This is a genomic window from Streptomyces sp. NPDC102462, assembly GCF_044765425.1.
Classification (GTDB): Bacteria; Actinomycetota; Actinomycetes; order Streptomycetales; family Streptomycetaceae; genus Streptomyces.
This window is the reverse complement of the sequence record NZ_JBIWKB010000022.1, coordinates 89,810-134,981: the sequence shown is the minus strand read 5'-3', so window position 1 is coordinate 134,981 and position 45,172 is coordinate 89,810. Positions and strand designations below refer to the sequence as shown.

Here is a 45,172-nt window from a genome sequence, read left to right as displayed (position 1 = left end):
AACGGCTACAACGAGACCGACCCACCCGACTGGGCACACCGCTGGCCGGCGGAACTGCTCTGGGTGACCCACAAACCGTAAGGTCCGCCGCGCCGGGACGTGCAGGCATCACCGTGATGACGAGTGCGGTGCCCTGCGTCCCGTACCGACGCTCTCCCTTTCCGGCGGGCGACGACGCTCGCGCTCCTGGCGCAGTCGCCGATGTGCGCGAACCGGCCGGCGGCGATTGCATGCAGTGCGTCTCCCGCGGTACGACTCCGCACGCCCCGTGACCCGCTCCGTCCGCCGCGCCTCCCTCGATCCCAACCCGGCTCCGTCCCGCGCACCTCCCTCGATCCCAACCCGGCTCCGTCGCCCGCGCATCCCTCGATCCCAACTCCGCTGTGTTTCGGGGAAGTTGCCAGGCCGATGCCAATGCGTCCGGGGTCTTCACGAGATCCACATCGCAGGCATAGATTCCCGTCGGCCCGAACATCCATTCAAGTCGAGGGAATCCTTTGACACGCCATCCGTCCGGAAGAAGGCGCCGCCTGCTCGTGCTCGCGGCCACCCTCCTGGTCACCGCGGCGACCCCGCACCTGACCGCCTCCGCAGACACCTCTCGGACCAGTGCCACGACCGGCACGACCCGCGCCTCTGACAACGTTGCCACATCCACCGTCACCCTCATCACCGGCGACAAGGTCACCGTCACCCCCGACGCGGTCGGCGGCCCCGGCACCCTCACCGTGCAAGGACCCGACGGCGAGCCCGTGGGCGCCCGGGTGCTCACCGTCGGCGGCGACACCTATGTCTATCCCGACTCCGCCCGCCCCTATCTGGCGTCCGGCGCCCTGGACGACCGGCTCTTCGACATCACCCGGCTCGTGGCCGACGGCTACGACGACGCCTCGCGGCAGCGCCTGCCCCTCATCGTGACGTACGGCGGCACGGACGCCCCGGCGTCCACGCTGCGCAAGCGGGCCGTCGCCATGCCCGGCGACATCACCGGCGTCCGCCCCCTGACCAGCGTCAACGGGGTCGCCCTCGCCGCGGCCCGTGACGACGCCGGCGCCCTGTGGACGACGCTCACCGCGAACCGGTCCTCCGCTGCCGAGAAGCCGGCCCGCGAGGCGGCCTTCGCGGGCGGCGTCGCCAAGGTCTGGCTCGACGGCCGGGCCGAGGCCACCCTCGCCGACTCGGTCGCCCAGATCGGCGCGCCCGAGGTCTGGCAGGGCGGCAACACCGGCCGGGGCGTCGACGTGGCCGTCCTCGACACCGGCTACGACCAGGACCACCCGGACCTGAAGGACGCCGTCGAGGACAGCGCAAGTTTCGTGCCCGGCGAGGACGTCACCGACCGCAACGGCCACGGCACGCACGTCGCCTCCACCGTCGCCGGCAGCGGCGCCGCCTCCGGCGGCACGGAGCGGGGCGTGGCCCCCGGCGTGGACCTGCCCGTCGGCAAGGTCCTCTCCGACGAGGGGTACGGCTACGACTCCTGGATCCTCGCGGGCATGGAGTGGGCCGCCCGCGACGCCCACGCCCGGGTCATCAGCATGAGCCTGGGCAGCAGCCAGTACGCCGACGGCCAGACCGTCCTCGCCCGGGCCGTGGACGAACTCAGCGCGGAGACCGGCGCCCTGTTCACCATCGCGGCCGGCAACGACGGCCCGGACGCGCAGACCGTCCGGTCGCCCGGCACCGCCGACGCCGCACTGACCGTCGGCGCGGTCGACTCCTCCGATACCATCGCCGACTTCTCCAGCCGCGGCCCCCGCTACGGCGACGACGCCCTCAAGCCGGAGATCACCGCGCCCGGCGTCGGCATCCTGGCCGCCCGCTCGCAGTGCATGAGCGAGGGCTCCGGCTCCTACATCAGCCTGAGCGGCACCTCCATGGCCACCCCGCACGTGGCCGGCGTCGCCGCCCTGGTGGCCGCCGCCCACCCGGACTGGACCGGCAGCCGCATCAAGGACGCCCTGGTCAGCACCGTGAAGGCCACCGAGGACATCGCGGCTGACGACGGCGGCAACGGCCGGGTCGACGCCGCGACGGCCGCCACCGCGGCCCTCACCGCCACCGGCACCCTCGACGCCGGCATCCACTCGCCCGGCAAGGACACGGGGACCGTGGCGAAGACCGCGACCTGGACCAACACCGGCGACCGGGCCATAACCGTGGAGCTCGCGGTGGACGCGCCCGGCGTCCCCGCCGGCGTCTTCGCCGTCTCCGACGACCGCCTGGAGGTCCCCGCGCACGGCACGGCGAGCGCCACCGTCACCACCGACCTGGACAAGGCCGGCGACCTGCGGCGCTGGACCGGCCGGCTGACGGCGTCCGCCGACGGCCGGGTGCTCACCCGTACCCTGCTCGGCGTCAGCACCCGCCGGCAGCTCGTCCACGTCCGCAGCACGATCACCGGCCGCTCCGGCGAACCCGCCTACGGCGCCCTCACCTTCTTCCGCGAGGGCGACGAGTACGCGGGCTACCACCTCTTCGACGGCGGGCAGTCGGACGAACTGCTGCCGCCCGGCCGCTACACCGTCTACGCGGACTTCCGGGTGGAGGGCACCCACGGCGCGGCCTCGGCCGGCTACGCCCGCATGGTCCTGCCGCAGGTGGACATCACCGGCGCCACCGACCTGGTCTTCGACGGCAGGAAGCTGCGGCAGATCTCCGCCGTCACTCCGAAGAAGACCGAGAACTTCTCCCGGCGCCTCGACTACTACCGCGCGTTCGACGACGGCAGCTCCGTCCTCGACAGCACCCTGATCGGCGACGGCTGGGACAGCATGTGGACGGCGCCGACCCAGCGCGTCCGCGACGGCGAGCAGTACCTGACCGCCCGCTGGCGCGACCAGGAGCCGCTGCTGACGGTGACCTCCGGCGGGCAGGGCTTCGACGACCTGTGGATCATGCCCGGTTCGGCGAAGCTCCCCGAGGGCGACTACGACCTCGACCTCATCCACCCCGGTGACGGTCTCGACGAGGACTACGAGGGCGTGGACGCGGCCGGCAAGGCGGCCGTCGTGCCCTGGGACTCCGACGACGAGGACACCGCGGACGACCAGATCAGGGCCGCGCAGAGGGCCGGCGTGAAGCTGCTGCTGTTCGTCAACGACGCCGACGGACGACTGCGCCAGCCGATCATCAGGTCGACCATCGAGGTGGTGGGTCTGTCCCGCACCGAGGGCGACACACTCATGGCACGCGTCGACGCCGCCGCCACCGGGAGCGTGCCGCTGCGGGCACTCTCGCGACCCGACACGGACTACCTCTACGACTTGGTCCGCACCTGGAAGGACCGCATACCCGCGGACCTCGTCTACGCCCCCAGGGCCGCGCAACTGGCCCGCGTCGAGACCTCGTTCCGCAACCCCGCCGGCCGCGAGGTGTACGAGAACCGGTACGACGTGCACCCCTGGACCGCCTACCGGGTCGGCACCAACCGGCTCAGCACCGCGGGCGCCCACCGCACCGACTACGTCACCACCGACCGCTCCTTCTCATGGGTCGAGGAGGGCGAACTCCAGCTGCTCTCCTACAGCGCCTCCGGGCCCGTCCGGTACCCGGCGGGGCGGACCACGGACGTCGAGTGGTTCGGACCCGTCGTACGGCCCCGCCTCCACAGCGGCGTGGCGGCCCCGGTCCGCACCGGCGACGAGATCGAGGTGACCCTGCCGTCCTGGGGCGACTCCGGCGGCGACCACGTCAACTGGATCCCCTTCGGCAGCGCCGACACCACCCAGCGGACCCGGCTCTACCGTGACGGCACCCTGGTCGGCGAGGGTGGCGCCGGGCTGAGCGCAGCGGTGCCCGCGCGGAAGGCCGGCTACCGCCTCGTCCACGAGGCGACCCGCACCGCCACGGCCGCCTTCCCCTACTCGACCGCCACCCGCACCGAGTGGACCTTCACCTCAGCCCGCCCCGGCACCAAGGAGGACAGCGCGCACCTTCCGCTCATCCAGGTCGACTACACCCTGCCCACCTCCGACGACGGCAAGGCGGCGGCCGACGCCACCCTGCTCGTCACGCCGGTCCACCTCGACGGCGGACCGCACGCGGTGCCGCGCACCACCAAGGTCCAGCTGTCCTACGACGACGGCGCCACCTGGACCACGGCACGGCTCCGCGGCAAGGGGGCCGGCTCGGTGAGCGTCGCCCTGCACGCACCCGCCTCGGCCCAGTACCTCACGCTGCGCGTGCAGGCCGCCGACAGCCGTGGCAACACCGTCACCCAGACCGTCGTACGCGCCGCGGGAATCACCCGCTGACCCGTCCCTGACCGAACCGCCCGGCGACCGTGACCCGGCCGCCGGGCGGCCTTACGAAACCTCCAGGAACCCATCCGTGCTGAGAACGGCCACTGGATTCCGCCACCTCCTTGGCCTGCGGCCACAGCTCCCCGCGTGGTCGCGCTGCGGGTTCGGGGGGTTGTCGGTTGTCTGCGGGTGTGTGGTGGCTGGTCGCGCAGTTCCCCGCGCCCCTTTGGGGCGCGGGTTCGGCGGGCGCCCGCTGCGTAGGCCGCCGGTGGGACGGGCGCCGTCGTCGGCGTGTCTGCGGGACAATGGCGGGTATGGACTCCGCGCCCAGCGTCTTGGAGGTTCGCCGTGACAGGTTTGCCCGGCGGCTTCCCGGTGCGCTCGCGGAGCTGGCCGGCCCCGCGCACGGCACGGTCAGTCTGCCGTTGCACCTCGCCTGGTCGGGGCTGACCCGGTTCGACCTCGATCAGCCCCGCCTGCGGATGAGCTGCTACCGCACCGTCCTCGCCGAAGGACGGCACGACGACCTCGCCCGCTACCTGAACCGCGACCTGCTCATCGGGATGTGGCCCGTCCTGCGGGGCCTCGTCAGCCGTGACATCCGCGAGGTCTGGGAAGGCGCGTTCACCGAACTGGCCCCCGCGGTCCGGGCCGCCGTGTGAACCTCACCGAGCTGCATCGACGGCTCCTCGCCGACGTACTCGCCGTGGGCGGCGCCTACCCGCTCGTCCTCGCCGGCGGCTACGCCGTCCGGGCCCACGGCCTGGTCGACCGGCTCAGTCAGGACATCGACGTCGCCACCGAGAACCCCGAACCGATGGAGCGCATCGCCGGCATCGTGCGCGCCGGACTGGAGGACCGCGGCTGGCGGGTTCGGGCGCTGGACACCGACCCGCTGTCCGCACGGCTGATCGTCACCGACCCCGCAGACGGCCAGGAGTGCGAGGTCGGTATCCTGAAGGAAACGCTCTGGCGTCCGCCCGTGCGCACCGCGTACGGGCTCGTGCTCTCCCTCGACGACCTCGTCGGCACCAAGGTCCGCGCGCTGGCCGACCGTGGGCTGGCCCGTGACCTGATCGACGTCCGGGCCGCGAGCGGCCACTGGAGCCACGCCGAGCTTGAGGAACTCGGCCGCCGCCACGCTCGCGACACCTTCGACCTGACCGAACTCCAGTCACGCCTCGACGGGGTCGACTGGATCGACGACACCGAGTTCGCCGCGTACGGACTTGACGACGCCGCGATCGGCGACCTGCGCCGCTGGGCCCAGCAGTGGTCCGACGACATCGCCGAACGCCTTCTGGAAGAAGCGGACCCGGCGGACGACTGACCGGCGAAGGCGCTGCGGAAGGCGTTCACGCGTCCCGTTGCGAAGGGTTCGGGGTCAGTTCCCCGAGGCCGTCGTGGACGGGATGCGTCCGGCGGTGGCGTGCGCGGGCGCGTAGAAGCGTCCCTTCGTCATCTTGGTGAGGGCGACGTGGACGACGGGTCCGAGGAACATCGCGATGAACGACGCGTACGCCACCGGGTAGACGCCGAGGATGCCGAGGGCGCCGACGAACACCGCGAGGCCGAGGGAGATCAGGCCGCAGGGGTTCCACTCGCGCACTTCGTCCTCGCGGAACTCGATGTTCTCGGACCGGCCGAGCCCCAGCCAGCGCCGGCAGACGAAGTAGTCGGCGAGGATGATGAGCACCCAGGTGTTGGTGAGGACGCCGGTGACGGCGAGGAACGTGCCGAGGTGGTTGATGACGTTCGTGGCGTAGAAGATGACACCGAACAGCCACACGCCGAACATCCACCAGGGACGTCCGGGACGGAAACCGGCGACGACGTCGAAGCCGCTCGACAGGGTGATGGAACCGCCGTACAGGTTCATGACGTTGATGCGGATCTGGGTGATGACGACGAAGACGACCCCGAGCAGTCCCATGAGGTGGACGAAGACGAATCCGGGGTCCTGTGCCTTCTCCTCGCCGAAGGAGCCGACGAGGGACGCGCCCAGCATCGCGCCGAGGAAGATGATGACGAACATCGGGATGAGTTCGAGCAGCATGATGGTCGCCGTGCCGCGGTAGCGGATCCGGGTGCTGGCGAAGCGTCCGTAGTCGGTGGCCATCAGACCCTGGAAGATCATCTGTCCGTTGGCGAAGCTCATCGCGGTCCACAGGGCCGCACCGCCGCCGGTCGCGGTGGAGTTCCACTGGCCGACGCCGGCGATGTCGTGCTGGGAGCCGAGACAGATCAGGGCCCACACCAGCAGCCCGACGAAGATCGGGAAGCCCCATTTCTGGAGGGTCGACATGGCGTACATGCCGCGCCAGACGAAGCCGATCGTGACGAGGCCGATCACGGCGAAGATCCCGATGCCGGCGAAGGAGTCGATGGGGATGTCGAAGTAGTAGGCGATCGCGTGGGAGACGATCGTCCCTTCGAACAGGAAGTAGTAGACGAAGTTGACCGCGTAGATGAACGAGGTCAGCGCCGCGCCCCGGCTGCCGAAGCCGAGTCCGCGGGATATCAGGCTCTGGGAGAGTCCTTCGCGGCTGGCCATCCGCATGGTCAGGGAGCCGATGAGGACGGCGCCGATGAAGAAGTAGCCGATCGGCAGCAGCATCGTCGGCCAGCCCACGAGGAAGGTCTGCTGGGCGCCGAAGGAGAAGAAGAACATGGCGGTGGCGTTGCCGAGCAGCACGAGGCTGATGGCGGGGATGGGCCAGCGCTTGTTGTCGGGCACGCGCTCGACGGCGAAGCTCTCGATCTGGTCGTCGATGGAGGCTTCGGGACCGCGGAAGGACTCTCTGATGGACATCGGTGGTTCTCCAAGTGGTGCGGGGAGGTGGTGCGGCGGAGCGTGATCAGGGGGCGGGTACGGCCCAGCGGCTGTCGAGGGCGCGGGCGGGATCGGTGCCGAACTCAAGGGCGAGCCCGGTGGCGGTGGCGCGGGCCTCGTCCAGGCAGGCACGGGCGAACGCGGTCCGTGCCGTCGGGTCGTCGGCCGGGGCGGAGAGCGCCTGTTCCCACCGTGCTTCGAGGTCGTCGAAGGCGGTGCGCACACGCGCGGCACGGGCGGTGAAGTTCCGTGCCTCGGGGTCCTTGGCCGCGTCGAGCAGGTGCTGCCACTGCCACCACACCGAGAGCGGGTCGTGCCCGGGGCTGCGATGGTCGCGGGGGTCCCAGGAGGCCGCGGGGGCGGGCCGGGTGAGCCCTTCGGGCAGCTCCTCGATCTCCAGCGGGACGGGAAGGTAGACACCCGTGCAGGGGGTGACGGGGCACCACCACAGGGTGAGTGGACCGGGTCCGTCGTGCAGGTCGACGATGAGTGAGGCCGCGGTGTTGCCCCAGGTGAAGCCCGACGGGTGCTCGTGCATGCAGAGCGTGTGGAAGTCGGGGCGTGCGGCGTCGAAGGAGGGACCGCCGAGGAAGGTGTCCTCCAGGTGGTCGCGCAGCACGCGCTTCATGGTGCGCAGGTCGATGCCCGCGGCTGCCCCGTCGGTGAGGAGCTGGTGGGAGCGGCGGCGGCGGATGTGCGACACCTGCAGCGGTGTGCCCGGGTCGGTGAAGGCGTCCGCCACGTCCAGCGGCCGGTCGGACGGCCATCCTGCCCGTGTCGCCGCCGCGCGCAGTCCGGAACTGGTGAGGTCCGCGTCCGTGCGGATGGACAGCTCGTTGCTGACCGACGCGACACCGCTGGTGATGCGGCGGGCCGCCCAGTCGCGTCCGATCGTCTCCAGGACCCAGGCTTCCCGTGGATCGGCGATGACGAAGGCGTTGTCGTAGGAGCCTTCGGCATGGGGTGTGCCGACCATGGCCGAGCCCCACTGGCCGTGGCGTTCCAGCAGTTCCGTGATGACCTGGAGGGCTTCTCGCGCGGTGCTGCCGCGTTCCAGTCCGAGGCGGACGAGTTCCATGCCGAGGATGCCGGGTTCCTGTGTGTCGCCCGCCTTCTCCCTGGCGACGGCGTCCGCCCAGACGTTGCTGAAGACGGCCTCGTTGCCGATGGCGACACGGTGCTCGTTCACACCCATCTCATGGCCCCAGCACCAGAACGGGCTCGACCCGATGTGCGCGTGGGCGGGCGCGTCCTCGATGGTGAGGTAGGCGAGGCGCAGGGGGTCGCCCGCGGGCCGGGCCGGGTGCCGGCGCAGCGGCTGGGCCTCGCCGGCGGGGCGGTCGCTGTTCTTGCCGAAGAGGACCGTTCGGCGGCGGGTGGAGTCGGGGAGCGCGACGACGGTGTCGCAGCTCCAGGGGCGGGTCGTCACGGTCGGGCTCCGTTCCGGTGAGTGGTCGTGAGGCCCTGGTCCAGGTGGGCCTGGACGAGGGTGCGGGCGGCCTGCCCCACGAGGCGGCAGGTCAGCTCGGGGTCGTCGGCGCAGGCGGGGTCGATGCGGTCGAGCGTGATGGTGTCCGCGAACAGCGCCTCGTCGTCCGCCGCGGCGGGCAGACGGTTGCTCCCCACGATCGCCACGGTCTTCACCCCGTGGGTCCGGGCGAGCCGGGCGATGCTCACGGGGGCCTTGCCCCGCAGGCTCTGCGCGTCGAGGCGGCCCTCCCCGGTGATGACGAGGTCCGCCCCGCGGATCTGCTCCTCCGCGCCCAGCAGGTCGAGGAACACCTCCGCGCCGGACCGCAGGTGTCCGCCGAGCAGGAGCCCGACCCATGCGAGCCCGCCCGCCGCCCCGGAGCCCGGCCGCCGGGCCGCCCCCGGACTGCCGAAGGCGTCCTCCAGAAGGTCCGCCGCGTGCGCCAGCCCGGCGGAGAGCCGGCGGACCATGTCGTCGTCCGCGCCCTTCTGGCGCGCGAACATCTCGGCCGAGCCGTCGCGGGCGCCCACCATGGGTGTGTCGACGTCACACGCGAGGACCAGGCGTACGGTGCGCAGGCCGGGATGGAGTTCTCCGGTACGGACGGTCGCGAGATCGGTCAGTGCCGTACCGCCCGGCGCGAGCCGGCGGCCCTGCGCGTCCCGCAGGTCGGCGCCGAGCGCGCTCAGCAGGCCGGTGCCGCCGTCGGTGGCGGCGCTGCCGCCGAGCGCGAGGGTGATCTCCTCGACCCCGTCGTCCAGGAGGGCGGCGACGGCCTGGCCGACGCCGTACGTCGTGGCCGTGGCCGCCTCGGACGGGCCGGGGCGGCGCGCGCCGAGGCCGCACACGGACGCCACCTCGACGATCGCCCGGCCGCCGAGCCGGGCGACGGACGCCTTCACGTCCGTGCCCCAGGCGTCGGACGCCGGCACGGAGTCGGCCCTCCAGCCCGCGGACAGCGCGGCGGCCACGCTGCCGTCGCCGCCGTCGGCGACGGGCAGCCGCGACACGGCCGCGGCGGGGGCCTGCTCCGCGATCGCCGCCGCCATGACGTCGACGAGACGCTGGGCGGAGACGGTTCCTTTGAACTTATCCGGGGCGAGGACGACGCGCCGGACGGCGTCTACCTGCATAGAGACGCTCCTCCCGAAAATTGTTCGTCAAGTTATCTCACCCGTTTGTCGGATTGTCTAGCGTCCAGCGGATATTCTGAGAGCCCTCGCACCTCACCCACGACGCGAAGGACGCGCGCATGGCGATCCAGCTTGTAACCCAGTCCGTCGGCGACGCCCTCGTGACATCGCTGCGTGAGCGGATACTCGCGGACGAGATCACCGCCGGCACGGCGGTCACGGAGGCGTCGGTCGCCACGGAGTACAAAGTCGCGCGGCAGACCGCGAAGGCCGCGATCGAACGGCTGGTCGGCGAGGGCCTGCTGGAACGCACCGCGCACCGCAGCGCCCGCGTCCCGACGCTGGACGAGACACGGGTGCGGGACCTGTACTTCGCCCGCGGTGTGATCGAGGTGCGGGCCTACGAACTACTGGCCGCCAAGCGGCTGTTGACCCCGCAGGCCCTGACCGCCCACGAGGCGTTCCGCACCTGCTCGACCGGCTCGGACGTGGCGGCCATCGTCCAGGCGGATGTCGCCTTCCACCGTGCGCTCATCGACGGCCTGGACAGCGACCGCCTCTCCCGCGCGCACAGCGTGATCATCAATGAGATACGGCTCTGCCTCGCCCAGGTGCAGAACGCGCATCTCCTCGCCCCCGCGGAGATCGCCGAAGAGCACCAGACGATCATCACGGCCATCCGCGACGGCGATGTCACCGGAGCCGGCGAAGTGGGCCTGGAACACCTGAGGCACGCCGAGCGGAACCTGCTGCGACACCTGCGCGGCTGACCTCCGGCCGGCGGGCTGCCGCTCGCCCGGGTCAGGTGTCGCGGGTGAGGAACCTCTTCGCGGATTCACGGAAGCGGGCGACGAGCGGGTTGGTGTCCGCGGAGCGTGCGGCGACCACCACCTGGCAGGGTTCGACCCCCTCGACGGGAACGGTGGCGAGGTCGTCGCGGAGCGTGCAGCGCCGGTCGTCGGCCGGCACGAGGGCGACGGCCCGCCCGTCGGCGACGACTTCGAGTTTGTCCTCGAAGGTGTCGACGAGCAGGGGACCGAGCGGGGCCGGGCTGCCGTCCGGACGGGGATCGAGCCGCCAGAAACCCGTCCACAGCGCGGCCATACCGGCACAGGCCACGAGGGGTTCGTCGGCGAAGTCCTCAGGGGTGACCGACTCCTTGCCGGCGAGGCGGTGGAACGCGGGCACCAGCAGCGCCCGGGGCTCGTCGTAGAGGACGGTCACCTCCAGGCCGTCGCTCGGGACGGGGAGCGGTGTGCGGACCACGAGCGCGTCGACCCGGCGGTCGGGCAGGGCGCGGACCTCGTCCCAGTCCAGATGACGGGTGCGGACGTGGGCGTCGGGGTGCGACCGGCGCAGGTCCCGAACCGCGGGGGTGATGACCAGGTCCTCGACGTATCCGATGGTGATCGTGCGCGGCGGTGCGGCGGCCTGCGCGGTGAGCACCGCCTGCCGTGCCGTGTGCAGGAGGGTCTGCGCCTGCGGGAGGAAGGCCGCGCCGGCCGCGGTGAGGCGGCTGCCCTGGGTGGTGCGCTCCAGCAGGCGTACGCCGAGTGCGTCCTCCAGCCGCTGGATCTGGCGGCTCAGCGAGGGCTGGGCGACATGCAGGTGCGCGGCGGCACGGGCGAAGTTCAGATGCTCGGCGACGACCGTGAAGTACCGGACCAGTCTCAGATCCAGGTCGGGTCCGGGCCGGGGCACGGCGGAGGGCGGGACTGCGTCGGGCATACCGGCAGCCTACCCGTCATGCAGTTCCTGCATGACGGGGTGCAGAACGGGTCTTGGACGCCCGGTTCGGACGGCTGTTGACTCGATGCCGTCCGGCCGGGATCCACCGCCCGGACGACATCCCTCAGCCGTTTCCAGAGATGGAGTGTGTCCGCCATGGGCAAGTACGAGGACAAGCGTGTGGTGATCACCGGAGGCAGCAGCGGTTTCGGCCTGGCCACCGCGCAACTGCTCGTGGACGAAGGGGCACGTGTGCTGCTCACCGGGCGCAACCAGGCCGCCCTGGATGCCGCCCGCGGCCGGCTCGGCGCGAGGGCGATCGCGGTCCGCAGCGACGCCGCCTCGCTGCCCGACATCGACGCGCTGGCCGACCGGGTGAAGGACGAGTTCGGCACGGTCGACGCCCTGTTCGCGAACGCGGGCGTCAACGGTTTCGCGCCGTTCGAGGCGACCAGCGAAGAGCTCTTCGACCAACTGCTGACCATCAACGCCAAGGGCCCCTACTTCACGGTGCAAAAGCTCGCCCCGCTGCTGGCGGACGGCGGCGCCGTGGTGCTCACCACGTCCGTCGCGAACGTGCTGGGCCTTCCGACGCTCAGCGCGTACGCGGCGGGCAAGGCCGCGGTGCGCTCGATGACCCGCAGCCTGGCCCGGGAACTGCTGCCGCGCGGTATCCGTGTCAACGCGGTCAGCCCCGGCCCGATCGACTCCGGGATCCTGGAGAAGTCGATGCCCGAGGAGGCGGCCGAACAGGCCAAGGCGCAGATGGCCGCCGACAACCCCATGCTGCGCATGGGAAGCCCCGCCGAGGTCGCCAGGGCGGTGGTGTTCCTCGCCTTCGACGCCACCTACACCACCGGCGCCGAACTCGCCGTGGACGGCGGCGGCTCCCAGCTCTGACACGCGGCACCGGGAAGCAGCGCCGGGAAGGCGCCGGCCGTCGCGCCGTCCCGGCGCCGTGGGTCCGGCTCGCGGGTGATCCGCAGGGCGGAGGGGCGGGTCAGACCAGCGGGGGAGCGGGGTGCTTCTGGGGGGTGACGCCGAGGGAGGTGAGGGCGCCGGAGCATGGGGATTCCGGCGGAGGGAGTCGTGGTGGAGCGTGCGGACCGGATCGGGCGTGCGGCGGCGTACGGGGCGGCGGCGGCCCTCGTGCCGTATCTGGTGATCAAGGTGTCGTGGGTGGTGGGTTCGTTACTGGGACTGCTGCCGGTCGGGCGGGGCTTCGGCCTGGGCGGGTGGCTGGTGCTCAACACCGTCACCATCGCCATGGCCGCCGCCGGGATCACGCTGGGGCTGGCGCTGGTACGGCCGTTGACGGGAGCGGGCATCATCCGGACGCTGGCACGCGACGCCCGCGACCGGTGAGCGCGCCCGACGGATGCGCGCCCGCCCTGCCGGCGAAAACTCCCCTGCCGGGGCCACATTCATCCCGCCCCGTCGAGCAGCCGGCTGTAGCGCAGCCGCAACGCCCGTTCGGTGCCGGCCGCCGCCGTGGCGAGGCCGAGCACGGTGTTGCCCCACTTCGGCAGGCCGATGGGCGAGGTGAAGGTCCCGGTGTGCCGGGCGATGCCCTCGGCCCTGGTGAGCTGTTCGGCGACCTGCGGAATGAGGACGGCCAGGGCGGCGACGAGCACGCTCAACGACAGGAGACCGATCGCGCGGCTCAGCGCGGGATGCTCGCGTTCGAGGCGCGCACGGCGCCCCTCGGCGGAGCGGGGGTCCGGGACGAGCTGGTACTCGGGACCCTCGTCGGTGACGTAGTGGCAGCGCCTCATCCCGAAGACGCTCACCCTCACCTCGATCGCGCCGCCCGGCACGGGGCCTGCAACGCGTCAACGCATTGCTCGCGCAGGACGACACCACCACCCCCTGACGACACCACCCACCTCGGACCCGACGGCCGACGCTGCGACACGGGTGGGCGTCATTCGGCTGTGGAACCGGTCGTCCGACGAGCGCGGTGCCGGCCACATGTTTCACGCGGTGACCTTGGTGATGAACGCGGTGAGGTTCGTGACGGTGCGCTGGATCTTCTCTTCCACGGTGAGCGATTCGGGCAGCCGTGCGCCGACACCCGCGTCCTTCTTGCCCCGTACATAGAGCGGGCAGGCGAGGTCGCTGCACAGATAGGCGCCCACGGAGTTGCCCTGCTGCCCGGTCTTGCCGGCCTTCGCGGCGACCATGAGCGAAACACCCCCGGTGTGGGTGGTCAGGCAGATCGAGCACATGCTGCGCCGCAGCTGCCAGGAGCCGCCGCTGGGGCAGCGCAGGGCGAGTGCGACCGGGCGGCCGTCCAGTTCGGTGGCGAGGTAGGCCCGGTCCGGGGCCTGGGGGTCCCTCCAGCCGAGGAAGTCCAGATCGTCCCAGGGCCGCTCGGCCAGATCGCGGGGGACGGACAGGCGCTTGGCCTCGCCCTTGGTGCAGTTCAGGAACGCGGTACGGATCTCTCGTTCGGTCAGCGGCTTCATGAACCGCAGGCTATTTTGCCTAAAGGTATTAGGCAAATGCATAATGGGTTCAGTCGTGTGGGAGGAAGGTTATGGTGAGAGTGGGGCTGACCCCGGAGCGTCTGACCCTGGCGGGCGCGGAACTGGCCGACGAGGTCGGTTTTGACCAGGTGACCGTCTCGGCGGTCGCCCGCCGATTCGACGTCAAGGTCGCGAGTCTGTACTCGCACCTGAAGAACTCCCAGGAACTCAAGACCCGTATCGCCCTGTTCGCCTTGGAAGAGCTCGCCGACCGGGTCGCCGACGCCCTGGCCGGGCGGGCCGGCCGGGACGCCCTGGCCGCCTTCGCGGACGCCTACCGCGACTACGCCCGGGAGCACCCCGGTCGCTACGCCGCCGCCCGCCTCCGGCTCGACCCCGAGACGGCGGCCGCCAGCGCCGGGGTGCGGCACTCGCGGATGGCACGGGCGATCCTGCGCGGCTACGACCTGACGGAGCCGGACCAGACGCACGCGGTCCGGATGCTGGGCAGCGTCTTCCACGGCTACGTCAGCCTGGAGCTGGCCGGAGGCTTCGAGCACAGCGCCCCCGACGCGCAGGAGTCCTGGGAGTGGATCATCGATTCCCTCGACACCCTGCTGCGCAACCACACCACACCCTGACCGGCGGCCCGCCGCACCTGTGGAGGCGGCACGCCGTGCCACGCGCCGGCACACCTGACCGTACGGACAACCGATCAAAACAGGCTGAGGCGATGAACACCGAGCACGACACGATCACCACCCCCGTTACCGCGGACATGCTGCGCGGACACCTCGACGTGGAAGCGACCGCGCACGGTCTGCTGCCGCATCGGCTGCCGGCCCGCGCCCGCCGGCAGATCCCGGACAGTCAACTGGCCATGGCCGAGGCCCAGCCGGCCGGTGTGCGGCTGGTCTTCCGTACCCGGGCCACCGCCATCGAACTGGACACCCTGCCCACCAAGCGGGTCTACCAGGGTTTCCCGGCCCCTGCGGACGGCGTGTACGACCTGCTGGTCGACGGCCGTCTCGCCGCCCAGACCACGGTGGCCGGCGGAAACGTGCGCACGATCACCGACATGGTCACCCAGTCCTCCGAACTGACGGAGGGCCCGGCCGGCACCGCCCGGTTCACCGGGCTGCCGGCGCGTGACAAGGACGTCGAGATCTGGCTCCCGCACACGGAGATCACCGAGCTGATCGCCCTGCGCACCGATGCCCCCGTCGAGCCGGCGCCCGACCGCGGGCGCAAGGTGTGGCTGCACCACGGCAGTTCCATCAGCCACGGCTCCAACGCCGCCCATCCGACGGCCACTTGGCCGGCCCTGGCAGCGGCCCAGGGTGGCGTGGAGCTGGTCAACCTGGGGTTCGGCGGCGGCGCGCTGCTCGATCCGTTCACCGCCCGTGCCATGCGGGACACCCCCGCGGACCTGATCAGCGTCAAGATCGGCATCAACGTCGTCAACGCCGACCTGATGCGCCTGCGGGCCTTCACCCCCGCGGTCCACGGCTTCCTCGACACCCTCCGCGAGGGTCATCCCTACACGCCCCTCCTGGTCGTGTCCGCCATCCTGTGCCCGATCCAGGAGGACACCCCCGGCCCCCTCATGCCCGACTTCGACGGGGGCGGGGTGGGGTTCAAGGCGACGGGCGATCCGGCCGAACGCGCCGCCGGACGCCTGACGCTCAACGTCATCCGCGACGCACTCGCCCGCCTCGTCGAACAGCGGGCGGCCGACGACCCGAACCTGCACTACCTCGACGGCCGTGACCTGTACGGCGAGCGGGAGTACGCCGCGCACCCGCTGCCCGACGGGATCCACCCCGACCCCGAAGGCCACCGCCGCATCGGCGAGAACTTCGCCCGACACGCCTTCGGCCCCGACGGCCCCTTCACCGACTGAGCCCGGCCGAACACCGCGATCCCGGGGAACCTCTGTCACCCGGGCAGAGCCGCCTTCACGGACGGGTTTTCAGGCCGTCCAGGGTGAGGTCGAGGAGGCGTTCGGCCCGATCCCGCTGTTCGGGTCGGGCCGAGGTGAGGGCGATGCCTTCGAGGGCGGCGCCCAGGTCGGCGGGGCTGATGTCGGTGCGGATCGTGCCGGCGGCCGCACACGCGTCCATGAGGCTGGTGATGGCGGCCTGGATCATGTCGCGGCTGTGGCCGTAGGGGTTGCTTCCCGCGGCGGCGATGGCGCGCAGAGCACGGGCCATGCCGGACTTGGCGGTGACGTAGTCCAGGAAGAGGCGCGTCCAGGCGCGCAGGGCTTCGTGGGGCGGCTGTGCGGCGAGTAAGCCGGGTACGGCGTCGCACAGCTGGACCACCTCGTTGCGGTAGACCGCCTCGATCAGTGTCTCCCGGGTGGGGAAGTTGCGGTACAGGGTTGCGCTGCCCACGCCCGCCTCTTTGGCGATGCGCTCCAGGTGCGCGTCCAGTCCCTCTTCGGTGAACACGCGCACCGCGGCCGCGAGGATCTTGTCTCGGTTGCGCCGCGCGTCAGCTCGCAACGGGCGTTGTGCACTGTCGGCCATCAGCGGTCGCCATGCCCCTCTCCGGTTCCCTGGTTGCTAACCGGAGGCGCCCCCACTTAGTCTGGCATAACTGGTGGCGCCCCCAGTTCCACTGTAGGTCATGGGCTGACCTGCGCATATCCTCCTTGGAAGGACGTTGACCATGCCAGGTGTCGAGGGCAAAGTCGTAGCGATCACAGGGGCCAGCAGCGGCATCGGAGCGGCTACGGCGGCCCACCTCGCCGAGAGAGGAGCCCGGCTTGTGCTCGGGGCCCGGCGCAAGGACCGGCTGGACGAGGTGGTGGACCAGATCACGGCGCGGGGCGGCTCGGCCGTCGGTGCCGTCATCGACGTGACGCGCCGCGAGGACCTCAAGCGTCTGACGGACACGGCACTCGACCGCTTCGGCCGGCTGGATGTCCTGGTCTCCAACGCCGGCACGATGGCGGTGTCACCGTTCGACGAGCTGCGTCAGGACGACTGGGACGCCATGGTCGCCACGCACATCACCGGCCTGCTGAACGGGATCGGCGCGGCCCTTCCCGTGTTCCGGCGGCAGCGCTCCGGCCACTTCGTCAACGTCGCCTCCACCGCGGCCTACGTCGTGAAATCTCCCCAGGCGGTGTACGCGGCGACCAAGACGGCGGTGAAGGTGCTGACCGAGGGCCTGCGGCAGGAGTCGGGACCCGACCTCAGGGTCACCCTCGTCTCACCGGGGTTCACCAACACCGAGGGCGTCGGCAAGGGGGCGAGTCCCGAGGCAGCGGCGGCGGCCGTCCGGCAGCGCGACGAGATCGCCATTCCGCCCTCCGCCATCGCGTCCGCGATCGGTTACGCGATCGAGCAGCCCGTCGGGATCGACATCAGCGAGATCGTCGTCCGGCCCACCGTGCAGGCCTGACCGCGCCGGCATCGCCGCTTTCCATGAACATCCGCCGCGCGGTAGCCGTCCCCGTGTGTGCGTCAGCGCTTCTTGGCCAGCCACTCGGCCAGGACGGCGGCCTGGCTGTGGTCCACGTCCTTGGTGGCGGTCAGCAGCATCAGCTTGTCGTGGGCCGCAAGGTCACGCAGATGCCCGGCCGCCTCACGGTGTCCGGCATCGCGCAGCTCTGCCAGATAGCGGCGGCGGAACTCGGTGAAGCGGCTGGGCTCGTGGCCGTACCACTTGCGCAGTTCGCTGGAGGGGGCGATGTCACGCAGCCACTCGTCCAGATGCGCTTCCTCCTTGCGCATGCCCCTCGGCCAGACCCGGTCGACCAGCACACGCTTGCCGTCCCTGGGCGAGGTCTCTTCGTAGACTCGCCGGTAGGTGATCTGTTCGGTCATGACAGAGCCCTCCACATCGGGCCGCACGACGTATCCGTTCGACAGACCCAGTCTAACGGCGCCCGCCACGCCGGCCGGGGGGGGGGGGGGGGGGGGGGGGGGGCACCGCGGCGCCCCCCGGGTGGGCCCCCCCGGCGGCCCCCCGGAGCGCCCCCCCCCCCCCCGAAGGTGCGACACCCCGCGCCCCCCCCGCCCCCCCCCCCCCCCCCCCCCCCCCCCCCCCCCCCCCCCCCCCCCCCCCGCCCGCCGCCCCCCCCCCCCCCGGACCGAGGGCCGCTGCGGCTTCGGCCCGCCGGAGCGCACTGCCTCCGTCCGACCCCAGGACGATGGGTGCGAAGCCCTCGTCCCCGGCGACCCGGCCGACCACGGTGGCCGCGGCTCCGTCACCGAACAGCGAGGCGGTGGCACGGTCGTCGGGGTTCAGGAAACGGGAATACGTCTCGCTCCCCACGACCACGGCATGCTCCACTTCCGGGTTGGACGTGAGCCACGCGTGTGCCACTTTGGCGGCGAACAGCCACCCCGAGCATGCCGCCGACACGTCCACCCATCTCGGCTGTCTCAGCGAAGGTGCGGACGCGGCGCGGCAAGTACGTCCCGATGCCGGTGATACCGATAGAGGTGCGCTTTTCATGACCTGCAAGAGCGGACGACACCGGGTTTCCTCCCCTTATCCGACAACTGCTGTCCGCTACCTGTGGAGATGATGGATCGGTTTGACATCGGGCCAGTTCAGCGCGACCGACCCCCAGGTCAGTCCGCCCCCGAAGGCCGTGAGCAGGGTCCGGGCCCCCGGCACGACCCCCTCACGGCCCGCCGTGTCCGCCATGGCCAGGGGCAAGGACGCCGCCGCGGTGTTGCCCACCTCGGCGATATTGCCGAACCGATGACTCGTATCGATGCCCAGACGGTCACCGACGGCGTCGACGATGCGCTGGTTGGCCTGATGACTGACGAAGACCTCGACCGCATCGGACGACCACCCCGTGCGGGACAGTACGGAGCGGCAGGAAGAGGTCATACGCTGAATCGCCTGCGTGTAGACGCTCCGGCCCTGCATGCGGAAGTACCTGTCCTCCCTCGACGCAGACACATCACGATGCGGGGCACGGGAGCCTCCCGCGGCGATCGCGATGAGGTCGCTGTTGCTGCCGTCACTTCCCAGGGCGAAGGCATGGACCGCGCCGGGCTCCGCCTCGTCGCCCCGTTCCAGCAGTACGGCTCCTGCTCCGTCGCCGAATATGACCCCGGTTCCTCGGTCCAGGGGATCGATGATCGATGTGTAGACCTCTGCTCCGATCAGCAGGGGACGGGTACACACACCGGAGGAGATCAGCGACGAGGCCAGGGCGAGCCCGTAGACGAACCCGGAGCACACCGCCGAGACATCCACGGCCGGCACGTCGGTCAGACCGATCCGGCTGGCCACCTCGGGCGCGGTCGCGGGACACGGACGATCGGGGGTGGTCGTGGCCAGCAGCACGAAATCGGCGTCCGTCCCCGCCGAGGTCAGGGCCGCTGCCCCAGCGACGGTCGCGAGGTCCCCGGTGCTCGTTCCCGGCTCCACCCAGCGGCGTCGGTGGATGCCCGTGCGGGTACGGATCCACGTGTCCGACGTCTGGAACCGGTCCACAAGATCGTCATTGGTGACGACACCCTGCGGCAGACACACGCCCATCCCGCGTATCACACTGGCAGACATAGTTATGCCATCCCCCTCAGTCATCTCGTGGGCCATCAGCAAACCGTGCAGGCGAATCGCAGGGGAACAACATTCCGAACCGAGTGCGTGAACGCGTTGAACGGTGCTCCGTCAGCAGGCCGGAACTGCCCATGAACTGGCCTTGCCCCGCTGCTGGACCGGGCCTGCCGCCGGCCGCAGCGCACATGGGCGGCGGAGCACGCAGGCCGCGGTGCGGTGCCGGTGCGGCGATGGCCGGTGGGAAGCGCTGCCCGCCGCGCCGACCGAACCGACGACGCCGGTGTCCAGCCCACACCGGACGAAGAACGTCGCCTCACCGCCGAGAACCGGGCCGCCGACCTGAGCGTCATGGAAGCGAAGGTCGGGGGTCTCGGAGAACGTCCCTCGTGCATGGAGGGGCTTTCGAATGTGGGGAGGGGATACAGGACATGACGAAAGTCCGTCCAAGCCGACTGCTGGCCTTCGCGCTGACGGCAGGTGCGGCCGGAGGCACCGTCTTTCTCGTCCGCCGACGCTCGACGTCTGCGTAACTTGCCTTAGCCGCGCCGAGCTTGGCCGTTGAGCCGGAGGTGGCGGCCTGCCTGCCGCGGGCCGTCACCTGCGCGACAGCCGCCCGCAGAGGCTCTGAAGCGGGTGCCGCTCGCCTCGTGGACCGGGCCAAGTGCCGCGATTCCGTGTGCTGTCCGCCGGGAAGAGATCAGCGTGTGACCCGACGTGCGCGGAACTCCCGACTCGCCGCCTTGCTCACGGAGGCGGACTGGACCGCTGGCGATCTGGCCCGTGCGGTCAACTTCCAAGGCAAGGCGCAGTCGTTGGCTCTGCGGTACGACCGTACTTCGGTGGCGCACTGGATCAGTGGCTCCCGTCCTCGTGCCCCTGTACCGGAGTTGGTCGCCGCGGCGCTGAGCCGTCGTACGGGCCGTCTGATCACCTCGGAGGCCACGGGTCTTGCGGCAGGCTCACCGGATGTTACCGAGAGTATGTCCCCTCATCTTGCGCAGAGTTCACCCGTGCGGTATCTCGTCGACATGGCCCATGCAGACACCGACCCGTTACGGCGTGCCGTCGTCACGAGGTCTGCCTATACCTTGACCGCCGTCGTCCTCCACGACTGGTCCCTCCCGCATGCTCCTCCGCCCGTCCGAGGGCGGCGTGCGACGGCTGCCGATGTGGAGATCCTTCAGGAGGTGGTGCACCTCGCCGCGGACCGCGCCGAACGCCGCGGTGGCGCGCACGGCCGATCGGCCCTGGCCGCCTATCTCGCGGATGACGTGAGCCGCGTCCTGGCCTCAAGCGCCAGTGCACCGGTGCGCCGCGACCTGCTGGCCGCCAGCGCGGAACTGACTCATCTGCTGGCCCAGATGACCGACGACGCGGGACATCCGGGGCTGGCCCAGCGCTACTTCCACACGGCACTCGGACTGGCCGGGGAGGCGGGCCATCGGACCCTGTACGCGATCACCATGCGTGCCATGAGCGCGCAGGCCCTTCGGATGCACCACTACAAGTACGCGGCCGAACTCGCCGAGGGCGCGCTGCAGACCGTGGGCACGGATGCCGGCCATTCCGTCATGGCGTTCCTGCTGAGCCAGCGTGCGGTGGCTCACTCGCTCGGCGGCGATCAGCGTCGTGCCTTCACGGACCTGACGGACGCCGAGACCCGTCACGGGCAGGCCACCAGTGCCTCCGGGCCCTTCACGGCCTATCCCCGGGCCGGTCTCGACTACCAGCGAGCCCAGGCGCTGCTGCACCTCGGACGGCGCGCCGATGCCGTCGTAGCACTCCAGGACTGCCTTCGGCACCGGCCGCCGGCACACCGCAGAAGCCACGCGCTGACCCAGGCGCGGCTGGCCGAACTGCTTCTGAGGAGCGGTCATGTGGAGCAGGCGTGTGTCCACTGGAACCTTTTCCTGGACGACTATCCGCACGTCAGGTCGACTCGCGCGGACCAGGCCCTTGGCGGACTGCGCAGTGCCCTTCGTCCACACCGGCGGCAGCGTCGGGTCGCCAGTCTGTGGGAAAGGGCGGAGAACCTGAGCGGTTCCCTCTCCTCTTGACGCGAAACGCTCCAAGCCTGCCGTCAGTCGCGACTTGCGTGCGGCAGGCTCTCGGCAGTCAGCAGCTGCCCAGCTGAACACCGGCGGGGCACGTGCGCCGTCTTGGTGATCACCTGAGCCATGCTGTGATGAATGTCCTCGTCGTGACGGTGGGCTCGGCCATGTGCGGCCGAGAAGACCGCACAGTCCGGCGGCCGAGCAGGGTACGCGCGGACCACTGACGGTCCAGGACGAGGTTGTCGACCGGGGCCCCTTCGCAGACGCGCCGCCTCCTCCCGTACGGAAACGCTGACTCCGCCGTGGAGGAGCGCGCTGAACACCTCGTGCAGGTGAGCGGACTGTGCCATGTGTACCCCTCGGAAGTGATGTGTCGGCATTGCAGCTCATGAGGCACCCTCCGGTCGCTGCCCCGGCGCCGGTGTGAGGACGGCCCGGCCCGAAAGCCGCCCAGGGGGAAGCGGCGTGCGCTCCACGCTGCGGATGCAGGGTGTGCGAGACGACATGGTCGTCATGTGTGCCCCTGACGGTCCCGGAGTCCAGCGGGCCGCCACTGCACAGCCCGGGCCACCGGTGCAGCCGCAGGACCGGCGAGGTCCTGCGGCACTGGTGTTCCGCGGCTGCCTGCCGGACCGGGGTTCCGGTGCGGGAGGCGGTCAGGCCGTGGCGAACGGCGACGGAGGCAAGGTGCGACCTGCCATACCCGCGTCCGGAACGGCCAGCCCGCCGTCGACGACGAGGGCATGGCCGGTCACGTACGACGAGGCCGGTGAGGCGAGGAAGAGCGCGGCGCCGACCACTTCGTCCACGGTGGCCCACCGGCCGAGCGGTACATGGCTCGCGAGCCAGTCGGACACCGGAGCGCTCTCGGTGGCGAACGCGGTCATGTCCGTGCGCGTCCAGCCGGGGCACAAGGCGTTGACGCGGATGCCCTGGGCGGCCCAGCCGACCGCGAGGCTGCGGGCGAGGGAGACCTGCGCGGCCTTGCTGGCTCCGTACGACTCCATCATGGGAAAGCCGATGAGCGCGGCGGCGGAGGACACCAGGACGAGACTGGCCCTGTCCGAGTCGGCCAGATACGGGTGGGCCGCCCGGCACAGGGCGGCCGTGGCGTTGAGGTTGACTGCGATGACCGTGTCCCAGACTTCCTGGCGCTGGTCTTGCAGCGGAGCCAGCACGGGGGCGCCGTTCTCGTCCGCCGGGGTGACGCCCGCGTTGTGCACCACGATGTCGAGACCGCCCAGAGCCGAGGCCGCCCGTTCGACGAGGCCGGCCGCGACACCCGGTTCGGCGAGGTCCCCGGCGATGGCAACGGCCTTCCTGCCGCGGTCTTCCACCGCCCGCACGGTGCCGCCGAGGGCGGACGTCGTGCGGGCGGTCACCGCGAGACCGCAGCCCGCGTCGGCAAGGGCCTCGGCGACGCCCTTGCCGATGCCCCGGGAGGCGCCCGTCACCAAGGCGCGTGCGCCCTCCAGGCGGAACAGATCTACAGCATTCATCGAAGAACCCTTCTGAGACGGAGAGATGGGACGACGAGGTGGCTTCACATGTGCTGGGTTGCACCGGAAACGGTTGATCTTCGACGGATGCGGGGCATGCAGGATTCCTCACCCACGGGGTAACTCCTTGAGCGAGCCGACCGCGGGCGGCGGCAGCGGCCAGGGCGTATGGTGCGCTGGCCGCACCGATGTTGCCGACCCGGTCGCCGCCGACGACCAATCGGTCGGACGGAATGCCCGCCTTCTCGGCCAGTTTGGTGAGGAGGACCGAGTTGGGCTGGTGGTTGGCGAAGACGTCGATGCCTTCCACGCCGAGGCCGGAACGATCCAGACATGCGCCGCTGCCGTCCGTTCCGAGGTGGAAGTCCTGGAAGCCGCCTGCGGCCACCGGTGGAGCAGCCAGTCCCGCGCCACGCGGGCACCGAAGACCCAACCGGCGCAGGCGGCGGTCACGCCCGGGGCCACCGCACAGTGGGCCGGCCAGTAGCCTCGGGGAAACCAGTCAGGCATGAGCAGGTTGCTGCAGACACCTGCCCACTACGGCGCAGGGGCTTGCCCGGACCAGAATCCGGCAGGCCGCACTGCGCTCCGCGTCCCCGCACCGCGCGCGGCTGAGCCGGTCGCGGCTCCATGGCAGACGGCTCTCCCATGGCCCTGGCCGGTTCGCTTCTCATGGTCGCCCTCCCGCTTTGCAGTACCTGCATGCAGCCACACGTGCCAATATTCCGTTCGGGTGGCGTCGCCGGTTACCAGTAAGCGTGATTGACGTTCCTGTACGCGACCCACCCGGAACGCCGATGCGTGAACGCGTTGAACAGCGGGCCCGGCTTCAGTAGTCCTGCAAGAGGTCCTTGGCGGCCGATGACGTGACGCCCTCGCGTCCGCGGTCGGTGTCCCGGCCCCCGGCGGATCCCCGGCTCATCAAGTCGCTGTCCGCACACAGGAGATGAACTCCCGGTCACAGTTCGACTTGTGCTTCAACCCTCGTCAGACACTTCATCACCGCTGGTCATCTCACGTCTGCCTGGCTTCGGCTGCTTCCGAATAGCCTCATTTCGTTTGGATCATCCACCCCGGAAGGGCCCTTATGTGCACCCATAACGACCTGCCGTCATCCGACACGGCCGGGCAGAATCGGCGTGGTTTCCTGCGCAACGCTGCGCTGGCCGGTGCGGGAGCGGCAGTCGTAGGAGCCGGCGCGTCCCCCCTCGGCGCGGCGCCCGCATTCGCCGCGGACACCGCCAGGACCGGCAGGACCGGCACTTGGAGACCGGATTCGACCTCCCCCCGGTTCACCCTCGCTGTCATGCCGGACACCCAGTTCCTGTACTGGGGCAGCCAGGACAGCGTCAACCGGACGCCGCAGGAGGAATCGTTCCGCTACATCATCGACAACAGCGGGAACGACGACCAGAACATCGTGTTCATGGCGCACCTCGGTGACCTCACGCAGGACGCCGACCCGTCGTCGTTCCAGCAGGTCGACAAGGCGTTCGCGCTGCTTGACGCGCACGGCGCCGCGTACAGCGTGGTGGCCGGCAACCACGACGTGTCCGGCGACGACAGCCGCGGCGACTCGTCGTACCTGCGGACCCTGGGCCCGAAGCGGTTCAAGCGCTCGAAGACGTTCGCCGGGGCGGACGCGACGGGCTACAACACCGCGCACATCTTCCAGGCCGCCGGCCGCTCGTGGCTGGTGCTGGCCCTGGACTGGCGGACCACCGAGCAGGGCTTCGCGTGGGCCAACGACGTCATCAAGGCCCACCCCAAGATGCCGGTGATCCTCACGGCGCACGACATCGTCTACTCGGACTACGATGACAACGTTTTCCCGTACGAGTCCGGCGACCCGGAGAACAACGCCGCGCTCTCCGGGTACGGCGAGACGATCTGGGACAAGCTGATCAAGGACAACGACCAGATCTTCCTGACCATCAACGGCCACTACTGGCCGTCCGGACGCACCACCAAGAAGAACGCCGCCGGCAACGACGTGCACATGCACATCACGAACTACCAGAACCGCTACTTCGGCGGTGGCGGCATGATCCGGCTGTACCACTTCGACCTGGCCCGCAACACGATCGACGTCGAGACGATCAACCCGTGGATCCTGGCCCAGGACCCCAAGTCCCGCAACGAACTGGCCGCCGAGCACGCCCGGATCACCGGCCCGGTCGACGACTTCTCCATCGCGATCGACTTCGAGAAGCGGTTCTCCGGCTTCGTCCCGGTCCCGGTCCGCCCCGCCCGGCCGGCCGCCAAGGAACTGGTGAAGGGCACGCTGGCCTACTGGCGCTTCGACGGGCAGGGCGCGCCCGGCACCCCGCTCGGCGCGGGCCACACCATCCGCGACCTGTCAGGCAAGGGCAACGATCTGACGGCGGTGACCGTGCCGGGCACGGCCGCCGACGCGCTGACCTGGTCCGCCGACCACCACCCCGACCAGCCCGGGCACGCCAGCCTGAAGTTCGCCGGTGGCAGGAACCCGCTGCACGGCACGTATCTGACGACGGGGCCGAAGGCTCCGCTGAACACCGAGACGTTCAGGTCCGGGTACACCATCGAGACCTTCGTGATGATGCCGCTGGACTGGGACGCCGGCAAGAACGGCTGGGCCGCGATACTCACCCGTCGGGGTTCCGCCGGGGCCGCCGGCAAGCACGGCAAGAACACCAGCCCGGACGAGCCCCTGGTCCAGCTCGCCATCACGAACAACGGCCGCGAGCCGCAGTTCAACCACTACCCGCTGAACACCACCTACCCGACCACCAACTGGGGTCACGGCCTGGTGGAGCTCAAGTGGTGGCACCTTGCGGTGGTCAACGACGGCCGTTACACCAGGCTGTACGTCGAGGGCGCGCCGGTCGTCGACAACCCGAAGCGGGTGTCGGTCGGCCTCACCTCCCTCGGGCTGCCCTGGCTGCTGGGCGGCCACGAGAGCGCGGGCGCCATCGACATCGTCTTCCACGGCAACGTCGGTGACACCCGCATCGTGAACCGTCCCCTGCGAGTGAACGAGTTCCTGACCGCCGAATAAACCGGCTCCCCCCGTCTCCCGCTGTTCCTCCCAACCCTCCCGCCCCCGGACACCCACAGCCCGGGGCCGGGAGGACGAGGACAACCTGCTTTGGCGAGTACGGTCGGGTAAACCTGCCGCACCCTTTCCGACCTGGGCTTATGGGGGTCGAAGCGGCTGTGAGCTGCAAGGACGGGTTGCAGAGGCGATCGGAGGCAGTCAGAGGCAGTGCCTCTGCAACCTGCTTCTGGGAGACTCGAGTTGACCTGATGGATCAGCAGCGGCGACCTCGACGGCTCTGCGCTCCTGCCTTGGTCGAGTGCGATGGGGACGCCTGCCTCCAGAGCGGGGCCAGGCATACGAGGCCGCCGCCTCAACGTCCTGGTGGCCGGCGACGAGTCCGCCACCGCGCTGGGCGTCGACGTCAACCGGCTGCGTGCCGTCCGGTCTCCCGCGCCGCAAGCGCCATGCTCGCGGACCGGGGCTGCACCGCCGAGGGGCGGAGGAGTCGGACGACCTGTTTCATGTCGTTCGTGGACCCGGCCGTTACGGTCGGCGCCGTGCAGGAGATCGCCGAGGTGGGGCCCGGTGAGTGACGGGGCGTGCACGCACTGTACGGCGACGGCGGCCGCGTCGTCGCCGAGCGCCCCGTGGGTGTGGGCGAGGAGATCTCGCTGGACGTGGTGGACGAGTGCCGCGGACCGCTCCTCGCCCAGTGCGCGACCCGCTCGTCCAGCGGGTACAAGCTGCGATAGTTCGTCACGTCGCCGGGCACGCCCTGGATCCATGTGTGCGACGGATGCCCCCAGTTCGACATGTGTGGCATGTGTGGCAGGGTGGAGAGTGTGGGATTTGTCGCCGGGGGAGACTCTTCGTCAAGCCCCGGCTGCGAGTGCTCAGACCGGCGAGAGGAGTGCATCATGATCGCCAAGCTGCTCGGCAAGCTGTCCTTCACCCGTCACTACGGTGCCTACGGGGAACACGACTGGCATGCGTACGCCGGCGACGACTCGATCTGACCGCACTGCCGGCGGGCGCCCCCGGGTACCCGCCGGCTCCCGGCCACGCTGCCGACGATATCGACCTGGACGGGTACAAGAGTCAGGGACGATCCCATGGGCCGAACGAATGAGCCGCCGCGGGTGCCCGGAGGCAGCTTCGCGGCCTGGAGCCGCGACCGGCTGACACTGGCGCGCCGTGGCGCTGACGAGTGCGGGGACGTCTGGCAACTGGAGCCGGGTGTCTACGTAGCCGCTACTGCCGGGCCGTGTGAAGAAGTCCTGCACCGCGCGCAGGACTTCCCCAAGGCGTCCTCGCCTCTCTTCCCGCCGTTGAAACGGTCGAGCGGAGCACCGACGCCCGAGGCGCGTGCCCACGCGCACGCCGCCCGCATGCGCGGACTACGCCCACAGGCGGTTGCAGCCCGGATCGGTGAGATTGCGCCCGCGGCTGCTCGATTTGCCGACCAGTGGCCCACGGGGCAGGACGTCGAGGTCCTGCCCGCGGTCCGGGACGCCCTGGCAGAGATCGGCCTGCGCTACCTCTTCTCCGAAGACGCTCCCACCCTGCTGCCCTTTGCCGCACAGCTCTTCTTGGCCCGGGAGGTGATCGAACGCCCCTCGCGCTGGGTATGGCCGCGCTGGATCCCGACACCGGCACGGCGGTTTCGCACACGGCAGCAAGTCGCCTTCACCAACGCTCTGCGGCCCATCGTGCGCCGGCGCCGTTCATCGGGCCAACTCGGTGACGACGTGCTGGGACAGATGCTCCGGCCCTCCTCCCGCTACGGCCTACTGCCGGAAGAGGCCATCCTCGACACTCTCCCCGGAATCACCGTCGCCACCTTCGAGACACCTTCCCGGGCAGCCGGATGGATCCTGCTCCACCTGGCCCGGCACCCCCAGGCAGCGGGCCGCGTCGCGGCCGAAGCCGCCTTGCTGCCCGCGGACCCGGCCGCGACGACCAGCGCCCACCTCGACAGACTGCACTACACCCAGGCACTGGTACACGAGGTGCTCCGGCTGCACCCCCCGAGCTGGCTACTGACCCGGCGCACCACGAGACAGACTCAGCTCACCGACTACACCATCGACGCCGGGTCCACCGTTCTCGTCTGCCCCTACACCGCCCATCGCGACGCACGGGAACACTTTGAGCCGGACCAGTTCCAGCCCGAGCGCTGGCTCGATGATTCGGGCTCGCCGGTGAAACCCGGGGTCTTCCTCTCCTTCGGTACCGGGCCGCATGGTTGCGAGGGAGCCGCTCTGGCCATGGCGATGCTGACGCTCCTGACTGCACAGACCGCCCGCTGCCACCACTTGAGCGAGCCGCCCGGACCGGGACCCAGCTACCAGCTCGCCACCTTCGGAGGTCTCACCACTGTCGGTTTGCGCCTGCGTGCCACCTTGCGCAGCTGATGCATAACTTACGGTTTGCACATCATGTGTCGCTGGTCGAACTCGTGGGCGAGCATGCCCATCATGACGAGGTCGTGGTGCCGGTTCGCGAAGAACACGTGTTCCCGCAAGCGCCCCTCCTCGGTGAAGCCGAGCCGGCGAGTAAGTGATGGCGATGTGGCTGGCGCAGTAGCCATACCCAGCCCATCCGGCCAGGTCGGAGCGCTTAACCGTGGGCCGGGACATCCCGCACGGCACCGGGGTGGAGTCGGTGATCCACGCCGTCCTGGGCGACGGCCAGGCACACCAGTTCCGAGTCGGACAGCGACGGTGGCCGCCCGCACCAGCGGTCAGTGACCAACTCGTCGTCGATTTCCACGTACAGTGCGGTTGGGCGTGTCCTACCTCATGCGGGTGGCGTCGATTCCGCCGTCGATGTCGAAGGTTGCGCCGTGGACGAACGCCGCTTCGTCGCTGACCAGCCAGCGAACCGCGTAGGCGATGTCGATCGGGCGCACGGGCGACCCGGCGGGGGTGTCCTTCGTCATCGCTGCGAGAACATCGACGAAGGCTCCGTTGCCGGGCGTAGCCGTCGCTCCCGGCGCGACTGTGTTGACGTGCACGCCGCTCGGTCCGTACTCCGCTGCCCAGGCGCGCGTGAGCTGCTCGATTGCTGCCTTCGTGGCTGGATACAGCGCCTTGTACGGCACACCCACTCGTGCCATCCAGGAGCCGATGTTGACGATGGATCCATGGCCGCGCTCGGCCATACGAGGAGCGAGGGTGGCGACGAGCACATGCGGTGCGCGGATGTTCGTCGCCCACAGGGCCTGCATCTCCTCGTCCGTGACGTCCGCCGTGCTGCCGCCGGGGTAGACGCCGGCGTTGTTCACGAGGATGTCGATGCTCCCCCCGAGGGCGGCCTCGGCTCGCGCGGCGAACTCGCGAATCTCCGAAGGCTCCGCGTCGAGAGTCGCGGTCACGACGTGCGCCGTACCGCCCTTCGCGCGAATCGCGTCCGCGACTGCTCCGGCGCGGTCGGAGTTCCGGCCGGACACGACGACCTCGGCGCCGGAAGCGGCGAGGACTTTCGCGATCGCCTCCCCGATGCCGCTGGACGATCCGGTGATCAGAGCCGTCCTGCCGCGCAGCCGCTCATCGGCGGGAAGGGCTTCAAGGAGCTTTTGGAGTGCCTGATTCTGTTGCATGCATTAATGCTGGGCGTTCGAGCCGGCCACGGGCTTGCCGAAATCCACGGCATTATTGCCTGATCCCGTAAGGCTTGATCGCGTAACATGAGTTCGGTGGATGGGAGTGCGAGCACGGCGCCTGCAGTCACCGCGAGCCTTGGGCGTTCGGCCGGCATCGTCGCCCGGCATGCCGATGACAAGGCGCGCGCAGCGAGGCTCGGCCTGCGACTGTCGCATGTTCGTGGCGCCACGCCCCTCTTCTTCCAACGCTATGCGCCCTCGCTTGCCGTGGTTCTCGCCGGAAGGAAACGCTCCATCGTCGGCGCGGACGACGAGGTCTGGGGCAGTGACCGCTTCCTGGTGACTCCCGTCGATCTTCCGGTCGTCGCGGGTGTGGTCGAGACCGACGCGGCCGGCAGTTTCCTGTCGGCGACCTGGGAGTTCGATCCTGTGCTCGTGCGGGAGGTCGCCGTTGCCCTTCCTCACCGCTCCCACCCGTCCACCGGATCGCTGGAACGACTCGGCACGTGGACCCCGGGCCTCGCAGACGCGTTCGCCAGGCTCGTCGGGCTGCTCGATGAGCCCGAGACGATCCCGATTCTGGGTCCAGCCATCGCGCGTGAAGTCATTCTTCGACTCCTGCAGACGGAACAGGCGCCCCGCATTCTCGCCGCGACGAATGGGGAGGAGCGATCAGTGGTTGTCCAAGCAGTTGCGTACCTGACCGACAAGATGAGCGAACCATGGACAATGCCCATGCTCGCGGCAGCCCTCCACACCAGCGAATCGACGCTCTTCGGACGATTCAAGCAGGCAACCTCGATGACTCCGATGCAGTACCTCAAGCGGCTGCGGCTTGGCGAGGCCCGGCACCGCATGGTGATTCTCGGGGAGTCAGCAGCTCAGGCCGCCCGTACCGTCGGCTATCGCAGCGCGTCGCACTTCTCACGCGACTACCGCGCCGTGTACGGCGCGCCGCCCGCCACCGATGCCACCCGCTCTCGTACCCACCTCCGACAGATGGCCCCGGCGCTTACGGACAGCGGCGGCGACCAGCCGACAAGTCCCTGACGCAGACGTCGTAGCCGTGGCCGGGGTTCCGCCGGTGCACACGTCCGCCGCTGCCGTCGGACTCCCAGCCGGTCTGCCTGGCCGTGGACCAAGTGCTGTTGCAGGCCCACAACGAGCCGCGCCGGCTGCGGTTCGTCGGGTCGAGTCGGTCAACGAAGCAGTCTGCAGATCACTGACCGCCTACGACCATTGGGAACTTCTCGTCTAGCCGGTGAGGCCGCTGCGGTAGGCGTGGATGACGAGTTGGACGCGGTCGCGGGCATCGAGCTTGGTCAGCAGCCGGGCGACGTGGGTCTTCACCGTGCCCGCGCCGATGTACAGCCGTTCGGCGATCTCGGCGTTGGTGAGTCCTTCGGCGACAAGCAGCAGCACTTCGCGTTCACGGGTGGTGACGGCCTCGGGCAGCTGCGGCGGTTCCCGACCGGACGGTGGTTGTGTCGGCCTGTTGACGTATGCCGCGATGAGCCGTTTGGTGACACGTGGCGCGAGCAGCGCCTCGCCCTGGGCAACGGTGCGGACGGCGGACAGCAGGTCGAGGGGCGGCGCGTCCTTCAGGAGGAAGCCGCTGGCCCCGGCGCGCAGTGCGCCGAAGACGTACTCGTCCAAGTCGAAGGTGGTGAGCATCAGGACACGGGCGTGGCCGGCGGTGGTGATACGGCGGGTGGCTTCGATGCCGTCCATCTCGGGCATCCGAATGTCCATCAGGACGACGTCGGGCCGGTGTTCGGCGGCTGCTGCGACGGCGTCCCGGCCCGTTGCGACGCTGCCGATCGACTTGAGGTCCGGGGCGGTGTCCACGATTCCGGCCAGGCCGATGCGGATCAGCTGCTGGTCGTCGGCGACCAGGACCCGGATGGTCACGGCCGCTCCCGCGCCGCGGTGGTGGGCTGTGGCCCGTCCAGGGGGATGCTGGCCCGTACCCGGAAGCCGCCGGTCGCGGCCGGTCCTGCCAGCAGGGTGCCGCCGTAGAGGGCGAGGCGCCCCTGCATCCCGGTCAGCCCGCGCCCGGTGCGACTCGGGGCAGGCCGGATGCTGCCGTCGTCGGTCACCGTGAGGGTGAGCTCGCCGGGACCGTAGCCGACGGTGACCTGCGCGGTGCTCGCGTCGGCGTGCTTGACCACGTTGGTCAGCGCCTCCTGGACGATCCGGTACGCGGTTGTCTCAAGCCCCGGGGGCAGCGGTCTGGCGCGCCCCGTGACGGCGAGGTCGATCCGCAGGCCGGGGCGCCGGGTCCGTTCGGCGAGACGGTCCAGGTCGGCGAGTCGGGGGCGGGGGCCAGGGCCGGGTTGTCGGTGCCGTCCCCGTCATCCCCGGCATCCCCGTCATCATGCAGCACACCGAGCATGCGCCGCAGTTCGACGAGGGTCTCCCGGCCGGTGGTCTCGATCGCCTCCAGCGCGTTGCGCGCGTCCTGGGGACGGTCGTCGAGCACTAGGCGGCCGTAGCCCGCCTGGACGGAGATCACGCTCATCGCGTGGGCGATGCCGTCGTGCAGTTCGCGGGCGATGCGCAGCCGTTCCGCCGCTGCCTCGCGATCGGCGCGGTCCTGTTCCTGGCGCAGCAGCGTGTGCAGATACCGGCGCCGTTGGCCGACCGCGAAGCCCACCGCCCAGGCGACGCCGAAGAGCAGCGCGAAGGGCACCACGGCCCCGGTGTGTTCGAACCTGGGCAGGCCGGTGGAGACCGCCATCACCAAGGCGGCGGCCAGGGCGACTCCGGCAGTGCGGGCCGGGCGCAGGGAGGTGACGCAGAAGAGCGCGAAGGCCAGCGGCAACCCGCCCCAGAAGATCGCCTGCGGATGCCACGGCGCCAGTCCGCACACCGCCAACGACAGGACTGCAAGACCCTCCGGCCAGTAGGGCCGCAGCAACTGCGGGGCCGCACACGACTTCCGTTCCACGACCGGAGCCTATGCGCCTCCCGGCCCCGCCCACATCGTCCGCGAGCCCTATGCCGTACGGCAGACCCGGCCCCGAAAAGACCTGCCCGCAGGCAGACGAATCGCCTCCCCCGCCCCGGCACCGTCATGCACGTGATTCGATGCGAACACCTCACCAAACGCTTCGGCCGCAAGGCCGCCGTCGACGACCTCAGCTTCGAGGTCCTGCCCGCCCGAGTGACCGGCTTCCTCGGCCCCAACGGAGCGGGGAAGTCGACCACCATCCGGGCCGTCCTCGGCCTGGACACCCCCGACGCCGGCCGCGCCCTGGTCGACGGCGTGCCCTACCGCCAGGCCGAACTGCCGCTGCGCCGGGTAGGTGCCCTCCTGGACGCCGGGGCCGTCCACCGGGGCCGTACGGCGCACGCGCATCTGGCCGCGCTCGCCGCCACCAACCACATCCGGCGCGGCCGGATCGAGGAGGTACTCGCCCTCACCGGCCTCACCGACGTCGCCCGCCGCAGGATCGGCACCTACTCGCTCGGCATGAAGCAGCGCCTGGGCATCGCCGCCGCCCTGCTCGGCGACCCGCCGGTGCTCATCTTCGACGAGCCCACCAACGGCCTTGACCCGGAAGGCATCAGGTGGATCCGGGCCCTCATGCGGTCGCTGGCCGCCGAAGGACGCACCGTCCTGGTCTCCAGCCACCTGATGAGCGAGATGGCCCTCACCGTCGACCACCTTCTCGTCATCGGACGAGGACGTCTGCTCGCCGACGTCCCGATCACCGACTTCGTTCCCGCCGGCGCCTCACTGGAGGACGCCTACCTCAACCTCACCGAATCCGCCGTGGAATACCGCACCGAAGGGACGGGCCACTGATGCCCACCGCACTGACAGGCGCCATGACCGCCGAGGTCATCAAGCTGCGTTCCCTCCGCTCGACCTGGATCACCACCCTCATCGCCGTGGCATTCGGCCTGGCGCTGAGCCTCACGGACGTGGCGCACACCGCCAGCGCGTGGCCGCACATGGCGACGGCCGACCGGGCCCAGTTCGACCCGGTGGGCGACTCGCTCTCCGGCTTCGCCTTCGCCGTCCTCGCCTTCGGCGTCCTCGGCGTGCTGGGCGTCAGCAGCGAGTACACCACCGGGCTGATCCGCACGACGCTGACTGCGACACCCCGGCGCGCGCTCGCCTACACCGCCAAGACCCTCGTCATCGGCGGATTCGCCCTGCTGCTGGGCGAACTGACCGCGTTCACCAGCTTCTTCATCGGACAGGCCGTCCTGGCCAAGCAGCACCTCGACGTCGGGCTGGGCACGCCGGGCGTGCTGCGTGCCGTGTCCTGTGCCGGGCTCTACCTGTTCGTCGTCACCGTCGTGGGCTACGGCCTCGGGGCCGTCATCCGGCACACCGCCGGAGCCATCGCCGCACTCTTCGCCCTGGTCTATCTCGGCTACGGCGCAGCCAAAGCCGTCGAAGGCCGGTCCTATCTGCCCAGCAAACTCATGCTGAGCAACGCCGCGGACGCCCTCGGTCAACTCCACCCACACCCCCTCCACCCAGAACGCACCCCCTCCCTCTCCTTCGCCCTCTTCGACCTCGCCCTCTACCTCGCACTCGCCCTCATCTGCGGAGCCTGGCGCTTCACTCGCGACGCCTCATAGACGCTCCATCCGATCCGCGGCAGACGTTGATGACAGCTCCCACCGCAGCCGATGGCCGCGCTGATCGGCCGGGACGGGGATGACCGCCCGTATCCCGCGCCTGCGCAGGTGCTCGCGGATCGCGCGGGAGGAGTAGGCCTCGCCAGGCTGCGGGCTCCGGCCGCGTGCTGAGGTGTGCGAACGACGGTCGAGTCGACCGCCACGACCCAGTTGGTGAACACCCGCTCCCAGGTGCCGTCGATGGCCCACATCCGTAGCCGGTTGTAGACGCCTGGCCAGTTGCCGTACTTCTCGGGGAGGTGGATCCACTGCGATCTCGTCTGGAACTTCCAGGCGATCGCGTCGATCACCTTTCGGTGGTCCCGCCACCGGCCATCCCGCCGCGGCGTCCGATCTGGGAGTAGCGGCTCGATTCGCGCCCACTGCGCGTCGGTCAACGGCACGCACGAACAACGACCGGCGGGGCCGGTTGGAACGGTGCAGCTGTCAGGTGGTCGGCCCAGTGCGGAGCTGCCGCACGTCCCGCACGAGCGCGTACGAAGCACCGAGGAAGATCACGACTCCACCTACGAGCCAGAGGACCGACGCCCCAGAACGGTACTCACGAACGGCGAGAAGGAGCAGCATCACGCTGGCGAGGACGCCGAAGGCTGAGATCAGAGCACTGATGCGGTGAGTCACATGGACATCATCAACAATAACCTCGGCCAGCGGAAGTGATCCAAACGAACCGGCCTAGCCCCGCATACCGCCCTCTGAGCCAAGGGCCTCACTGGTCGTCGGCCGCGTGCTCGTCCCGGAGGGGCCGTAGGCCGCCAGGCAGGTCGGGGAGCTGGAAGGAACGCCTGTTCGGTGCCGGTCCAGGAGAACACCTCCAGCAGTTCCTCGGGCAGGTCCACCCACGGCAGCATCGCGTTCACTGCGGCCCGCGACTCCAGCGGGGAGGCCGGTTCGGGTTCCGGGTCCGGGACCGCGAAGTGCAGGCGGCCGTCGTCGAAGGCGATCTGCGCGTTGTCCGGGACCCGGGCGACGACCTCCCGGTAGGTGCCCTCCAGCAGCGCGGCCGGATGCCCGCCGGCCCCCATGGGCAGGTTCAGCGACGCAAGCACGGTCGGCCTTGTCTGCTGCCACGCCTGGTCGGCCAGCAGCCACTCCCAGGGCTACGACCACCGGCACCTTCGACGATGGCTTGCTTCGCTTCTAAGAGGAAGCGTCGTCCTGCACGTCGTGCGTTCTCAGCCGGCTTGGCCGATGGTCACGGTGCGGGATCCCGGGGTGAAGTCACCGAAGGACTGTTCCCAGGACTCGCCAGGCCAGTAGTAGGTCACACGGCCCTCAGAGGGCCGGTAATGGGCGGTGTAGACGGTTCCCAGCCCCTCGTCGTACGCGGATTGATACAGCGGCGGCTTCAGCATCGCCGCCACGTCCGTACCGGCCGCGCGAATGGCGCTCAGCCGCTCTTGGGTCCGGGAGAACCGCTCCTGCTCGTCGGGCACCGGCATGTGCTGATGGTTGGCAGCGCAGGCCTCCGGGGCCTCAGTCAGCGAGATGTCCGGCCCCACGAACACCGTCAGTGCCTGCTCGGGGTCGACAAGGGTGACGTTCTGCGGGATTGCGACCGGTATGGGCTTCAGCTTGCTGACTGCCTCGTCCACGGTGTTACACGTCTCCAACAAGTAGCGCAGGACGATGAGGATGGCGAAGCCCGGTCCGTGGACGAATCGCCCGCCGAAGGTGAGTGAGACCGCGAGCCCGGCATCGTTCATCCCGTCCAACAAGCCCCAGGCGGCATCCTGCATTCCGATCACCGGTCGCAGGAAGTGGGAGAGGACAATGGTGCCCTCACACTCGTCAGGGCTGAAGTCGTAGTTGCGCAGCAGGGTGCCACCGCCGCCGATCTGAGTGCAGCCCGAGAAGAACGGTCGCAAGGTCGCGAGGGTGAGGAAGGTCTTCGCTTCGGGCCGGTCGAGCTGACCGGCGAGGCGGTCGAGCACGGGGACCAGTTCAGGCATGTGCGCCTCGAACAGCCTCTGAGCACGATCCGCGCCTTCTGAAGTCCGGCTCTCCTCGGTCATCCACCCCTCCGCGAGCGGCCACAGAGCCTGTGTATGGGTGGCCCACCGCCCGTCGCTTCCGTCGCCGATCTCGATGGCGCGGAAGGTCTTCTGCTGTTGGCTCATGGCTGCCTCTCCCTTGCGGATGTCCGGTGAGGTAGTGGCAACCTAGCTAATTTCGCAGGTAGTTCACCAGATCAGGCATGGTCGGGTTCTCGAACGGCCGACTTGTCCTTGACGATCCGCCAGATGACCCGCGCCATCTCGTCGCCGTCGAAGCGGGCCGGACGGTCACAGGTGGGCGCGGACGATCCCGGCGACGGCCTTCGTGCCGACCGTTGGCGAGCCGCGGTCGTCGAGCCATGCCCAGTCCGCCCACGGTCGCCGCGCCCACCTTGCTGAGGACGTCTCCGAGGAAGTTCTCCATGACCAGCACGTCGAAGCGGCCCGGCGCGTACACGAGGTCGTGCCCGGCCGCACGGCTGCGCGAGGCGTACGGCGACCGGGAGTTGGCCGTCGCCGTCTCCCGCTCGCTGATGCGCAAGGCCCTCGCCGTCATCAAGGCGGACTGGGAACAGGGCGCACCCCAGCTCACCCACCTCGGAGGCTGACTGCCCGCGGCGGCGCGCGCTGGTCACCCCTGCGGCGCCGCCAGCCGCCCCCGTGCGGCGGCCTGGATCGGGGAGGGCCCGAGCCCCCACTGGAGGATGTGTCCGACGGCCGTCGCCAAAGGCCGGTCCCAGCCGGTGCGGACCGGGGCCGGGCGGTGGATGCCGAGTTCGGCGCGGGCCCAGTCGGGGAGCAGCCCGACCGAGGCGTTCATGAGCAGACCTACGACCAGCCGCTCCCGTCGTGTGCGTCCGAAGCGGCGCAGGAACAGGACCGAGTCCAACGCCGCTGGAGTGGCGTGGAGTTGAGGGCGGATGCGGGCCAGATAACGCTCGACTTCGAGACACGTGCGCGGTACGTTCCGTGCGCCCAACGCCTCGGCCACGGGGGCGACCTGGCGGTAGTAGGCATCGCACGCGGCGGGGGTCAGCCGGAGCGCCCGGGGCGCGTAGGTCTGGTGGCCGGCGAGGAAGCTGCGTACCTCGGCGGTGTGCACCCAGGTGAGCAGGTCCGGGTCGTCCGCGCGGTAGGGCCGGCCGTCGGGGGCGGTGCCGTGCACCCGGGTGTGGATCCGCCGGACGACGTCGATCACCTCGCGGGCGGCGGCCGAGGAGCCGAACGTGGTCGTGGTGATGAACCGTACGATTCCGTTCAGCCGCCCGACCGGATCGGCGCGGAAGTCGGAGTGCTGGTCGACACCTGCCATGGCCAGCGGGTGCAGCGACTGGAGCATGAGCGCGGCGAACCCGCCGGTGAGCATCCCGGTGGCCTGCCCGTGCACCCGCCACACCGGATCCCCCGGCGCGATCCCGAACAGCCCGGGATCACCGGGCGGCCCCGCGTACCGCTCCAGCTTGAGATCCCCGCCGTGCATGGTCGCCGTGAGTTCCGCGGCGATCCGTTCCCGCAGTCCCACCAGCACCTCCAGGGTCCGTGTCCCTCAGCCGAGGGTACCGACCCGCCCGGCGAGCACGGCCACGAGGATGAGCAGTCCGCACAGAGGATTGGTGCCGAACGCCCGCCCGCAGGCTCCGACATCCGTAGGGTCGGCCCGCCACACCTGCCACCCCAACTGCCCCGCGACCACGCACAGTCCGGGCCAGTACAGCGGCCCGAGCCCGGCCACGACCCCGAACCACGCGAGCAGCACCACACACCCCGCGTACACGCCGCCCACCAGCACCCGGCTACGTCGCCCCAGCAGTACGGCGGCCGACCGCACCCCGGCTCGCACATCGGCCTCCCGGTCCTGGCAGGCGTAGATCACGTCCGTCCCCACGGCCCAGCAGATCAGCGCCCCGTACAGCACCACGCCCCCGAGCCCGAGCCCCCCGGTGAGCAGGCCGTACACCAGCGGCACCGTCCAGTTGATGGTGATCCCCAGCCACACATGCGGCCAGTGGGTGACCCGCTTCATATACGGATACACCGCCGCGAGGGGCGCACCGGCCGCCGCCCACACCACGGCCGCCACGCTCCAGACCCCCATCACCAGCGGAGCGACGGCCCCCACCACGACACACAGCACCAGGGCCCGCCCGGCGGCCAGCCGCCCGGAGGCCACGGGCCGCCCCGCCGTACGCGGCACCTGTGCGTCGAACCGCGCGTCCAGCACATCGTTGAGCCCGCAGGCGGCCCCTCTCGACAGCACCCCGTACACCAGGAGCAGCAGCCCGAGCAGGCCCCCGTCCCGAGGCCCGGCGATCGCTCCCAGGGCGATCCATCCGGGCACCACCAGCAGCCAGGCCCCCACCGGCCGGTCCAGCCGCAGCAACTCCAGATACGGCCGCACCCCGGCGGGGGCCCGCCCCACCAACCGGGCGGCACGGCCTCGGCCCGGGAGGTGAGTCGGAACCTGGGCCGGGGCCTGTGAGGCGACGGTCATACCGATTCGTGTCCCTTCCAGGGGTATCGCACGCCGATCGGACCAACCTAGCCCCGGCTGGGGCGAGTTACCCGTCCTTCCAGGGAGATCCCTTGGTCGCGAAGCCCTGTTGTACGTCCACGACGGCCAGCGCCGCGTTCTCCGTGATCTCCATGCCTCGATCGTCAGCGCGGCGCCCGCCGTGGGCACCGTGGTGTCTCTCCGGGTGGGGAAGCGGGGCGGGGCCCGCCGTGGAATACCGTGCCGGCGAACGGGGTGACCCGGGGACTGCTGTCGGAGCCCGAGGGGCCGGGTGTGCCGCATTTCGCCGGGGGCGGGGTCAGCTCGGTGCGGCGGCGGCCATGTCTTCGATCTCCTTGAGCACAAGGGCGGGGCGGTCCTTCGGCACGTCGTGGGAACTCCCCTTGGCGGTGACGAGCGTCCGGTCGGGGCCGGCCTTGACGAACGAAGCGGCGGCGTCGCGCCAGCGCCGGGCGTCCACGGGGGACCCGTCGAACGGGGTCTTCTCCGAGACGATGACCGTCGCCGGTACCGAGTCCGGCCGGCTGACCTTGTGGAATGCCCGGTGTGCCGGGAGGTAGTCCTCCGCGGTGGAGATGAGCTGCCGGTTCGCCGGCTTGCCGGGGTCCTTCTTCGCCGCCTCGACCTGCGACCGGCTCGCGGCCACCACACGGGCGGTCTCCTCGTCCGTGAAGAACTGGGGGAGGTTGGCATCGACCAGGACCGCACCGGAGAGCATCTTCGGGTTCTCCTCGGCGAAGTGGTTCGCGACCTCGCCGGCCTCCGAGTGGGACACCAGGATCACGTTTCCGGTGACGCCCAGCTGTTCAAGCCCCGACTTGAGGTCGTCGGCGGCGCTCTCGGCCTGCCACGCGCCGGGCACCACGTCGCTCTTCCCCATACCGGCCCGGTCGTAGGTGATGACGGTGGCGCCGGTGGCCGCGTGAAGCTTGGGGACGAGGTCCTTCCAGTAGGAGGCGTCCTCACCGCCGCCCGAGTCCAGGACGATCGTGCGGCCGCTTCCCCGGGTGACGTAGAAGGCGAGCCGGTGCCCGTCATGGCTGATCATGTGCGGCTTCGGACCGGCGGATCGTCCGCCTCCCGGTGAGGCGGATGACGTGGCCGAGGGCGAGGCCGCGGCCTGCGGCGAGCTTGAGTCGTCGCTGCCGCAGGCCGTGACGGTACCGGCGGTCAGGGTCAGCAGGGCGAGAGCCGACAGAACGCGGTACGCGGGTCGGGGCCGCTTGAGGGGAGCGCGGGACATGACTGGTCCTTCGGTGACTGAGCGCGCTGTGGTGCCCTCTTGAAGTGCCATCATTCGGTCACGCGGCCGATCATGGAATCCGGCTGGCACGTCTGTCGACCGTGTCACTGGTACCCATGAGCATGGTGGGGTTACCCCCCGGCCCATGGTCCGCCGGACAGGCCCTGCTCCACCCCCTACCGGGGTAGCACTTTCGACTTGGCTCCCCAGTGTGACGCCGCGCATCTCACCGTCTTCCTACCTTCCTCCCCGTCATCACGGACGCGACAGAGGGAGACGGACGGATGCGCCGCTTCAGGAAGACCCCGGCCACCGCCGTACCGACCACACCGCTGGTCGGCAGCACGGCGGGCTGGGCCTCGGCGAGCAGCCGGAGCGCGCCGAGCGGTCCGCTCCGCGGCACCGCCGCCCGGCTGACCGATGACTCCCTGGGCAAGGCGCTACCGGACCCCACCACGGCCACCCCGCCCGAAGTAGCGCCCCTTTCCGGCGAGATGACGGGCACTCGGCAACGTCCCCTCCTGCCCGCCGGCGACGTCATCGCCCGCGACGCGTACTTCACCGCCTCCACCCTGATCGCCGTCGGAGACCTGGGATGAAGACCCCCACGAAGCTCGCGAGGCTCACCGCCGAGATCGACGAGCGGACCCCCGCCCACCGCGACCGCGCCATCGACGGCCTGCGCGCGCTGGCGCTGCTGGCCGTCCCGACCGGCCACTGGCTGCTCGGCGGCTTCACCCTCGACAGCGGCGGCGGCCTGCACAACGCCAGCCCCCTGGTCACCTTCGGCGCGCTGGCCCCGGCCAGCTGGATCCTCCAGATGCTGGGCATCTTCTTCCTGGTCGGCGGCTACTCCTCGTACCTCTCCTACCACCGCCGCAAGGGCCCGGCCCGCGCGTGGATCACCGGCCGGCTCACCCGCCTGGGCCGCCCGGTCCTCGGCGTCACCGCCGTATGGGCGCTGCTGCTCCCCACCCTCCACTACGGCCTGGGCGTCCCGACCGCCACCCTGCACACCGCGTCGACACTGGTCGTCCAGCCCCTGTGGTTCGTCGGCGTCTACGCCGTGATCACGGCCCTCACGCCGTACTGCGTGCGCGCCTCGCGGCGCCTCGGTCTCCGGTCCGCCGCCCCGCTGCTCGGCTCGGTCGCGGTGGTCGACTTCCTGCGGTACGGGCCGTACGCGGACGCGATGCCGTCCTGGGTGAGTCTGCTCAATCTGCTTCCGGGCTGGATGTTCGCCTACCAACTGGGCGTGACCTGGGCGGACAAGCGACTGGGCCGCCGCGAGGCGTGGCTGCTGTTCGCGGGCGGCGCGGCCCTGTTCGCCACCCTGCTGCTCGCCTTCCACTACCCGGCGTCCATGGTGGGCGTGCCCGGCGCCTCCCGTACCAACTCCCACCCGCCGTCCCTGCTGGTCCTGGCGCTCGCGGCGGCCCAGTGCGGTGCGGCGATCCTGCTGCGCGACCGGCTGGCCCGGCTGCTCCGGCGTCCCGCCCTGTGGGCCCCGGTGGTGATCATCAACCTGTCGGCGATGACGATCCTGTGCTGGCACCAGACGGCACTGCTCGCCGCCGCGGTCCCCGCCTCGTACTTCGGCGAGATCCCCGGTCTGACCACCGCGCCGGACACGGCCGGCTGGATCCTGGCGCGGCTGGCCTGGATGCCGCTCTTCGCGGCACTGTTCGTGGCGCTCGCGAAGGTCGCCCGGCCTCTTGAGACCCCGTGGGACCGCACCGGCACGACCCGCCGCGCGGCGGCCGGCGTGCTCGCGGCGGGCTTCGCCTACTTCGCGCTGGCGGTGTGAGTGACGTACGTATCACCGCAGACCGGGGCCTCCGCACGCCCACTCGCCTGCGCACGCACGCTCGCCTGCGCACGACGGCCCCTCCCCGGACCGTCCGTTCTTCCCGGCCGGGCTGACCGGCCGCGCGCCGCATCAACACCATCCACCGAACACTGGAGCACCATCATGTCCTTGGCCGGCGACACCGCTCTGCCCCGCCCCGAGAAGGCCACCGCGCGGCATACCCCACCGGACACCGGCAGCGAGTTCACACCCCTGCTGCGCGACGCCAAGGGACAGGAACTGCTCGATCGGCGCACCGGCTGGTACGCACGCACCATAGTGACCAACGCCCTCGGTCTGGCCGCCGTCGTCACCGGCATGGCACTCGTCGGCGGTTCATGGTGGGTGCTCGCCCTCGCCCCCGTCCTCGCCGTCCTGTGTGCCCGTACCGCGTTCATCGGCCACGACGCGGGCCACGCCCAGATCAGCGGCAACCGGGCCACGAACCGCCGCATCGGGCTCATCCACGGCAACCTGCTGCTCGGCATGAGCTACGCCTGGTGGAACGACAAACACAACCGCCACCACGCCAACCCCAACCACATCGACAAGGACCCCGACGTCCGCGCCGACGTCCTCGTCTTCACCGGCGAGCAGGCCGCCACCCGCACGGGCTTCCGCGGCTGGCTCACCCGCCACCAGGCATGGCTCTTCTTCCCCCTCACGCTCCTCGAAGGACTCGCCCTGAAGCTGTACGGCTTCAAGGACCTGCGCCGCCAGAGGGGCCGCGAACGCCTGGTGGAGGGCGCGCTCCTCATCGCCCACATCGCCGGGTACGTCACCCTGCTCCTGACGACCATGCCGCTTGCGCACGCACTCGTCTTCGCAGCGCTCCACCAAGCCCTGTTCGGGCTGCACCTGGGCATGGCCTTCGCACCCAACCACAAGGGGATGGACATGCCCGACCCCGACGGCGAAAAGTGGGGACACCTGCGACGCCAGGTCCTCACGTCCCGCAACATCAGGGGCGGCGTCCTCACCGACTGGTTCCTCGGCGGCCTCAACTACCAGATCGAGCACCACCTGTTCCCCAGCATGCCCCGCCCCCACCTGAGGCTCGCCCAGCCCATGGTGCAGGCCCACTGCCGCGACCTCGGCATCCCCTACACGGAGACCGGCCTCATCGACTCCTACCGCCAGGCCCTGCGGCACCTGCACGACGTCGGAGAACCCCTGCGCGCCGACATCTGACGAGCCGGCGCCGCCCCGGATTCTTCCAGCAGACGTACACAAGAACAGAGGCTGATCATGACCGCGCCTCAAGAACACAGGACACCAGGGTGCGCCGAGGGAGTCCGCCTGACAGGCGCGCGACTCCTGACGCCGTCCCCGGCGCACATAAGCTGGCGCCCATGACGGCAGTGAAGGAGGAACCCCCGCGCGCGCTGCTCGCAGGGGCGTCGCGTCGGTGGGTACGGCTGCTGCCGTGGGGCGTGGCGTTCGTGCTGTGCGTCTCCCTGCTGCCCACCACCATCCATGTGCTCAGCGTCGACTACGGCCTGAACGGCGGCATCGCGAGCGCGCTGGCCATTGCGCAGACGGCACCTCTGCTGCTCGCCGTCGTCCGCCCGCTGCAGGCCTGGTACGTGATCTTCGCGGCCGACGTGGCCGGGGCGCTCGCCCTGCTCGCCGTCGACATCGGGCAGCACGTGTGGCCGTTCCCGCCCATGGAGATCGTCGGCTACGTCGGCCTCTGCCTCGCCCTCGGCCTGCGCGAGCCACGCCGGACGCTGCTCCTGGTATGGCTGGCGACGGCGGGCGCCAACGTCGGCCTGGGGTTCGTCGCGCCCAACGGCACGAGCGCCCAGAACGCACTGCTCACCATCCTCAGCGGCGTCGCACTCCTGCTCGGCGGTGCGCTCCGCGAGCGGTACGAGGCGCAGCGCAGGCTGGCCGAACAGGAGACGATCAGCGAGGCCGAGCGCGGCCGGCGGACGCTGCTGGAGGAACGCGCCCGCATCGCACGCGAGTTGCACGACGTGGTGGCACACCACATGTCCGTCATCACGGTGCAGGCGGACACCGCGGCATACCGCCTCGACGGGCTGCCGCCCGACGTGCGGGAGGAGTTCACGTCCATCGCGGCGACCGCGCGCGAGTCGCTGGGCGAGATGCGACGGCTCCTCGGCGTGCTGCGCAACGAGGACACGCACGGCGAACTGGCGCCCCAGCCGGGCCTGGCACGGATCGGACAGCTGGTGGAGGCGACGGTACGGGCCGGTGTGCCGGTGGAGTTCACCCCCTACGACGCCGACGTGCCCGAGGCGGTGGGCCTGTCCGCGTACCGCATCGTCCAGGAGGCCCTGGCGAACGTCGTACGGCATGCGCCGGGTGCTCCGACGCGGGTGTCGGTGTCGGAGTCCGAGGCGGAGGGCGGCGCGCGGCTCACCGTCCTCGTCGTCAACGGGCCGCCGCCCCAGCCGCCCGCCGCGCCCCTTGAGGAGGGCGGCACCGGGCACGGCCTCGTCGGCATGCGCGAACGGGTGCGGCTCGTCGGCGGCACCCTCGACGTGGGGCCGCTGCCGGACGGCGGCTTCCGGGTGGCCGCCCAACTCCCCCTGGCCCGAAAGGACTTCATGTGACGACGCGCGTCATCATCGTCGACGACCAGGCCATGGTGCGGGCCGGCTTCGCCGCGCTGCTGGCCGCCCAGAGCGACATCGACGTGGTGGGCGAGGCCCCCGACGGAGCGCAGGGTGTCGAGCTGAGCCGGCGCACCCATCCCGACGTCGTGCTGATGGACGTCCGCATGCCCGAGATGGACGGCCTCACGGCCGCACGCCACCTCCTCGCGCCCCCGCCGGGCGTGACACACCGGCCGCGCGTCCTGATGCTCACCACGTTCGACGTCGACGACTACGTCTACGAGGCGCTGCGCGCGGGCGCGAGCGGCTTCCTGCTGAAGGACGCGCCACCGGCCGACCTCATCGCGGCGGTACGCGTCGTGGCCTCGGGCGACGCGCTGCTCGCCCCCTCCGTGACGCGCCGCCTCATCGCGGACTTCGCCCAACAACGCCCCGCCGCCCGAGGCAAGCCAGCGGTCCGGCTCAAGGCCCTGACCGAACGCGAAACCGAAGTCCTCACCCTGGTGGCCCGCGGCCAGTCCAACGCGGAGATCGCGCAGACGCTGGTGCTGGCCGAACAGACGGTGAAGACACATGTGAGCCGCATCTTCACCAAACTCGACCTACGCGACCGCGCCCAGGCGGTGATCTTCGCCTACGAATCGGGCCTGGTCATCCCGGGCGAGTAGAAACCCGACGGCGGGGCTGTATCAATATGCGGCTCCGCCGCGTGGGCGCGACCAGCCACGACGGC

At 70.6% G+C, this 45,172-nt stretch carries 43 protein-coding genes and 4 pseudogenes; 22 read left to right on the top strand and 25 right to left on the bottom strand.

Features of this window, described 5'->3' with window-relative positions; all coding sequences use genetic code 11:
* Positions 1-536: 536 nt before the first annotated feature.
* The 3 genes from ACIRFL_RS20815 (at position 537) to ACIRFL_RS20805 (ending at position 5,574) form a co-directional block, all read left to right on the top strand.
* Positions 537-4,256, top strand: a complete 3,720-nt coding sequence (locus tag ACIRFL_RS20815; protein WP_404030304.1) for a S8 family serine peptidase — start codon at positions 537-539, stop codon at positions 4,254-4,256.
* Positions 4,257-4,558: 302 nt separating this feature from the next.
* Positions 4,559-4,906, top strand: a complete 348-nt coding sequence (locus ACIRFL_RS20810) for a transcriptional regulator (protein ID WP_404030302.1) — start codon at positions 4,559-4,561, stop codon at positions 4,904-4,906.
* Entirely contained in the window at positions 4,903-5,574 is a 672-nt protein-coding gene (locus ACIRFL_RS20805) for a nucleotidyl transferase AbiEii/AbiGii toxin family protein (protein WP_404030300.1), read from the top strand. The genes ACIRFL_RS20810 and ACIRFL_RS20805 overlap by 4 nt, the downstream gene beginning before the upstream one ends.
* Positions 5,575-5,628: 54 nt before the next feature.
* On the opposite strand, the gene ACIRFL_RS20800 is transcribed toward ACIRFL_RS20805, so the two are convergent.
* The 3 genes from ACIRFL_RS20800 to ACIRFL_RS20790 are packed head-to-tail and all read right to left on the bottom strand — an operon-like array spanning position 5,629 to position 9,681.
* Entirely contained in the window at positions 5,629-7,056 is a 1,428-nt protein-coding gene (locus tag ACIRFL_RS20800; protein WP_404030299.1) for a purine-cytosine permease family protein, read from the bottom strand.
* A gap of 46 nt (positions 7,057-7,102) precedes the next feature.
* On the bottom strand, positions 7,103-8,506 hold the full coding sequence (locus ACIRFL_RS20795; protein WP_404030298.1) for a C69 family dipeptidase: 1,404 nt from the start codon (positions 8,504-8,506) through the stop codon (positions 7,103-7,105).
* Positions 8,503-9,681 carry a glycerate kinase gene (locus ACIRFL_RS20790; protein WP_404030296.1) on the bottom strand — a complete coding sequence of 393 codons (1,179 nt, stop codon included), beginning with the start codon at positions 9,679-9,681 and terminating at the stop codon, positions 8,503-8,505. Before ACIRFL_RS20790 ends, ACIRFL_RS20795 begins: the two co-directional genes overlap by 4 nt.
* A gap of 119 nt (positions 9,682-9,800) precedes the next feature.
* Here ACIRFL_RS20790 and ACIRFL_RS20785 point away from each other — a divergent pair, with 119 nt between their 5' ends.
* A complete protein-coding gene (locus tag ACIRFL_RS20785; protein WP_404030295.1) occupies positions 9,801-10,451 on the top strand; it encodes a GntR family transcriptional regulator in 651 nt (216 codons plus the stop codon).
* A gap of 31 nt (positions 10,452-10,482) precedes the next feature.
* Here ACIRFL_RS20785 and ACIRFL_RS20780 read toward each other — a convergent pair whose 3' ends face one another.
* Positions 10,483-11,409 carry a LysR family transcriptional regulator gene (locus ACIRFL_RS20780; protein WP_404030293.1) on the bottom strand — a complete coding sequence of 309 codons (927 nt, stop codon included), beginning with the start codon at positions 11,407-11,409 and terminating at the stop codon, positions 10,483-10,485.
* A 156-nt stretch (positions 11,410-11,565) separates the two neighbouring features.
* Here ACIRFL_RS20780 and ACIRFL_RS20775 point away from each other — a divergent pair, with 156 nt between their 5' ends.
* A complete protein-coding gene (locus ACIRFL_RS20775) occupies positions 11,566-12,309 on the top strand; it encodes an SDR family oxidoreductase (RefSeq protein WP_404030291.1) in 744 nt (247 codons plus the stop codon).
* A 165-nt stretch (positions 12,310-12,474) separates the two neighbouring features.
* Positions 12,475-12,774, top strand: a complete 300-nt coding sequence (locus ACIRFL_RS20770; RefSeq protein WP_404030290.1) for a hypothetical protein — start codon at positions 12,475-12,477, stop codon at positions 12,772-12,774.
* A gap of 59 nt (positions 12,775-12,833) precedes the next feature.
* Here ACIRFL_RS20770 and ACIRFL_RS20765 read toward each other — a convergent pair whose 3' ends face one another.
* A complete protein-coding gene (locus tag ACIRFL_RS20765; protein ID WP_404030288.1) occupies positions 12,834-13,199 on the bottom strand; it encodes a hypothetical protein in 366 nt (121 codons plus the stop codon).
* Positions 13,200-13,385: 186 nt separating this feature from the next.
* On the bottom strand, positions 13,386-13,877 hold the full coding sequence (locus ACIRFL_RS20760; RefSeq protein ID WP_404030286.1) for an FBP domain-containing protein: 492 nt from the start codon (positions 13,875-13,877) through the stop codon (positions 13,386-13,388).
* Between the two features lie 71 nt (positions 13,878-13,948).
* Between ACIRFL_RS20760 and ACIRFL_RS20755 the strand changes: the two genes are divergently transcribed.
* Complete coding sequence (locus ACIRFL_RS20755; protein WP_404030285.1) at positions 13,949-14,518, top strand: TetR/AcrR family transcriptional regulator; 570 nt, start codon at positions 13,949-13,951, stop codon at positions 14,516-14,518.
* Positions 14,519-14,610: 92 nt separating this feature from the next.
* A complete protein-coding gene (locus ACIRFL_RS20750; protein WP_404030283.1) occupies positions 14,611-15,780 on the top strand; it encodes a GDSL-type esterase/lipase family protein in 1,170 nt (389 codons plus the stop codon).
* Positions 15,781-15,835: 55 nt separating this feature from the next.
* Here the strand turns inward: ACIRFL_RS20750 and ACIRFL_RS20745 are convergent, their stop codons facing one another.
* Positions 15,836-16,408 (bottom strand): TetR/AcrR family transcriptional regulator, encoded by a 573-nt coding sequence (locus tag ACIRFL_RS20745; protein ID WP_404030281.1) that lies wholly within the window; start codon positions 16,406-16,408, stop codon positions 15,836-15,838.
* Positions 16,409-16,550: 142 nt separating this feature from the next.
* Here ACIRFL_RS20745 and ACIRFL_RS20740 point away from each other — a divergent pair, with 142 nt between their 5' ends.
* Complete coding sequence (locus tag ACIRFL_RS20740) at positions 16,551-17,288, top strand: SDR family oxidoreductase (protein WP_404030279.1); 738 nt, start codon at positions 16,551-16,553, stop codon at positions 17,286-17,288.
* A 62-nt stretch (positions 17,289-17,350) separates the two neighbouring features.
* Here the strand turns inward: ACIRFL_RS20740 and ACIRFL_RS20735 are convergent, their stop codons facing one another.
* The 3 genes from ACIRFL_RS20735 to ACIRFL_RS20725 are packed head-to-tail and all read right to left on the bottom strand — an operon-like array spanning position 17,351 to position 19,451.
* Positions 17,351-17,713: a DUF488 domain-containing protein gene (locus ACIRFL_RS20735; protein ID WP_404030277.1), complete on the bottom strand. Its 363-nt coding sequence runs from the start codon at positions 17,711-17,713 to the stop codon at positions 17,351-17,353.
* A 52-nt stretch (positions 17,714-17,765) separates the two neighbouring features.
* Positions 17,766-18,347, bottom strand: a complete 582-nt coding sequence (locus ACIRFL_RS20730) for a hypothetical protein (RefSeq protein ID WP_404030275.1) — start codon at positions 18,345-18,347, stop codon at positions 17,766-17,768.
* 57 nt (positions 18,348-18,404) lie between these two features.
* The gene (locus tag ACIRFL_RS20725; protein ID WP_404030273.1) at positions 18,405-19,451 is read right to left on the bottom strand and encodes a beta-ketoacyl-ACP synthase III; all 1,047 of its coding nucleotides are present in this window, start codon (positions 19,449-19,451) and stop codon (positions 18,405-18,407) included.
* A 1,133-nt stretch (positions 19,452-20,584) separates the two neighbouring features.
* On the opposite strand from ACIRFL_RS20725, the gene ACIRFL_RS20720 reads away from it, so the two are divergent.
* Positions 20,585-21,472 carry a tol-pal system YbgF family protein gene (locus tag ACIRFL_RS20720; protein ID WP_404030271.1) on the top strand — a complete coding sequence of 296 codons (888 nt, stop codon included), beginning with the start codon at positions 20,585-20,587 and terminating at the stop codon, positions 21,470-21,472.
* A 653-nt stretch (positions 21,473-22,125) separates the two neighbouring features.
* On the opposite strand, the gene ACIRFL_RS20715 is transcribed toward ACIRFL_RS20720, so the two are convergent.
* Both ACIRFL_RS20715 and ACIRFL_RS20710 read right to left on the bottom strand, forming a co-directional pair.
* Positions 22,126-22,968 (bottom strand): SDR family NAD(P)-dependent oxidoreductase, encoded by an 843-nt coding sequence (locus ACIRFL_RS20715; protein WP_404030270.1) that lies wholly within the window; start codon positions 22,966-22,968, stop codon positions 22,126-22,128.
* A gap of 184 nt (positions 22,969-23,152) precedes the next feature.
* Positions 23,153-23,278: pseudogene (locus ACIRFL_RS20710) on the bottom strand (3-oxoacyl-[acyl-carrier-protein] synthase III C-terminal domain-containing protein); the annotation flags it as partial.
* A 777-nt stretch (positions 23,279-24,055) separates the two neighbouring features.
* Between ACIRFL_RS20710 and ACIRFL_RS20705 the strand changes: the two are divergent.
* The 3 genes from ACIRFL_RS20705 (at position 24,056) to ACIRFL_RS20695 (ending at position 28,404) form a co-directional block, all read left to right on the top strand.
* On the top strand, positions 24,056-26,008 hold the full coding sequence (locus ACIRFL_RS20705) for a LamG-like jellyroll fold domain-containing protein (protein ID WP_404030268.1): 1,953 nt from the start codon (positions 24,056-24,058) through the stop codon (positions 26,006-26,008).
* 581 nt (positions 26,009-26,589) lie between these two features.
* Complete coding sequence (locus ACIRFL_RS20700) at positions 26,590-26,742, top strand: hypothetical protein (protein WP_404030307.1); 153 nt, start codon at positions 26,590-26,592, stop codon at positions 26,740-26,742.
* A gap of 360 nt (positions 26,743-27,102) precedes the next feature.
* Positions 27,103-28,404 (top strand): cytochrome P450, encoded by a 1,302-nt coding sequence (locus ACIRFL_RS20695; protein ID WP_404030266.1) that lies wholly within the window; start codon positions 27,103-27,105, stop codon positions 28,402-28,404.
* 156 nt (positions 28,405-28,560) lie between these two features.
* On the opposite strand, the pseudogene ACIRFL_RS20690 reads toward ACIRFL_RS20695, so the two are convergent.
* Positions 28,561-28,659 (bottom strand): annotated as a pseudogene (locus tag ACIRFL_RS20690) (IS982 family transposase); the annotation flags it as partial.
* 125 nt (positions 28,660-28,784) lie between these two features.
* Complete coding sequence (locus tag ACIRFL_RS20685) at positions 28,785-29,591, bottom strand: SDR family NAD(P)-dependent oxidoreductase (protein ID WP_404030265.1); 807 nt, start codon at positions 29,589-29,591, stop codon at positions 28,785-28,787.
* Positions 29,592-29,678: 87 nt separating this feature from the next.
* On the opposite strand from ACIRFL_RS20685, the gene ACIRFL_RS20680 reads away from it, so the two are divergent.
* Positions 29,679-30,644 (top strand): AraC family transcriptional regulator N-terminal domain-containing protein, encoded by a 966-nt coding sequence (locus tag ACIRFL_RS20680; protein ID WP_404030263.1) that lies wholly within the window; start codon positions 29,679-29,681, stop codon positions 30,642-30,644.
* 204 nt (positions 30,645-30,848) lie between these two features.
* Here ACIRFL_RS20680 and ACIRFL_RS20675 read toward each other — a convergent pair whose 3' ends face one another.
* Genes ACIRFL_RS20675 through ACIRFL_RS20665 form a run of 3 tightly spaced genes read right to left on the bottom strand, consistent with a single transcriptional unit; the run spans position 30,849 to position 32,544 of the window.
* The gene (locus ACIRFL_RS20675; RefSeq protein ID WP_404030262.1) at positions 30,849-31,505 is read right to left on the bottom strand and encodes a response regulator; all 657 of its coding nucleotides are present in this window, start codon (positions 31,503-31,505) and stop codon (positions 30,849-30,851) included.
* Positions 31,502-31,765 (bottom strand): sensor histidine kinase, encoded by a 264-nt coding sequence (locus ACIRFL_RS20670; RefSeq protein ID WP_404030260.1) that lies wholly within the window; start codon positions 31,763-31,765, stop codon positions 31,502-31,504. The genes ACIRFL_RS20675 and ACIRFL_RS20670 overlap by 4 nt, the downstream gene beginning before the upstream one ends.
* A 5-nt stretch (positions 31,766-31,770) precedes the next feature.
* Entirely contained in the window at positions 31,771-32,544 is a 774-nt protein-coding gene (locus tag ACIRFL_RS20665) for a sensor histidine kinase (RefSeq protein ID WP_404030259.1), read from the bottom strand.
* A 126-nt stretch (positions 32,545-32,670) separates the two neighbouring features.
* Between ACIRFL_RS20665 and ACIRFL_RS20660 the strand changes: the two genes are divergently transcribed.
* The gene (locus ACIRFL_RS20660; protein ID WP_404030257.1) at positions 32,671-33,405 is read left to right on the top strand and encodes an ABC transporter ATP-binding protein; all 735 of its coding nucleotides are present in this window, start codon (positions 32,671-32,673) and stop codon (positions 33,403-33,405) included.
* Positions 33,405-34,193 (top strand): ABC transporter permease, encoded by a 789-nt coding sequence (locus ACIRFL_RS20655; protein ID WP_404030255.1) that lies wholly within the window; start codon positions 33,405-33,407, stop codon positions 34,191-34,193. The genes ACIRFL_RS20660 and ACIRFL_RS20655 overlap by 1 nt, the downstream gene beginning before the upstream one ends.
* A 42-nt stretch (positions 34,194-34,235) precedes the next feature.
* Here the strand turns inward: ACIRFL_RS20655 and ACIRFL_RS20650 are convergent.
* The 5 genes and pseudogenes from ACIRFL_RS20650 to ACIRFL_RS20630 all read right to left on the bottom strand — a co-directional run.
* Positions 34,236-34,636: pseudogene (locus ACIRFL_RS20650) on the bottom strand (transposase); the annotation flags it as partial.
* Positions 34,637-34,679: 43 nt separating this feature from the next.
* The gene (locus tag ACIRFL_RS20645) at positions 34,680-34,874 is read right to left on the bottom strand and encodes a hypothetical protein (RefSeq protein ID WP_404030253.1); all 195 of its coding nucleotides are present in this window, start codon (positions 34,872-34,874) and stop codon (positions 34,680-34,682) included.
* 158 nt (positions 34,875-35,032) lie between these two features.
* Positions 35,033-35,341, bottom strand: a pseudogene (locus ACIRFL_RS20640) (Tn3 family transposase); the annotation flags it as partial.
* Positions 35,342-35,428: 87 nt separating this feature from the next.
* A complete protein-coding gene (locus ACIRFL_RS20635) occupies positions 35,429-36,373 on the bottom strand; it encodes a C45 family autoproteolytic acyltransferase/hydolase (protein WP_404030251.1) in 945 nt (314 codons plus the stop codon).
* A gap of 46 nt (positions 36,374-36,419) precedes the next feature.
* Entirely contained in the window at positions 36,420-36,674 is a 255-nt protein-coding gene (locus ACIRFL_RS20630) for a hypothetical protein (protein WP_404030250.1), read from the bottom strand.
* Here ACIRFL_RS20630 and ACIRFL_RS20625 point away from each other — a divergent pair.
* Complete coding sequence (locus ACIRFL_RS20625) at positions 36,673-36,858, top strand: hypothetical protein (protein ID WP_404030248.1); 186 nt, start codon at positions 36,673-36,675, stop codon at positions 36,856-36,858. The two genes, ACIRFL_RS20630 and ACIRFL_RS20625, sit on opposite strands and share 2 nt — an antisense overlap.
* A gap of 23 nt (positions 36,859-36,881) precedes the next feature.
* On the opposite strand, the gene ACIRFL_RS20620 is transcribed toward ACIRFL_RS20625, so the two are convergent.
* The 3 genes from ACIRFL_RS20620 to ACIRFL_RS20610 form a co-directional block, all read right to left on the bottom strand.
* Complete coding sequence (locus ACIRFL_RS20620; protein ID WP_404030246.1) at positions 36,882-37,772, bottom strand: oxygenase MpaB family protein; 891 nt, start codon at positions 37,770-37,772, stop codon at positions 36,882-36,884.
* A gap of 24 nt (positions 37,773-37,796) precedes the next feature.
* On the bottom strand, positions 37,797-38,741 hold the full coding sequence (locus ACIRFL_RS20615; protein WP_404030244.1) for a 4-hydroxybenzoate octaprenyltransferase: 945 nt from the start codon (positions 38,739-38,741) through the stop codon (positions 37,797-37,799).
* Between the two features lie 319 nt (positions 38,742-39,060).
* A complete protein-coding gene (locus ACIRFL_RS20610) occupies positions 39,061-40,005 on the bottom strand; it encodes an alpha/beta fold hydrolase (RefSeq protein ID WP_404030243.1) in 945 nt (314 codons plus the stop codon).
* Between the two features lie 284 nt (positions 40,006-40,289).
* Here ACIRFL_RS20610 and ACIRFL_RS20605 point away from each other — a divergent pair, with 284 nt between their 5' ends.
* The 5 genes from ACIRFL_RS20605 to ACIRFL_RS20585 all read left to right on the top strand — a co-directional run bounded on the left by ACIRFL_RS20605 (position 40,290) and on the right by ACIRFL_RS20585 (position 45,107).
* Positions 40,290-40,604: a hypothetical protein gene (locus ACIRFL_RS20605; protein WP_404030241.1), complete on the top strand. Its 315-nt coding sequence runs from the start codon at positions 40,290-40,292 to the stop codon at positions 40,602-40,604.
* Positions 40,601-41,812, top strand: coding sequence for an acyltransferase (locus ACIRFL_RS20600; RefSeq protein ID WP_404030239.1), 1,212 nt, complete (start codon positions 40,601-40,603; stop codon positions 41,810-41,812). Before ACIRFL_RS20605 ends, ACIRFL_RS20600 begins: the two co-directional genes overlap by 4 nt.
* Before the next feature lie 165 nt (positions 41,813-41,977).
* Positions 41,978-43,045 (top strand): fatty acid desaturase family protein, encoded by a 1,068-nt coding sequence (locus ACIRFL_RS20595; protein WP_404030237.1) that lies wholly within the window; start codon positions 41,978-41,980, stop codon positions 43,043-43,045.
* Between the two features lie 161 nt (positions 43,046-43,206).
* Positions 43,207-44,436 carry a sensor histidine kinase gene (locus tag ACIRFL_RS20590; RefSeq protein WP_404030236.1) on the top strand — a complete coding sequence of 410 codons (1,230 nt, stop codon included), beginning with the start codon at positions 43,207-43,209 and terminating at the stop codon, positions 44,434-44,436.
* Positions 44,433-45,107 carry a response regulator gene (locus ACIRFL_RS20585; RefSeq protein ID WP_404030234.1) on the top strand — a complete coding sequence of 225 codons (675 nt, stop codon included), beginning with the start codon at positions 44,433-44,435 and terminating at the stop codon, positions 45,105-45,107. The genes ACIRFL_RS20590 and ACIRFL_RS20585 overlap by 4 nt, the downstream gene beginning before the upstream one ends.
* Positions 45,108-45,172 lie beyond the last annotated feature (65 nt).

Coding starts and splice junctions, on each gene's coding strand:
- ACIRFL_RS20810 (WP_404030302.1), top strand. CDS start 4,559: ATGGACTCCGCGCCCAGCGTCTTGGAGGTTCGCCGTGACAGGTTTGCC.
- ACIRFL_RS20800 (WP_404030299.1), bottom strand. CDS start 7,056: ATGTCCATCAGAGAGTCCTTCCGCGGTCCCGAAGCCTCCATCGACGAC.
- ACIRFL_RS20790 (WP_404030296.1), bottom strand. CDS start 9,681: ATGCAGGTAGACGCCGTCCGGCGCGTCGTCCTCGCCCCGGATAAGTTC.
- ACIRFL_RS20785 (WP_404030295.1), top strand. CDS start 9,801: ATGGCGATCCAGCTTGTAACCCAGTCCGTCGGCGACGCCCTCGTGACA.
- ACIRFL_RS20780 (WP_404030293.1), bottom strand. CDS start 11,409: ATGCCCGACGCAGTCCCGCCCTCCGCCGTGCCCCGGCCCGGACCCGAC.
- ACIRFL_RS20775 (WP_404030291.1), top strand. CDS start 11,566: ATGGGCAAGTACGAGGACAAGCGTGTGGTGATCACCGGAGGCAGCAGC.
- ACIRFL_RS20770 (WP_404030290.1), top strand. CDS start 12,475: ATGGGGATTCCGGCGGAGGGAGTCGTGGTGGAGCGTGCGGACCGGATC.
- ACIRFL_RS20760 (WP_404030286.1), bottom strand. CDS start 13,877: ATGAAGCCGCTGACCGAACGAGAGATCCGTACCGCGTTCCTGAACTGC.
- ACIRFL_RS20755 (WP_404030285.1), top strand. CDS start 13,949: ATGGTGAGAGTGGGGCTGACCCCGGAGCGTCTGACCCTGGCGGGCGCG.
- ACIRFL_RS20750 (WP_404030283.1), top strand. CDS start 14,611: ATGAACACCGAGCACGACACGATCACCACCCCCGTTACCGCGGACATG.
- ACIRFL_RS20745 (WP_404030281.1), bottom strand. CDS start 16,408: ATGGCCGACAGTGCACAACGCCCGTTGCGAGCTGACGCGCGGCGCAAC.
- ACIRFL_RS20740 (WP_404030279.1), top strand. CDS start 16,551: ATGCCAGGTGTCGAGGGCAAAGTCGTAGCGATCACAGGGGCCAGCAGC.
- ACIRFL_RS20735 (WP_404030277.1), bottom strand. CDS start 17,713: ATGACCGAACAGATCACCTACCGGCGAGTCTACGAAGAGACCTCGCCC.
- ACIRFL_RS20730 (WP_404030275.1), bottom strand. CDS start 18,347: ATGAAAAGCGCACCTCTATCGGTATCACCGGCATCGGGACGTACTTGC.
- ACIRFL_RS20725 (WP_404030273.1), bottom strand. CDS start 19,451: ATGGCCCACGAGATGACTGAGGGGGATGGCATAACTATGTCTGCCAGT.
- ACIRFL_RS20715 (WP_404030270.1), bottom strand. CDS start 22,968: ATGAATGCTGTAGATCTGTTCCGCCTGGAGGGCGCACGCGCCTTGGTG.
- ACIRFL_RS20705 (WP_404030268.1), top strand. CDS start 24,056: ATGTGCACCCATAACGACCTGCCGTCATCCGACACGGCCGGGCAGAAT.
- ACIRFL_RS20695 (WP_404030266.1), top strand. CDS start 27,103: ATGGGCCGAACGAATGAGCCGCCGCGGGTGCCCGGAGGCAGCTTCGCG.
- ACIRFL_RS20685 (WP_404030265.1), bottom strand. CDS start 29,591: ATGCAACAGAATCAGGCACTCCAAAAGCTCCTTGAAGCCCTTCCCGCC.
- ACIRFL_RS20680 (WP_404030263.1), top strand. CDS start 29,679: ATGAGTTCGGTGGATGGGAGTGCGAGCACGGCGCCTGCAGTCACCGCG.
- ACIRFL_RS20660 (WP_404030257.1), top strand. CDS start 32,671: ATGCACGTGATTCGATGCGAACACCTCACCAAACGCTTCGGCCGCAAG.
- ACIRFL_RS20655 (WP_404030255.1), top strand. CDS start 33,405: ATGCCCACCGCACTGACAGGCGCCATGACCGCCGAGGTCATCAAGCTG.
- ACIRFL_RS20635 (WP_404030251.1), bottom strand. CDS start 36,373: ATGAGCCAACAGCAGAAGACCTTCCGCGCCATCGAGATCGGCGACGGA.
- ACIRFL_RS20625 (WP_404030248.1), top strand. CDS start 36,673: ATGACCAGCACGTCGAAGCGGCCCGGCGCGTACACGAGGTCGTGCCCG.
- ACIRFL_RS20630 (WP_404030250.1), bottom strand. CDS start 36,674: ATGGAGAACTTCCTCGGAGACGTCCTCAGCAAGGTGGGCGCGGCGACC.
- ACIRFL_RS20615 (WP_404030244.1), bottom strand. CDS start 38,741: ATGACCGTCGCCTCACAGGCCCCGGCCCAGGTTCCGACTCACCTCCCG.
- ACIRFL_RS20610 (WP_404030243.1), bottom strand. CDS start 40,005: ATGTCCCGCGCTCCCCTCAAGCGGCCCCGACCCGCGTACCGCGTTCTG.
- ACIRFL_RS20605 (WP_404030241.1), top strand. CDS start 40,290: ATGCGCCGCTTCAGGAAGACCCCGGCCACCGCCGTACCGACCACACCG.
- ACIRFL_RS20600 (WP_404030239.1), top strand. CDS start 40,601: ATGAAGACCCCCACGAAGCTCGCGAGGCTCACCGCCGAGATCGACGAG.
- ACIRFL_RS20595 (WP_404030237.1), top strand. CDS start 41,978: ATGTCCTTGGCCGGCGACACCGCTCTGCCCCGCCCCGAGAAGGCCACC.
- ACIRFL_RS20590 (WP_404030236.1), top strand. CDS start 43,207: ATGACGGCAGTGAAGGAGGAACCCCCGCGCGCGCTGCTCGCAGGGGCG.